Annotated in this window: 47 protein-coding genes (2 of these 47 only partly in view); 14 read left to right on the forward strand and 33 right to left on the reverse strand. The window is 43.9% G+C overall.

Features of this window, described 5'->3' with window-relative positions:
- The 7 genes from nrdR to ITG09_12710 all read right to left on the reverse strand — a co-directional run.
- Nucleotides 1–209, reverse strand: partial view of a transcriptional regulator NrdR gene (nrdR, locus tag ITG09_12680; protein ID UPR51549.1) — the 5' portion only. 241 nt of this gene lie to the left of the window's left edge; the window shows 209 of its 450 coding nt (coding positions 1–209); it begins with the start codon at nt 207–209; its stop codon lies off the left edge, out of view.
- Between the two features lie 154 nt (nt 210–363).
- Nucleotides 364–1,614: a glutamate-5-semialdehyde dehydrogenase gene (locus ITG09_12685; protein ID UPR51550.1), complete on the reverse strand. Its 1,251-nt coding sequence runs from the start codon at nt 1,612–1,614 to the stop codon at nt 364–366.
- Between the two features lie 66 nt (nt 1,615–1,680).
- Nucleotides 1,681–2,865 carry a glutamate 5-kinase gene (gene proB, locus ITG09_12690; GenBank protein UPR51551.1) on the reverse strand — a complete coding sequence of 395 codons (1,185 nt, stop codon included), beginning with the start codon at nt 2,863–2,865 and terminating at the stop codon, nt 1,681–1,683.
- Between the two features lie 76 nt (nt 2,866–2,941).
- The gene (gene crl, locus ITG09_12695) at nt 2,942–3,331 is read right to left on the reverse strand and encodes a sigma factor-binding protein Crl (GenBank protein ID UPR51552.1); all 390 of its coding nucleotides are present in this window, start codon (nt 3,329–3,331) and stop codon (nt 2,942–2,944) included.
- A 144-nt stretch (nt 3,332–3,475) separates the two neighbouring features.
- Entirely contained in the window at nt 3,476–4,729 is a 1,254-nt protein-coding gene (frsA, locus tag ITG09_12700; protein ID UPR51553.1) for an esterase FrsA, read from the reverse strand.
- 89 nt (nt 4,730–4,818) lie between these two features.
- A complete protein-coding gene (gene tet(34), locus ITG09_12705; protein UPR51554.1) occupies nt 4,819–5,283 on the reverse strand; it encodes an oxytetracycline resistance phosphoribosyltransferase domain-containing protein Tet(34) in 465 nt (154 codons plus the stop codon).
- Between the two features lie 84 nt (nt 5,284–5,367).
- Nucleotides 5,368–6,657: an NCS2 family permease gene (locus ITG09_12710; protein ID UPR51555.1), complete on the reverse strand. Its 1,290-nt coding sequence runs from the start codon at nt 6,655–6,657 to the stop codon at nt 5,368–5,370.
- Between the two features lie 1,063 nt (nt 6,658–7,720).
- Here ITG09_12710 and ITG09_12715 point away from each other — a divergent pair.
- Nucleotides 7,721–9,193 (forward strand): aminoacyl-histidine dipeptidase, encoded by a 1,473-nt coding sequence (locus tag ITG09_12715; GenBank protein UPR51556.1) that lies wholly within the window; start codon nt 7,721–7,723, stop codon nt 9,191–9,193.
- 157 nt (nt 9,194–9,350) lie between these two features.
- Here ITG09_12715 and ITG09_12720 read toward each other — a convergent pair whose 3' ends face one another.
- Entirely contained in the window at nt 9,351–9,890 is a 540-nt protein-coding gene (locus ITG09_12720; protein UPR51557.1) for a DUF3332 family protein, read from the reverse strand.
- A 271-nt stretch (nt 9,891–10,161) separates the two neighbouring features.
- Between ITG09_12720 and ITG09_12725 the strand changes: the two genes are divergently transcribed.
- Nucleotides 10,162–11,208 carry a succinylglutamate desuccinylase/aspartoacylase family protein gene (locus ITG09_12725; protein ID UPR51558.1) on the forward strand — a complete coding sequence of 349 codons (1,047 nt, stop codon included), beginning with the start codon at nt 10,162–10,164 and terminating at the stop codon, nt 11,206–11,208.
- Between the two features lie 202 nt (nt 11,209–11,410).
- Here the strand turns inward: ITG09_12725 and ITG09_12730 are convergent, their stop codons facing one another.
- Nucleotides 11,411–11,728: a DUF3622 domain-containing protein gene (locus ITG09_12730; protein UPR51559.1), complete on the reverse strand. Its 318-nt coding sequence runs from the start codon at nt 11,726–11,728 to the stop codon at nt 11,411–11,413.
- A gap of 350 nt (nt 11,729–12,078) precedes the next feature.
- On the opposite strand from ITG09_12730, the gene ITG09_12735 reads away from it, so the two are divergent.
- Nucleotides 12,079–13,086 (forward strand): adenosine deaminase, encoded by a 1,008-nt coding sequence (locus ITG09_12735; protein ID UPR51560.1) that lies wholly within the window; start codon nt 12,079–12,081, stop codon nt 13,084–13,086.
- 68 nt (nt 13,087–13,154) lie between these two features.
- On the opposite strand, the gene ITG09_12740 is transcribed toward ITG09_12735, so the two are convergent.
- A complete protein-coding gene (locus ITG09_12740) occupies nt 13,155–14,339 on the reverse strand; it encodes an NnrS family protein (GenBank protein ID UPR51561.1) in 1,185 nt (394 codons plus the stop codon).
- A 288-nt stretch (nt 14,340–14,627) separates the two neighbouring features.
- Here ITG09_12740 and ITG09_12745 point away from each other — a divergent pair, with 288 nt between their 5' ends.
- A complete protein-coding gene (locus tag ITG09_12745; protein UPR51562.1) occupies nt 14,628–15,182 on the forward strand; it encodes a gamma-glutamylcyclotransferase in 555 nt (184 codons plus the stop codon).
- A 46-nt stretch (nt 15,183–15,228) separates the two neighbouring features.
- On the opposite strand, the gene ITG09_12750 is transcribed toward ITG09_12745, so the two are convergent.
- The gene (locus ITG09_12750; GenBank protein ID UPR51563.1) at nt 15,229–15,561 is read right to left on the reverse strand and encodes a tRNA-binding protein; all 333 of its coding nucleotides are present in this window, start codon (nt 15,559–15,561) and stop codon (nt 15,229–15,231) included.
- A gap of 197 nt (nt 15,562–15,758) precedes the next feature.
- Between ITG09_12750 and ITG09_12755 the strand changes: the two genes are divergently transcribed.
- The gene (locus ITG09_12755; protein ID UPR51564.1) at nt 15,759–16,757 is read left to right on the forward strand and encodes a substrate-binding domain-containing protein; all 999 of its coding nucleotides are present in this window, start codon (nt 15,759–15,761) and stop codon (nt 16,755–16,757) included.
- Nucleotides 16,758–16,976: 219 nt separating this feature from the next.
- Here ITG09_12755 and galM read toward each other — a convergent pair whose 3' ends face one another.
- The 4 genes from galM to galE all read right to left on the reverse strand — a co-directional run bounded on the left by galM (nt 16,977) and on the right by galE (nt 21,813).
- Complete coding sequence (gene galM / locus ITG09_12760; protein UPR51565.1) at nt 16,977–18,056, reverse strand: galactose-1-epimerase; 1,080 nt, start codon at nt 18,054–18,056, stop codon at nt 16,977–16,979.
- 111 nt (nt 18,057–18,167) lie between these two features.
- On the reverse strand, nt 18,168–19,328 hold the full coding sequence (gene galK, locus ITG09_12765) for a galactokinase (protein ID UPR51566.1): 1,161 nt from the start codon (nt 19,326–19,328) through the stop codon (nt 18,168–18,170).
- A gap of 193 nt (nt 19,329–19,521) precedes the next feature.
- Complete coding sequence (locus tag ITG09_12770) at nt 19,522–20,574, reverse strand: UDP-glucose--hexose-1-phosphate uridylyltransferase (protein ID UPR51567.1); 1,053 nt, start codon at nt 20,572–20,574, stop codon at nt 19,522–19,524.
- Between the two features lie 228 nt (nt 20,575–20,802).
- Nucleotides 20,803–21,813 (reverse strand): UDP-glucose 4-epimerase GalE, encoded by a 1,011-nt coding sequence (gene galE / locus ITG09_12775; protein ID UPR53639.1) that lies wholly within the window; start codon nt 21,811–21,813, stop codon nt 20,803–20,805.
- Nucleotides 21,814–22,207: 394 nt separating this feature from the next.
- On the opposite strand from galE, the gene ebgR reads away from it, so the two are divergent.
- From ebgR to ITG09_12800, 5 genes are all read left to right on the forward strand, one after another.
- On the forward strand, nt 22,208–23,191 hold the full coding sequence (gene ebgR, locus ITG09_12780; protein UPR51568.1) for a transcriptional regulator EbgR: 984 nt from the start codon (nt 22,208–22,210) through the stop codon (nt 23,189–23,191).
- A 322-nt stretch (nt 23,192–23,513) separates the two neighbouring features.
- The gene (gene ebgA, locus ITG09_12785) at nt 23,514–26,615 is read left to right on the forward strand and encodes a beta-galactosidase subunit alpha (GenBank protein ID UPR51569.1); all 3,102 of its coding nucleotides are present in this window, start codon (nt 23,514–23,516) and stop codon (nt 26,613–26,615) included.
- Nucleotides 26,616–26,618: 3 nt separating this feature from the next.
- A complete protein-coding gene (locus ITG09_12790; GenBank protein UPR51570.1) occupies nt 26,619–27,071 on the forward strand; it encodes a beta-galactosidase subunit beta in 453 nt (150 codons plus the stop codon).
- A 140-nt stretch (nt 27,072–27,211) separates the two neighbouring features.
- On the forward strand, nt 27,212–28,636 hold the full coding sequence (locus ITG09_12795) for an amino acid permease (GenBank protein ID UPR51571.1): 1,425 nt from the start codon (nt 27,212–27,214) through the stop codon (nt 28,634–28,636).
- A gap of 573 nt (nt 28,637–29,209) precedes the next feature.
- On the forward strand, nt 29,210–30,643 hold the full coding sequence (locus ITG09_12800; GenBank protein ID UPR51572.1) for an amino acid permease: 1,434 nt from the start codon (nt 29,210–29,212) through the stop codon (nt 30,641–30,643).
- A 141-nt stretch (nt 30,644–30,784) separates the two neighbouring features.
- On the opposite strand, the gene ITG09_12805 is transcribed toward ITG09_12800, so the two are convergent.
- The 4 genes from ITG09_12805 to ITG09_12820 all read right to left on the reverse strand — a co-directional run bounded on the left by ITG09_12805 (nt 30,785) and on the right by ITG09_12820 (nt 37,248).
- On the reverse strand, nt 30,785–33,892 hold the full coding sequence (locus ITG09_12805) for a beta-galactosidase (protein ID UPR51573.1): 3,108 nt from the start codon (nt 33,890–33,892) through the stop codon (nt 30,785–30,787).
- Between the two features lie 171 nt (nt 33,893–34,063).
- The gene (locus ITG09_12810; GenBank protein ID UPR51574.1) at nt 34,064–35,290 is read right to left on the reverse strand and encodes an extracellular solute-binding protein; all 1,227 of its coding nucleotides are present in this window, start codon (nt 35,288–35,290) and stop codon (nt 34,064–34,066) included.
- A gap of 186 nt (nt 35,291–35,476) precedes the next feature.
- On the reverse strand, nt 35,477–36,328 hold the full coding sequence (locus ITG09_12815) for a carbohydrate ABC transporter permease (GenBank protein ID UPR51575.1): 852 nt from the start codon (nt 36,326–36,328) through the stop codon (nt 35,477–35,479).
- On the reverse strand, nt 36,328–37,248 hold the full coding sequence (locus ITG09_12820) for a sugar ABC transporter permease (GenBank protein ID UPR51576.1): 921 nt from the start codon (nt 37,246–37,248) through the stop codon (nt 36,328–36,330). The genes ITG09_12815 and ITG09_12820 overlap by 1 nt, the downstream gene beginning before the upstream one ends.
- Before the next feature lie 296 nt (nt 37,249–37,544).
- On the opposite strand from ITG09_12820, the gene ugpC reads away from it, so the two are divergent.
- Nucleotides 37,545–38,627: a sn-glycerol-3-phosphate ABC transporter ATP-binding protein UgpC gene (gene ugpC, locus ITG09_12825; GenBank protein UPR51577.1), complete on the forward strand. Its 1,083-nt coding sequence runs from the start codon at nt 37,545–37,547 to the stop codon at nt 38,625–38,627.
- A 283-nt stretch (nt 38,628–38,910) separates the two neighbouring features.
- On the forward strand, nt 38,911–40,251 hold the full coding sequence (locus ITG09_12830) for an MATE family efflux transporter (protein ID UPR51578.1): 1,341 nt from the start codon (nt 38,911–38,913) through the stop codon (nt 40,249–40,251).
- 94 nt (nt 40,252–40,345) lie between these two features.
- On the opposite strand, the gene ITG09_12835 is transcribed toward ITG09_12830, so the two are convergent.
- Both ITG09_12835 and ITG09_12840 read right to left on the reverse strand, forming a co-directional pair.
- The gene (locus tag ITG09_12835) at nt 40,346–42,040 is read right to left on the reverse strand and encodes a solute:sodium symporter family transporter (GenBank protein ID UPR51579.1); all 1,695 of its coding nucleotides are present in this window, start codon (nt 42,038–42,040) and stop codon (nt 40,346–40,348) included.
- Nucleotides 42,041–42,142: 102 nt separating this feature from the next.
- Nucleotides 42,143–44,308, reverse strand: a complete 2,166-nt coding sequence (locus tag ITG09_12840; GenBank protein ID UPR51580.1) for an alpha-galactosidase — start codon at nt 44,306–44,308, stop codon at nt 42,143–42,145.
- A 250-nt stretch (nt 44,309–44,558) separates the two neighbouring features.
- Here ITG09_12840 and ITG09_12845 point away from each other — a divergent pair, with 250 nt between their 5' ends.
- Nucleotides 44,559–45,632, forward strand: a complete 1,074-nt coding sequence (locus tag ITG09_12845) for a substrate-binding domain-containing protein (protein UPR51581.1) — start codon at nt 44,559–44,561, stop codon at nt 45,630–45,632.
- 235 nt (nt 45,633–45,867) lie between these two features.
- Here the strand turns inward: ITG09_12845 and ITG09_12850 are convergent, their stop codons facing one another.
- Nucleotides 45,868–46,794 carry a LysR family transcriptional regulator gene (locus ITG09_12850; GenBank protein ID UPR51582.1) on the reverse strand — a complete coding sequence of 309 codons (927 nt, stop codon included), beginning with the start codon at nt 46,792–46,794 and terminating at the stop codon, nt 45,868–45,870.
- Nucleotides 46,795–46,894: 100 nt separating this feature from the next.
- Between ITG09_12850 and chrA the strand changes: the two genes are divergently transcribed.
- On the forward strand, nt 46,895–48,040 hold the full coding sequence (gene chrA, locus ITG09_12855) for a chromate efflux transporter (protein ID UPR51583.1): 1,146 nt from the start codon (nt 46,895–46,897) through the stop codon (nt 48,038–48,040).
- A gap of 68 nt (nt 48,041–48,108) precedes the next feature.
- On the opposite strand, the gene ITG09_12860 is transcribed toward chrA, so the two are convergent.
- The 11 genes in view from ITG09_12860 to ITG09_12910 are tightly spaced (at most 18 nt apart) and all read right to left on the reverse strand, a layout consistent with a single transcriptional unit that may run on beyond the window.
- Nucleotides 48,109–48,780: an OmpA family protein gene (locus ITG09_12860; GenBank protein UPR53640.1), complete on the reverse strand. Its 672-nt coding sequence runs from the start codon at nt 48,778–48,780 to the stop codon at nt 48,109–48,111.
- 18 nt (nt 48,781–48,798) lie between these two features.
- Complete coding sequence (locus tag ITG09_12865) at nt 48,799–50,310, reverse strand: pilus assembly protein (protein ID UPR51584.1); 1,512 nt, start codon at nt 50,308–50,310, stop codon at nt 48,799–48,801.
- Nucleotide 50,311: 1 nt separating this feature from the next.
- Entirely contained in the window at nt 50,312–50,848 is a 537-nt protein-coding gene (locus ITG09_12870) for a membrane associated secretion system protein (protein UPR53641.1), read from the reverse strand.
- Nucleotides 50,848–51,336 (reverse strand): pilus assembly protein, encoded by a 489-nt coding sequence (locus ITG09_12875; protein UPR51585.1) that lies wholly within the window; start codon nt 51,334–51,336, stop codon nt 50,848–50,850. The genes ITG09_12870 and ITG09_12875 overlap by 1 nt, the downstream gene beginning before the upstream one ends.
- Nucleotides 51,337–51,345: 9 nt before the next feature.
- Nucleotides 51,346–52,071 (reverse strand): tetratricopeptide repeat protein, encoded by a 726-nt coding sequence (locus ITG09_12880; protein ID UPR51586.1) that lies wholly within the window; start codon nt 52,069–52,071, stop codon nt 51,346–51,348.
- Nucleotides 52,068–52,904, reverse strand: a complete 837-nt coding sequence (locus ITG09_12885; protein ID UPR53643.1) for a type II secretion system F family protein — start codon at nt 52,902–52,904, stop codon at nt 52,068–52,070. Before ITG09_12885 ends, ITG09_12880 begins: the two co-directional genes overlap by 4 nt.
- A 14-nt stretch (nt 52,905–52,918) precedes the next feature.
- Complete coding sequence (locus ITG09_12890) at nt 52,919–53,821, reverse strand: type II secretion system F family protein (protein ID UPR53642.1); 903 nt, start codon at nt 53,819–53,821, stop codon at nt 52,919–52,921.
- Between the two features lie 2 nt (nt 53,822–53,823).
- Nucleotides 53,824–55,101, reverse strand: a complete 1,278-nt coding sequence (locus ITG09_12895) for a CpaF family protein (protein UPR51587.1) — start codon at nt 55,099–55,101, stop codon at nt 53,824–53,826.
- Nucleotides 55,098–56,333, reverse strand: a complete 1,236-nt coding sequence (locus ITG09_12900) for a chromosome partitioning protein ParA (GenBank protein UPR51588.1) — start codon at nt 56,331–56,333, stop codon at nt 55,098–55,100. Before ITG09_12900 ends, ITG09_12895 begins: the two co-directional genes overlap by 4 nt.
- A gap of 2 nt (nt 56,334–56,335) precedes the next feature.
- Nucleotides 56,336–56,812 (reverse strand): hypothetical protein, encoded by a 477-nt coding sequence (locus tag ITG09_12905; GenBank protein UPR51589.1) that lies wholly within the window; start codon nt 56,810–56,812, stop codon nt 56,336–56,338.
- Nucleotides 56,809–57,671, reverse strand: the 3' portion of a protein-coding gene (locus tag ITG09_12910; GenBank protein UPR51590.1) for a pilus assembly protein N-terminal domain-containing protein. Its footprint extends 499 nt past the window's final position; only the last 863 of its 1,362 coding nucleotides appear in the window; its start codon lies off the right edge, out of view; it ends in the stop codon at nt 56,809–56,811. Before ITG09_12910 ends, ITG09_12905 begins: the two co-directional genes overlap by 4 nt.

Consider the following 57,671-nt stretch of genomic DNA (forward strand, 5'->3'; position numbering starts at 1 on the left):
ACGCCACCGACCATTTTATCTTCGTTAAATGGTTCACGGTTTCCATTCGACTTAATTACTTTAGGCATCACAAGTTCTGCCGATTCGAACGTAGTAAAACGTTCGCTACATGCAAGGCATTGACGGCGACGACGAACCTGATGGCCATCGGCTACCAGTCTTGAATCGATTACTTTAGTGTCGTTCTCTGAACAAAAAGGACAATGCATATCACCTCCAAATAATTGAATATCAGTGTAACGGAATTGCCAAACGTTAGGAAAGAAAAAGGGCCAATTAAGGCCCTTTTGTGTGGTGATTCATTGATTATTGCTACGCGATAGCAATTTCTAAATGAGCTGAGGAGGAAAATTAACGAGAACGTTAACCTCGAACTAAATAGTTCGCTTTACCCACCCATTTGTAGCTTGTCAGCTCTTCTAAGCCCATAGGGCCGCGAGCATGCAGTTTCTGAGTAGATACCGCTACTTCTGCACCTAAACCAAACTGTGCACCATCAGTAAAACGAGTGGATGCATTCACGTAAACCGCAGCAGAACCTACCGAGTTAATAAAGCGCTCAGAGCTTTCTAGGCTGTTAGTCATGATTGCGTCTGAGTGACTCGCGTTGTGTACGCGCATGTGGTCAATCGCTTGTGCAACGTTAGCAACCACTTTCACGCCTAGCGTGTAGCTTAGCCATTCAGTGTCAAAGTCGCCTTCAACCGCATCACGTTGGTCTTCAAAACCAGTAAGCAATGATTTTGCACTCGCGTCCGTAACCAAGGTTACTTTGCCTGCTAAACGCTGTGTTAGCTTAGCAAGGAAAGCTTCAGCAACGGCTTCATGCACTAGCAGCGTATCCAATGAGTTACATGCAGATGGACGTTGAACTTTCGAGTTTTCAACCACATCAACAGATTTCTCAAGGTCAGCGCTCTCATCAACAAAGATATGGCTGATACCAAAACCACCGATGATAACTGGAATAGTACTGTTCTCTTTACACATCTTGTGCAGACCAGCGCCACCACGAGGAATGATCATATCCACGTAGTCGTCCAATTTAAGCAGTTGAGAAACCAACTCACGATCCGGTTTCTCGATGTACTGAACAGAAGCCGCAGGAAGTTCCGCTTTTTCTAGTGCAGACTGGATGACTTTAACCAGTTCCATGTTCGAGAAGAACGTCTCTTTACCACCACGTAAGATGCTTGCGTTACCTGTTTTCAGACACAGTGCCGCAATATCGATGGTTACGTTCGGGCGCGCTTCATAGATAACACCAACCACACCAAGTGGCACGCGACGACGAGACAGTGACATACCGTTTTCCAGTACTTTGCTGTCAATCTCGCTGCCAACTGGGTCATTCAGGCTAATTACGTTACGAACATCGTTAGCAATGCCTGTTAAGCGCTCTTCGTTAAGAAGTAGACGGTCAAGCAGTGCGTCAGTTAAACCCGCTTCACGGCCTAGTTCGATATCTTTGGCATTCGCTTCTAAAATCGTTGCTGCGTTTGCTTCTAGTTCATCAGCGATGATCGCCAATGCTTTATTCTTTTGCGCCGTAGATGCGGTCGCTAGGTGGAAAGCAGCCTCTTTTGCTGCGATACCCATATTAGTTAAATCCACGTTTAACTCTCCCTAAATTCTGTCTGTCTTTGGATGCAAAAAGGCGATTCGCCTTATCATCACGAGCTATTCTTGGATTACAACAAGGTCGTCACGGTGAATGACTTCTGACCCGTAATCGTAACCAAGGATGTCGCCAATATCTTTACTGTGCTTGCCTGCTATTTTTGCTAGGTCTTGGCTTGAGTAGCTAGCGATACCACGCGCTACTACCTTGCCTTTGCTGTCTGTGACTTGGGTGACTTCACCGCGAGAAAACTCGCCTTGAACTCGAATAACCCCTTTTGCCAACAAGCTGCTGCCTTTGGTGTTTACGGCGTTTACTGCGCCATCGTCGACCACGATGTCACCGGCAGAAGCAGGGCCCGCTAAAATCCAACGCTTACGGTTTTCAAGCGCTTCAGCTAAAGGTAGGAAACGTGTGCCTTGTGGATTGTCGCTCAAAGAGTCGAACACCACATTTTCAGCACTGCCTGCTGCAATAATAACTTCAATACCGGCACGACGAGCAATATCCGCCGCCTGCAGTTTTGTTGCCATGCCGCCAGTACCCAACGTCGTACCGCTGCCGCCAGCGATCTTACGCAGTGTGTCATCAATCGTTTTCACTTCTTTGATGAGCTCAGCATTTGGGTCTTTACGAGGGTCAGCTGTAAACAGGCCTTTTTGGTCTGTTAGTAGCAAAAGCTTATCAGCACCGCACAAAATACCTACTAAGGCCGACAAGTTATCATTGTCGCCCACTTTAATTTCGTTGGTTGCTACCGCGTCGTTTTCGTTTACTACCGGAATAATATCGTGCTCAACAAGTGCGTTGATCGTGTCACGTGCATTCAGAAAACGCTCGCGATCATCAAGATCAGCACGAGTCAGTAGCATCTGGCCAATTTTAAGGCCATAGATAGCAAACAAAGACTCCCAAACTTGAATCAACTGACTTTGCCCAACTGCCGCAAGCAACTGTTTGCTCGCCATTGAGTTGGGAAGTGCGGGGTAACCAAGGTGCTCACGCCCTGCTGCAATTGCGCCAGACGAAACCATAACCACAGAGTGGCCTTGTTTTTTTAATTCAGCACATTGACGAACCAGCTCAACCATGTGAGCACGGTCTAATGCCAATGTTCCACCAGTTAAGACACTGGTACCCAGTTTAACAACGACAGTTTTACGCTGTGTTGTTGTCCCGCTTTGATGATTTGTTGTCATGAAGTCTTTTATGGATAAAACAAATAAGAGGTGATGTTTTAGCAATCAAAAGGGGAATTCACAAGCAGAAAAGGTGCGAAATCGCACCTTTTTGCTTTATATAGAAGAGTAACCTTTAAAATTAGACGAATTCGACAGACTCTTCGTCTAATTGGATACTGATTTCAAACTTACTTTGAAGTTCATCAACCAGCTTTTTGTGGAAGGCTTCTTGAGTTCGAGAGACCTCAGCGACCGCCTTTTTAGGTAACGGCAAAGAATCCCAGTTACCATCGATGTTGTACTTACCGATATTGTACTTCGCCGAATATCCCTCTTCCGACTTATCCAATTCCAGCCACCAGCCCCAAAACTCACGTTCTTCTGGTGATTTTTTATCGTTCACACACACAGACAAGCAATCAAAAATATAGTGGCCTTCTTCGGATTGCGGTTCCCTTAAGTAAGGCCCGATCGCCTTTAAAACATTCAACAAGCGGTAATGCGTAGGTTGTTGTGTCACTTCTGACATATTGAATCTCCATTTTCAATGTTAAGAATGACGTTACTCAGACTGTTATACGTAGAAACTACGCAATTGGATTTTATAAATTATCTCTGAGTATCAGGTACTTAGTTTGTACACTTTTCATGCTTAACTAATTTAGGAGAAATGTCATCTAAATAATTCATCCTCAAGCCACTTTATCGCCAATTCGAGGGATTGCTCATAACCTTGTGTAATTGACTTAGCTTTGATTTTCTTCGCTTTTCCGTAATCACTGTAAATAGCAACCAGTTGATTATCCATTGGCGGTGAAACCGGGTCGCCTTCCAAAGCCAATGCCAAGATTGGAACACGGGTTTTACTGTTGGATAGCAAACCTTGCACCTTGAGTGACCACGCCATCAACTGCCCAGAAAGGCTATTGATATCGACCGCCCCTTTACCAAGACGCGAGGCCAACACATCTAGATGCATCTTAGGCATCTGTTTCAGTTTGTCGGCATGAACAAAGATGTCGTGAATTGGCGCGCCTAAAGAGATACACGCTTTAATCTTATGCTGCTCAAGGAAAGATAGTCTCACCATCGCATTGCCACCAAAGCGGAAACCAAACAAGCCAACTTTGTGGTGATCTACCCATGGAATATTAGGTAATTCATTTAGAACAGCTTGGTGAAGGCAAGATGAGTCTTCCGTTAACGGCCAATGCGCACTGTGCCCTATCGATGGCATGTCTACCGTTAGCATCGCAATGTTCTTAGGCGCTAAATAATCCCTAAACAAGCGCCACATGTCCGTTTGCAAGCTATCTAAACCCGCGCTGACAATCACAACCGGTTGCGGTTTGTCTGTCTTGGTTAGATGCAAGTTCGCTTTGATCTTCTTGTTTTGGTATGGAATATCAATCTGTTTGACGATCAACTTAGTGTGCTTGATCGCTTCAGAATAGGCTGCGTTGGCCAACACTTGAGCCTGAGCTGCCAAGTTGTCGTTCTTCAGATGTGGGTAACCCGCAATACTGAAGCACAGCGATGCTGAAAATAGCTCTTCAGCCATCTCTTCACCGTTCTTTTCATTAGAACGATTTTGATGTTGCATACCCAGCTTGGTCCATTCGTATGCCCAGTTACCGCTTCGGTAACCCATGACCGTATCAAGCCACTCATCGGTTGTACGAGAGTTATCAGATGACGCGATGCGAGCCAATACCGCTTCTTGCTCTATTGGATTAACGCCTTGCCATACCCACTGAAGACGTCTTAGGTTTCGGTACCATGATGAGTTTTGCTGTTCACGCTTCTCATCCAATAACGCTTCAGAGCTAGGCATGTATTGTGTCAACATTGAGGTCTCTTTGGCCTGCTTGTGCTTTACAAACAAAGTTTCCGAAAGGTTCGAGCTCGTTTCTTCTGGTTCAGACATTGGGATACTTAATAAGAAATGGTTGTCACTAATAATATAAAAAAAAATGACCCTATAAAGGGTCATTTCTCAAAAAACTAAGTTTACGCTTATTTTGACTTGCGATTTACTGGCTCAACGTAGCTTAGGCTAGTATCCCAAGGTTGCTCAATCCATGTATCTTGGGCGATATCAACAATGTACTCGTCTAGCAAATCAGCGCCAGATGGTTTTGCACATACAGCGATCAGTTTCGCTTTAGGGTACATTTCGCGAAGCTTACGTGCAGTGTCACCACTATCAACCAAGTCTTCAACGATTAGGAAGCCTTCGCCGTCACCTTCTGGTGCTTTAACGACTGTCATATCACGTTGGTGATCGTGGTCGTAGCTAGAAATACAAATCGTATCTACGTGACGAATACCTAGTTCACGAGCCAAGATTGCACCAGGAACCAAACCACCACGGCTTACAGCCCAGATGCCTTTCCACTGCTCTGCTGGCATTTGCTTTTCAGCAAGTTGACGGCAGTAAGTCTGCATGTTGTCCCAAGTGATAACGAATTTGTTGCTCATAGTATAAAACCTAATAATTTTGTCATGTTATTAGAGGCTATCTCAAACATAGCCTCTTCAGCGATTAAGCAGAAATCTAGACGATTAAGCGAAAATGTATTTAAGAATAAAGATAGCCGACATTACCCACACAGCAGGTGAAACGTCGCGACCTTTACCACTTAGCAGCTTAATTGCAGCGTAAGCGATGAAACCTAATGAGATACCCTCAGCGATAGAGTACGTCAGCGGCATAAGCAGACATGTTACCACGACTGGTGCAGCTTCCGTAAGATCACGCCAATCAATGCCAACTAGGCCAGACATCATCAGAATTGCCACATAGAAAAGTGCACCTGATGTTGCGTAAGCCGGAATCATACCTGCAAGTGGCGAGAAGAAAAGAGCCAGTAGGAATAAGATGCCAACCACAACAGCAGTTAGACCGGTACGACCGCCTTCAGCGACACCTGCAACACTCTCAACATAAGACGTTGTGTTTGATGTACCTAGCAGTGCACCAATAGATGTTGCTGTAGAGTCAGCAAGCAGTGCTTTGTTCAAGCGAGGGAGTTTGCCGTCTTCTTTGATTAGGTTTGCTTTCGTTGCAACACCAACCAGAGTGCCTGCTGTATCGAACAAATCGACGAACAAGAATGCAAATACCACTGAAATCATACCGATTTCAAATACAGCAGAGAAATCAAGCTGCATGAATGTCGGTGCAAGGCTTGGTGGTGTAGACATGATACCGCCGTATTGAACGTCACCTATTGCAATACCGATAGCCGTGATTGCTAGAATTGCAATCATTACCGCACCCTTCACACCGCGGTGAACAAGAGCAATAGTCAGGAAGAAACCAAGCGCACCTAACATTGGCGCAATCGCAGTGATATCGCCAAGTGAAACCTTAGTTGCAGGGTTAGAAACAACGATGCCTGCATTACCAAGTGCGATAAACGCAAGGAAAAGGCCGATACCCGCAGAAATACCAACACGCAGAGACATAGGGATCGAGTTGATAATCCATTCACGGATCTTAAAGATACTTAAGAAGATGAAGATTACGCCTGATACGAAAACCGCTGCCAGAGCAACTTGCCACGTATATCCCATACCCATTACAACAGCGTAGGTAAAGAATGCGTTCAAACCCATGCCTGGAGCTTGAGCAATTGGATAGTTAGCAACAAAGCCCATGATGAAACAGCCAATAGCAGCTGCTAAACAGGTTGCTACAAATACAGCGCCATGGTCCATACCAGCATCAGCTAGAATCATTGGGTTTACAAAAATAATGTAAGCCATTGTTAGGAAGGTTGTTAGACCTGCGATGATTTCAGTGCGCACATTGGTGCCATTTTCACTGAGTTTGAATAGCTTTTCGAACATTATCGAATCCTATAAGGGTAAAAAGTAAACGGTTGCGTAATCGATTGGCTGTGGATTATAAAGTTATCAAATAACAAATTCCAGATAGAATTAAGGCTCTAATCGATATTTATCAGAATGCCGTATGAAACAAAGCGATTAAAAACGAAAGTACAAATGATAAATAATGATTAAAAACAATCAATTAATAGAAAATACCCAGTAAAGCCAGGTGGTTGTTTTTTCTACTACCGGTTATTTTCATTGATAATCTAGACGGTAAATTCTGAATTCAAACCCACAATAGTTATGCATTTTTCAACAGGATCAGTAATAAGGTACAAATTGATATTTCGGCGTTTAAAAAATGACCACGCAGAACAGCAGTAAAAGTGACAAGCGAAAGCGGTTTGGAAAAGTAGCAGGCAAAAAAAACGCCACTCAAAACTGAGTGGCGGTAGAATCTGTCAACCAAAAGGGCTGTAAAAGAATTCCAATATATAGGGGTGAACAAAACTGTTCGAGTTACATGCTTACGGTATTAGTAACCAAAGCTTGTAGGGTATGCAAAGTTGCTAGTGTAAACAGAGCTGTTAATCCAGAACATTGCAGATGGTAAACCTTTCATAACTATCACCTTAATAAATCAATAAAAAACGAATTTGATTTCTCGGTTCCTTGGAGGCGATAAAACGGACTCATCCTTTGAGCATTTACTCTTCATCTCAGAAGTTGGTTATTAATATACCCTAAAGAAAAAAGATTACAAGTATTTTTTGCTATAGGTCACATTTTTGGCCATTTATGGTTATTTTTAAAACTCAATTCCGTAATTAAATTACAGAATAGAATTAAACAAACGTTTGCCTGTGCCATTTATAAGCATCAAGGCGCTTAATTATGATCAGATGGACAAGAGCGCTTTCAAAATTTGAGCTATTTGAGGTTTAGAACCGCTACTCGTCAAAACGCTCAAGTGGTATGCTGTTGCCATCAAAACAGACCCATATTTTAGATTTTTGTTCTAGGTTTTTACCCATACAAAACCTAAATATATGGTTATCAAATAAAAAAGGAGTCATCCGTGTCTGAATTCCATTCTGAGATCAGTAAATTATCCCCTGCCCCTATCTGGCAGTTCTTCGATAAGATTTGCTCAATCCCACACCCTTCTAAGCATGAAGAAGAGCTTGCTCAATACATTATTGCTTGGGCAACAGAGCAAGGCCTAGATGTACGTCGTGACCCAACGGGCAACGTATTCATCAAAAAGCCAGCAACGGCGGGTATGGAAAACAAAAAAGGTGTGGTGCTACAAGCTCACATCGATATGGTTCCACAAAAGAACGAAGACACAGTTCATGACTTCGCTAAAGATCCAATCCAACCATACATTGATGGTGAGTGGGTTACAGCTAAAGGCACAACGCTTGGCGCTGATAACGGCATGGGCATGGCTTCTTGCCTAGCGGTTCTTGCTTCAAACGAAATCCAACACGGCCCTATCGAAGTTCTACTAACAGTAGATGAAGAAGCGGGCATGACGGGTGCTTTCGGTCTTGAAGCGGGTTGGTTAGAAGGCGATATCCTTCTTAACACCGATTCAGAGCAAGAAGGCGAAGTGTACATGGGCTGTGCTGGCGGTATCGACGGTGCAATGACATTTGAAATTGCTCGTAACGCGATTCCAGCTGACTTCGTAACACGTAAGCTTACGCTAAAAGGCCTAAAAGGCGGTCACTCTGGTTGTGACATCCACACAGGTCGTGCAAACGCAAACAAACTGCTTGCTCGCTTCCTAGCAGGTCACGCAAAAGAGCTAGACCTTCGCATCGTCGAATTCAAAGGCGGTAGCCTTCGTAACGCGATCCCTCGTGAAGGTTTCGTAACGGTTGCTGTTCCTGCGGCAAACCAAGAAAAACTGGCTTCACTATACAACTACTACACAGAGCTGCTTTCAACAGAGCTAGGTAAAGTAGAAGACAGCATCGTGACTTTCAATGAAGAAGCTTCTGTAGAAATGGGCGCACTTGCGTCAGCAGATCAAGCTCGCTTCATTGCGGCACTTAACGCATGTCCAAACGGCGTGATTCGTATGAGTGACGAGATTGAAGGTGTTGTTGAAACGTCTCTAAACGTAGGTGTTATCACAACAGAAGAGAACTCAATTACAGTACTTTGCCTGATCCGTTCTCTTATCGATTCAGGTCGCTCACAAGTAGAAAGCATGCTGAATTCTGTTGCTGAACTAGCGGGCGCTAACATCGCCTTCTCTGGTGCTTACCCAGGTTGGAAACCAGACGCAGATTCAGAAATCATGCATATCTTCCGCGACATGTACGAAGGTATCTACGGTCATAAGCCAAACATCATGGTTATCCATGCTGGTCTTGAGTGCGGCCTATTCAAAGAACCTTACCCGAACATGGATATGGTTTCTTTCGGCCCAACCATCAAGTTCCCGCACTCTCCTGATGAGAAAGTGAAGATCGACACCGTTGAGCTATTCTGGAACCAAATGGTTGCATTGCTTGAAGCGATCCCAGAAAAAGCTTAACCCGATAAGCTATGTTTGTTCAGTAAATCGTGCTTTTCAATAGATAGTACTTTTCAGTAAGCACCTTTTATCCGAGACAAAATAAAACAGGTACTCAATGAGTACCTGTTTTTGTATCTAATTTTTGTAAACGACTATTTGTGACTAAAAGAAACAATTAAGCGCGTGAAGCTGCGTAGCTCTCTAATTCATCAATTGAAGTTTGTGCAACCACTTCGCCATCGATGAAGTACGTCACCATCTCACCATCACGAACACCGATTAGTGTCGCTCGCTCACCAAATTGGTAAGTGATATCCATTTGGATTGTGTTTTCATCAACCTGCTGCATCTGACCTTTTTCGATCATGTTTACATTGGTGATAGGACCTACAGGCGCTTCCGTTAGAGACGGATCTAATTGATGGTTAATATCAAGGTAAGTATCAACCTTAGTATCAAAGATGTGCGGCGCACCCGTTAATGGGTTGCTACCAGTCCAGAACTCTAGAGAGTTAAACACTAGGTAATCTGCAGCAACTGTTAGACCGTAAGCTGGAGCTAACAATAAGTTTAAGCCGCCACGAGCATAACGGTTATCAACGGCTTTAAGGTTGAACTTCATTAGGTAACCCGTTACTGCGTTGCTACCAACACAGCCAGATAAAGCAACAGATACCACCGCTAGTGCTACAACTTTTGAAATTGTTTTTTTCATTTTGATCTCAATATTTAAATTTGGCCGCCAAAAAATGGCGGTGGATAATACCAACGAACTGAATAACAAATATCAGCGCTAAATCAATGTATTGTCAGAAAATTCACAATTTGAAACACCCTTCAATTAGCCAAATAAAAAACTGAAACCAATTCAGAAGCTCCTTCATAAAAAACTTTTGTCGTCACCGTAAAGCGATTGATTCGTACTAAAAATCAACGATTGCTACATTCCGTGTTAACGAATTATCACCATGTTGAGAACAACCTAAATGGCAAGACTAAAACCTAATCAACCCTTCGAATTACTTGGTTATACTGTTCAGCCAGGACAACGAATGGAGATTGAACTGCAAGCGGCTCAGCTTTACACGCATTCTCCACTTTCGATCCCGATTGAAATTATTCACGGTCGCCAAGCAGGCCCAACACTGATGGTAAATGCGGCTATCCACGGCGATGAGCTAAACGGTGTTGAGATTGCACGACAACTGACCAATGCGATTGATCCAAAGAAACTGAAAGGGACATTGATTGTTGTGCCTATCGTTAACGTGTTTGGCTTTATCCATAAGTCTCGTTACCTACCAGATCGTCGTGACCTAAACCGTTGCTTCCCTGGCAGTGAGAAAGGGTCGTTAACATCACGCATCGCTTACACCTTCTTCGAAAACGTGGCAAAGCACTGTGATTACATTCTGGATCTACACACGGGCGCGATTCACCGTACCAATCTGCCACAGATTCGTGCAAACCTATCGAACCCTGAAACACTGCGCATCGCAAAAGCGTTCGCAACACCTGTGATCATTGATTCTCCGCTGCGTGATGGCTCACTGCGTAGCGAAGCGGAAAAACTGGGGATCCCTGTATTAACTTACGAAGGTGGTGAAGCGCTGCGTTTTGATCACCTAGCGATTCGTGCGGGTTACCTTGGCGTGCATCAAGTGATGAAAGAAATCGGCATGCTGCGTCCTAACCGTAAGAAGTTACCAGAGCCAGTATTGAGTAAATCCACCAGTTGGATCCGCGCTGAGTCAGACGGTATTTTGCGTAACATGGTAAGACTGGGTGAACAAGTTGAAGCGGGGCAAACCCTTGCTTACATCAGCTCTCCATTGGGTCACCAAGAAGGCCAAGTGATCACAACCAAAGGCGGTATCGTGATTGGTCAGCAAACTCTGCCTTTGGTCAATGAAGGTGATGCTGTGTTCCACATCGCTTACTTCAAGCAAGACGATGAAGAAGTCGGACAATCAGTAGAAAGCTACATTGAAGAAGTGGCAGAAGATGATTGGCTAACTGCGCTGAATAACTGATCAGACAATGCTTAACTGTTTAAGAGCTCGACGTTAAAAGCGAGAAGCCAAACCGAGCTCTTAAACACAATAAAACAGAACTCCACAAACTAAAAAGCCCCAATACACTTTTAACTAGAAAGAAAAAAGTTGTATCGGGGCTTTTTTTTCACAAATCCCTTATCTTAAAATTAAGGGATCTATAAATTAGTCATGCACTGAATTATTCAGCGTCTTCTTGCTCTTCTGCACGAGCTTTAGCGCGCGCTTCACGTGCTTGCTCAGCTTTAAGCTCTTTAGTGTGACGTAGTTCGTCACGCTCTTTACGCTGCTCTGATTTACGCTCGTTACGTTCAGCTTGGTTAGCGATGAAAGATGCTAGCTCTTTCTCTGCCCACTCTTGTGCTAGAACTTCAGTTTCGAAACCAGATTCACGCTTAGATACTGTAGTGCTGCGAGACGTTACTTGACGAGTAATCTCTGCACACCAACCGTTGCGTTTTTCTGTAAGGCGGATATCAAATTTTTTGTTCTTAGACATGTTCTATTTTTTCCTAAGGGAGATCATTAAGGGATCGGTCAACTTTGATAACTCCATCTAAGTGAGCATCTTTTAACACCATCCCTTGGTAAGCGCGGTATTAGAGCACAAATCAATGAATATTGCTGCAAATATTTGCAGCGGATCACACTCTAATGCTGCAAATCGTTTTCGCCTGATTTCAATCGGTTCGTAACTCTCGGTTCACCATCAACTTCAGCCCTGTTTTATCGACCACAATGAAATGAACTATGCTCAAACAGAGATAAATGAATCGCCTAAGACTTCCTATTGATAGGCACTCACATCTCACCTACTCCGCCCATAATTAAAATAGCTAAGGAGTTGCTATGGATAGCTTCATCAAAAATTTACCGAAGGTTGAGCTGCACTTACACATAGAAGGCACATTAGAACCAGAGCTGATGTTCGAGCTTGCCAAGCGTAATAACGTGTCGATTCCCTTTGAAAACCCAGACCAAGTGCGAGACGCGTACCAATTCCACAATCTTCAGTCCTTTCTCGATATCTATTACCAAGGCGCTAACGTGCTACTCCACCAGCAGGATTTCTACGACCTGACTTGGGCTTACCTACTGAAATGCCAGCAAGATAATGTGGTTCATACTGAGATATTCTTCGACCCTCAAACTCACACTGAACGCGGCATTGTCTTTGAAGTCATCATAAGCGGAATCACTCGAGCTTTGAATCAAGCGGAGCAAGAGCTTGGTATCAGCAGCCAACTGATCATGTGTTTTCTGCGTCACCTTGATGAAGACAGCGCTTTTGAAACGCTCAAACAAGCCCTTCCTTATAAAGATAAGATCATAGCGGTTGGGTTAGATTCATCAGAACAGGGCAATCCGCCAGAGAAGTTTAAACATGTATTCCAAGAAGCGATCAACCAAGGCTTTCTGACTGTCGCACACGCCGGAGAAGAAGGCCCAGCACAAAATATTACCGACGCACTGAGCTTGTTAGGCATTACCCGAATTGATCATGGCGTTCGCTGTGTTGAAGATGAAAACTTGATGGAACAGCTAATCGCTAAACGCACACCGCTGACGGTCTGCCCGCTGTCGAATACCAAGCTCAAGGTGTTTGAGACCATGCAAGAACACAACATCGTCGAGTTGCTGAGAAAAGGGCTGTGCGTCACCATCAATTCCGATGATCCGGCTTACTTCGGCGGCTATATGAATGATAACTTCCTAGCCGTCGCCAATGCTCACCCAGTGACCAAAAACGAATTAGCGCAATTCAGTATTAATGCCATCGAAGCCAGTTTCATCTCGCCTAACGCCAAAGAAGATCTCATCACACAGGTACGCCAATACCTTGCTGCGAATACTTAATGAGTTATCAAGATTAAAAAAGGGAAGCTCTGAGCTTCCCTTTCTGTATCAATCGATAATTAATTGGCTTAGCCCGGGTGACCATCCACCCTTGGCGTTAACAGCATCATCCCAAATTTCCAGATAAACAGCCCGAATGCTAACGTCCATAAACCAGCGCTGATGTTGACCATCTCAAATAAATACGCTGGGAAGAATGTCACACCTAAACTACGAACGAGTGCCGTGATAAATATAGCCGAGAACGCCAAAGCCATACTTGGCCCTTTATAGATAGCACGACCGGTATGTCCCATTGTCACTCGCGTAATCATCGCCAGTATCAAACCGCTCAAGCCACCAATTGCGAACAAGTGCAGCATGTTATGACTCGCAAATGGGTTATCTAACAGACCACGTAACAACAAGCTTAGAGGAATACATAGATAAGCCGCGTGCAGCGACCACACCAAAGGTTCAGACAGCGTTGTCCAAGGTTTCCATCGGATAAAGCGCACCAACTGAGTCACACCTGCCAATACCATCAACTCATTGCCGACTTGAGCAAAGGTCAATGGGAAGAAGCTCAGCACAAACAACCCAACCAAAGGTAGATTGGCTAGCCATTCCAACCAAACCAAGGGCTGTGCTTTTTCGAAATCAAAACGACGTGCCGTGAAGAACGGGATCACTCGCCCACCCATCACTGATAACAGCAAGGTAAACCACCACAACATAGCCTGCCAAACTGCAGACGATGGGAATGGAGGCATCCCCTTAATGGTCGCGTAACTAGCAAAGTTCGCCACGATAGCCAATATAAACAGCGGCACAAAAAACAGGTTCTTCCAGCCTTTCGATTTCACGACGCGGAAACCAATCTCGTAAGCGGCAAAGATCAAGAACAACGCTTCAACCGATGAGGTTAACCACAATGGCGCCGGTGTCCAAAACAGAATACGAGGTGCAAGCCATAAGCCAACAAGAGCTGCCAGCCGATAGTGCTTGGTGCCGTTGACACCCGTCCATGTTTGTACCGCCGTTAACACAAAGCCGACCACTATTGCCATTGAGAAACCAAACAGCATTTCATGTACGTGCCACCAAAGCGCTGGTACTTTTAGCATTTCAGGCTGACCGCTTTGGAACATGATGACCCAAGCCACAATCGCGATCACAGCATAGAGACTGCCTAAAAAGAAGAAAGGTCTAAAACCCAAACGAAGATAGGCTGGAATCGCGTCTTCTACACTTTTATCTGTGATATTTAACAAACTCGCTCCTAATTCTCAGATAAGCGGCCAAGGTATTACCTAAACCAAATTTGGTGTGCATCAAATCCGATGCAATATTCAGATCACATTGCATGAAACGCGCCAATTAGATAAAACCAGTAAAAACAGCGACTCACGAGATTCACTAGCCAATAAACAAGTCAAAAAAACACAACCAAAAGAGTCATAAAGACATATGTATGTATAAATAGAAACTTACTGACTTTTGGTATCTCGCCACATATAGTAAGACTAGACTTAAATGGAACAACTCAGACAAGGAATGCGATGTATATTTTTGGTTATGGCAGCTTAATCAACTCATCTTCACGCCAGCTTACCGGTCAGACAGGGCAAGCGATCCCTGCAATTGTTCATGGCTTAATTCGCCATTGGAGCAAGATCGATGACAGCTATGTATTATCACCTTTGATCGTCAATCTTGGCGAGGGACAAGTGAATGGTGTGTTGCTTGAGGTGGATGATATTGCACTGGCTGAATTTGATCGCCGTGAGCGTGGTTATCACCGAATCGAATTAAAGGCCTCTCAGATAGAAAGCCAAAATGAGTTTAAACAAGAGCAATCGATCTGGGTTTACATCAAAGACGAGATTGAAGCACCTTGCGAAAACAGCCCTATCGTTCAAACCTACGTCGATACGGTATTAGCAGGATGTTTAGAAGTGTCTGAAAGCTTTGCAGCGCACTTTGTTAAACACACACAAGGTTGGCATCACCCATTAGAAAATGATCGCCACCAACCTAAATACGGCAACCTTGCTGGGGTTTCCGATCACCACCACAGTGTAATCGATGGCTTGATACTGACCGTGCGCAGCTAGTTGATTTAGGTTGGTGAACACATTGACTCACCAACCTAAAGTGAGCTTAAACGACACGAATACCCGCTGACATCGCACGTTCCGGGGTCAGCAATACACTTTCAGATTCATCTTCCGTTTCGGCACATAACAACATGCACTCAGAAGTGTGCCCTCTCATCTTCGCCTTCGCTAGATTACACAAAACAACAACCTGCTTACCCATCAACTCTTCTTCGGTGTAGTAAGGCACTAGGCTGGTCACCGTTTGTAGCGTCTTGTCACCGATATCCACTTGCACGATGTACAGTTTGTCGGCGTTTTCATGACGCACAACTTCAATGATCTTACCCACACGCATTTCTAACTTAGCAAAGTCACCATAAGAGACAGTATCCATTTCTCACTTCCTATATTGATTTATTTTCACTCATTAAATTGTTTACTAAAATTAAGTAAAATGTAAATGTTTACACTAGCATTAAGCCTAATAATTACAAGCGGTAAAGATCTCATTACTGGAAGTAAAATGAGAGTTTCGTTGCCTTACTATCATTGTCGGTGTTAAATAGATGCAGCAATGTATAGAGGTTAAAAATGGCAACAATTAAAGATGTAGCAAAGGAAGCTGGTGTTTCTGTTGCAACCGTATCTCGAGTGATCAACAAGTCTCCTAAGGCGAGTGCAAGCTCGGTAGAGTCTGTAACTAAAGCGATGTCTAAACTCGGCTATCGTCCGAATGCCAATGCTCGTGCACTGGTAAGCCAAAGCACGAACACTGTTGGTGTACTAGTCGGTGACATCTCCGATCCCTTTTTTGGCACGCTGGTTAAGGCTGTCGATAATGTCGCTCGTGAGAACGGAAAACATATCCTTGTCGGCAATGGCTCACACGATCGTGAAGAAGAGAGACAAGCGATTGAATTGCTGATTAACAGCCGTTGCGACGCCTTGGTGATCCACTCGAAAGGCCTAACTGACGAAGAACTGATTGCCTATGCAAAAGAAGTCAAAGGCTTAGTGCTGATCAATCGCTATATTGCTGAGATAGCCAACCGTTGTATTTTCTTGGACAACAAGAAAGGCGCGTATCTTGCGACTGAATATCTGATCCGTCATGGTCATAAAAATATTGCCTGTATCGCTTCATCGCACAGCATTGAAGATGCCGATGAGCGTATCCAAGGTTACTTAGCGGCACTCTCAGATTACAAAATAGCGCTATCTGACAGCTATATTGAATACTCAGCGCCCACCAGTGACGGTGGCGAATACGCCATGACTAACCTTCTGACTAAATCGCTGCCAATCACTGGTATTGTGGCGTACAACGATTACATGGCAGCTGGTGCTTTGTCTGTCCTTGATGAAAACGGTATTCAAGCGCCGGACAAAATGTCGATCATCGGTTTCGATGATGGCTTGATTGCCCGCTATGTTCATCCAAAGCTCACCACTATTCGCTACCCGATTCAGATGATGGCAGAGAAAGCGACACGACTCGCATTGCACTTAGCCAAAGGTGAAAACACCTCAACTGAGCCAATGATGTTCTCTCCAACTCTGGTACGTCGTAATTCGGTAGAGAAAGTCTAAGTTCTAGTTTAATCATCAAACAATAAACAAAAAAAAGCCCTAACAGAATCGCTTCTGTTAGGGCTTTCCTACCTTACTCAGATACTCAACAATCGCGCTTAATAAACCGCACTCTTGTTGAGCGCCACTTTTGCTCATCCCCCAAGAACAACGCGATAATTCACATCGTCCTATTCACTAGCAAAAGATATTGGCGTAACCACTTTGAGCTAGAGCGTATTAGTTTGAAGAATCCCCCGAAAATTCAAACTGGTAACAGGTACTGTAGTTATATTCTTGTTCAGGCTTGAGAATACAACTGTCCTGCTTCCACTCTGGGTGGTTAGGAGAGTCAGGTAAGAACTGGGTTTCTAATGCCAAACCTGCGTAGTCTTCATAGCTGCCACCACTTCGGTTTGGTGTGCCACCAAGCCAGTTTCCGGTGTATAGCTGCATCGCAGGTTTGGTTGAAAATACTTTTAGTGTAACGAGCGCATCTGGCGAGGTTACGGTCGCGGCGCATTGAGTGCGCTTACAGCCGTCAGCCAATAAGAAAGAGTGGTCGTAACCCTTGGCTGCTTTCTGCTGTTCATCACCCAACAAACGCTCTGAGATCATCATAGGCTGATTGAAGTCGAAGCTGGTCGATTTCACCGATTTAAGGTTACCTAATGGGATTCCTACCGAATTGGTCGGTAAGAATTGATTGGCGTTAATGCTAACAATGTGTGACAAACAGTCGTGTCCAGCTTCAGCGCCAAGTAGATTGAAGTACGCATGATTCGTTAGGTTGACTACAGTCGGCTTGTCTGTGGTTGCAGAGTAATTAATGGAAACTCGATTGTCTTCGGTGATGTCATAACGCACCGACACATTCAAATTCCCCGGGAATCCTTGGTCACCATCAGCAGACTCAAGAGTAAACATCACTGACGTTTCAGTTTGCTCGGCAATATTCCAACGGCGTTTATCAAAACCATCTGGGCCACCATGTAAAGTATTGCCCGCTTGGTTGGTTTCCAGCTTGTGGTTCTGACCATCAATTTTGAAACGACCATTGGCTATGCGGTTAGCATAACGACCAACAGTTGTACCCATATAGCTGGCTTGTTTATCGAAGTTCTCCATTGAGTTAACACCCAACAAAACTTCTCTTCTATTTCCTTTTACCGGCAGGATACAGCTCAACCATGTTGCCCCAATATCCATGAATGTCACTTGCATGCTATGCGTATTTGACAGCGTCACTAACTGAGCGGGTTGGCCATCATAGGCTGGAGTCTGCGTCATGGATTGATGCAGGTTTTGCTCTTGTGTCATTCTAAATTCCTTCTAGTGCCAGTAAAAACCCTCTACCTGAAGTAAAGGCTTTAGCATTTGGCCTACCATGATCTTTTTACTTGGTAAGCTCTATATTAAGTCTCGAAGCCGTTAGATTACTTCAACTAAGCCTGCTCCGTCTTTCGCTTGGCACACATAAATAGATTCTTTTAGACCCGTCGCCGCTTGATATTTCTGCTCAACGGTTGTTTTAATTTCATCAACCAATGCAGGTGGAACCAATGCCACAATACAACCACCGAAACCACCGCCAGTCATACGCACGCCACCTTGTTCGCCGATCACTTCTTTGACCATATCAACCAGCGTATCAATCTCTTTAACCGTAATTTCAAAATCATCACGCATTGATGCATGAGATTCAGCCATCAACTCACCCATACGCTTCATATCATGAGTGCGCAGAGCTTGAGCCGCTTCAACCGTACGGTCATTTTCTGTAATCACGTGACGAGCGCGCTTAGCGACCATCTCATCAAGTTCAGACTCTTTCGCATTGAACTGTTCAATCGTCACATCACGCAATGCTGGAACACCAAAGATGCGTGCAGCTTCCTCACATTGCTCACGACGCGTGTTGTATTCACTGTCGACCAAACCACGTTTCTTGTTTGAATTGATGATCACCACGGCCATATCTTCAGGCATCGAAACCGCTTGAGTTTCTAGGCTACGGCAATCCAAAAGCATCGCGTGGTTCGCACGACCTTCAGCCGAGATCATTTGGTCCATAATGCCGCAGTTACAACCAACGAATTCGTTCTCTGCTTGCTGACCATTCAATGCGACTTCAGCTTGAGTGATCTCTAGGTTGTAAAGCACCTTGAATGTCTGACCAATAACCACCTCTAGTGCCGCCGATGAACTCAAACCTGCACCTTGAGGCACGTTGCCCGTTACAGAGATGTCTGCACCTGTAAATTCAAAACCACGACCTTTTAAGCACTTCACCACACCACGAATGTAGTTCGCCCACATCTTGTCCTGTTGGAACGTGATCTCTTGAGTGATGTCGAATTCGTCTACTGCATTATCGTAGTCGACAGACACAACACGAACGATGTTGTCGTCGCGCTTCGCCGCCGCTACAACGGTTTGGTAGTTAATGGCACACGGTAGAACAAAACCATCGTTGTAGTCAGTGTGCTCGCCAATCAGGTTCACACGACCTGGCGCTTGAACGATGTGAGTCGCTTGGTAGCCAAGGACTTGCTCAAAAGATGCTTTCACGTTTTGGATTAGATCAGACATAAGTAAACTCTCTGCTTAAACTCTTTGTTCAATTGGTTATGGCCCCTTCATGGCACCACTTTAATTCTTTGAGATTCCCGACTCCTTTGTTCCTCACTCTCGGGATTGACGCTAAACGTTTCAATGAAACTGTCATTCCAGAATCGAGGGACGAGATATCAGGAATCTCGTTTGTTACCTAAAAAGCTGCGTCTTACTGCTCTTTGTAGTGAACGTCACTCAAATCACGAAGACGTTGCGCAGCTTGTTCTGCGGTCAAATCACGTTGAGATTCAGCCAACATTTCGTAGCCCACCATGAACTTGCGAACTGAAGCACTGCGTAACAGTGGCGGGTAGAACAACGCATGCAGCTGCCAGTGATCGATGTCGGTACCTTCTTCGAAGAACGGCGCATAATGCCAACCCATAGAGTAGGGGAATGAACATTGGAACAAGTTGTCGTAACGACTGGTCAGCTTCTTAACCGCAAGCGCTAAATCATCACGTTGTTCGTCAGTCAGTTCACTCATGCGACGAATATGTGTTTTTGGCAGCAACATGGTTTCAAATGGCCATGCCGCCCAGTAAGGAACCACAGCAATCCAATGTTCAGTTTCAACCACAGTGCGAGATCCGTCTTTCATTTCAGCTTCAACGTAGTCCACTAATAGGTTTGAACCTTGTTGCTCGAAGTATTCTTTTAGAAGCTTTTCTTTACGTTCAATTTCGTTTGGCAGAAAGCTGTTCGCCCAAATTTGACCGTGTGGGTGAGGCTGAGAACAGCCCATTGTCTCGCCTTTGTTCTCAAACGCTTGAACCCATAGGTAATCTTTACCAAGCTCTTCAATCTGCTCGTTCCAGGTATCTATCACGCCGCGGATTTTATTCACCGGTAACTCTGGCAGCGTTTTGCTGTGGTCTGGAGAGAAACAGATAACGCGGCTCAACCCACGAACACCTTGAGTCTTAAATAGAGGGTTGTCAGACTCTGGAGCGTCAGGCGAATCAGGCATCAACGCCGCGAAATCATTACTGAATACATAAGTACCGTCGTAATCTGGGTTTTCATCACCCGAGATACGTGTGTTGGTTGGGCACAAGAAACACTCTTTCTCGTACTCAGGAAGTTGTTCAGTCGATGGCTTCTCGTCTTGACCGCTCCACGGGCGTTTAGCACGGTGCGGTGATACTAAGATCCACTGACCCGTTAGTGGGTTATAACGACGATGCGGGTGGTCTACTGGGTTAAATTCAACTTTTGACATACTTACATTGCTCTTAATTTTTGTGTCTTGGTCAATTCACCAAGACGAATAATTCTTCTACAAGGAGATTCCCTATCACGCTCGTTCCTCGCTGTAGGGAATGACGTGTAATCTCATTGTGCTATTTATGCAAAGGCAACCGCTTCATAGCCTTATGCTCCTTCGTCATTCCAGAATCGAGGTACGAGATATCTGGAATCTCGCTTTTCTCAATAACCTAAAAGTCTCTTAGTAACCCTGGGGGTTGTTCGACTGCCAATTCCAGGTATCCGCCGTCATTTCCATCACGCTGCGTGTCGCCTTCCAGCCCAGTTCGCGTTCTGCCTTTTCAGTGCTTGCCCAACATTCGGCAATATCACCAGCACGACGCGGACATAATTCGTAAGGAACTGGCTTGCCCGACGCTTGTGCAAAGGCTTCAACCATCTCAAGTACACTCGAGCCTTTACCTGTACCTAGGTTGTAAATGTGTAGACCCGCTTTCTCACCCACGGCTTTTAATGCAGCTACGTGGCCATCAGCCAGATCCATCACGTGAATGTAGTCACGAACGCCTGTTCCATCCGGTGTTGGGTAATCGTTTCCAAAGATAGAAAGCTTCTCTCTACGGCCAACGGCAACCTGTGCGATGAACGGCATTAGGTTGTTTGGAATGCCTTGCGGATCTTCGCCCATGGTGCCTGATGGGTGTGCGCCAACAGGATTAAAGTAGCGCAGTAAAGTGACGCTCCAATCGTTTTCAGCGTTGAACAAATCACTCAAACACTCTTCGACCATGTACTTGCTACGACCGTAAGGGTTTGTGGTATCGCCCGTTGGTGAGCTTTCGGTGATCGGCACAATCTCAGGGTCGCCGTACACGGTTGCCGAAGAGCTAAACACGATGCTTTTCACGCCTGCTTTCTTCATGCTGCGCGCTAGAACCAGAGAACCATTTACATTGTTATCGTAGTACTCCAAAGGCTTAGCAACTGATTCGCCCACCGCTTTTAGGCCAGCGAAATGAATTACGGCTTGAATGTCATGCTTAGCAAAAACACCATCTAAGAAGGATTCATCACGAATGTCGCCAAGGTAAAATGTTGGCGTTTGACCGGTTAGCGCATTGATTCGCTCCAGTACTAGCTCTTTGCTGTTGCAAAGGTTGTCTACAATGATGGGCTCCATGCCCGCCTGCATCATTTGAATACATGTGTGACTTCCGATGTAACCCATGCCGCCCGTTACCAGTACTTTCACAATCAACCTCTCTTCACTGTCATTCATGATGAAATCTGAACCGATACTCTGTGTATTAGTTCGTTGTTACAGAAATAGTAGCAGCCAATCTGACTATAATTCTGTGATCAGAACCACGAAGTGTAAACGTTTACACAAAGTTCCACGAGACATATTCATATCAATATAGAATTGACGAATCGATAGATAGCGCTAATTCATTGAAATTAAATGAGATCTTTATAGATAGTTAGATTTGCGACATCACAGAGGAGTTGAGCATTTATTTTACTAAAAGTTAATGCATTGGCTTTCAGTTTGATTACAATAGGTCAGTAGAATAAAGAGGTGCATTGCTTTTTTTACTAAAGACAAATTTCAAAGCAGCGCAATGTTCCAAGAACAGGAAGTGAGTATGGCAACGTTAAAAGATATCGCGACGGAAGCAAATGTTTCATTAGCTACCGTTTCTCGGGTTCTCAATGAAGATCCTACATTAAGCGTCAAGGAAGAGACCAAAAGGCGTATCTTTGAAATTGCCGAGAAGTTGGAATACAAAACCAGCAGCTCACGTAAATCGGTTAGCGGTAAAAAGCAGAACCACCACTTCCTTGCTCTGTACAACTACAAGCAAGAAGCGGAAGTTAACGACCCTTATTATCTATCGATTCGCCACGGTATTGAGACACAGTGCGAGAAGATGGAAGTTAACCTAACCAACTGTTACGAAAGTAAAATACAGACAAACTCTAGCCAGATAACCGGTATTTTACTGGTTGGTAGAATGACGCAAGAAGTTATCGCACAAGCGAAAAAGCTCACCGATAATATCTGCTATGTCGACTTTACCGATCACTCTGAACCTTATGACTCAGTTGATATTGACCTTGCTCGCATCAGCAAAGAGATCACCAACTTCTTCATTAACCAAGGCTACCAACGCATTGGTTTCATCGGTGGCCAAGACGACATTAACACCTCTGATATTCGCGAAGTCGCCTTTGCAGAATACGGTGGTTTGAAGAACGTAGTCAGCGAACAAGATATCTATCGCGGTGACTTCTCTAGTTCATCTGGCTACAAGCTGGCGAAGAAGATGCTAGAGAGCGGCGATTACCCGAAAGCGATGTTTATTGCATCAGATTCGATTGCAATTGGTGTTTTACGCGCCGTTCATGAACATGGATTGAGCATTCCAGAAGACATTGCGCTGATCAGTGTCAATGACATCCCAACCGCTAAATTTACCTTCCCAAGTTTATCAACCGTTCGTATTCACTCTGAACTAATGGGAATTCAAGGTGTTAACCTTCTGATTGAGAAAGCACGCGATGGCCGAACTATCCCACTAAGAGTTTACGTACCAAGTAAACTCAAGCTGCGCGATACAACAAAATAACAATACATTTCAAATAGATAATGAAAGGTCACCTCTATTATAGGTGACCTTTTTTGTACCTGTTATCTCCCTCTCCAATCACATATCGTCTCTTCCAATCTGCTGTATAAAACACCAAATAGCATTCTTTTAAGTGGATCACACAGCACTGTAAAAAGCCCACAAAAAACGTGATGGAGTTAAAGTAAAACGTTTTCACTAATTTCATTTAGTAAAACTTTTACTAATAATTACCTCAGTCCAAAAAATACTCGTATTCACTACGACCCAATTACGCATAAGAACGTCGGCCAGCATTCAAACAGGCCGAGAGAGAGGCAACGTGAACAACTGGGAAAACTTCCTGAACTTACATGAGAACCGTATGGCACCACGTGCTTACTTCTTCTCATACGCATCAGAAAAAACAGCTAAGACATTTCAACGTGAATTAAGCAGCCACTTCCAACTATTAAGTGGTCAATGGAATTTCAACTACTTCACCAACCCGTTACTGGTTCCTGAAGAGTTTTACTCTCAAGAGATGAGCGACTGGGGCCACATTACGGTTCCAAACATGTGGCAAATGGAAGGCCACGGCGATCTTCAATACACAGATGAAGGTTTCCCATTCCCAATTGATGTGCCTTTCGTCCCATCAGACAACCCAACTGGCGCATACCAACGTTCTTTCTTCCTTGGCGAAAGCTGGGACGAGAAACAAACCATCATCAAATTTGATGGCGTAGAGACTTACTTCGAAGTTTACGTAAACGGAGAGTACGTAGGTTTCAGCAAAGGCAGCCGCCTAACCGCCGAGTTCGATATCTCTAGCCATGTAAAAGCGGGCAACAACCTTCTTTCAATTCGTGTGATGCAGTGGGCTGACTCAACCTACATTGAAGACCAAGACATGTGGTGGACGGGTGGTATCTTCCGTGATGTTTACCTTGTTGGTAAAGAACAACTGCACGTTCAAGATCTAACGGTTCGCACTGATTTTGACGATGCTTACCAAAGCGCAACCCTTTCGTGCAATGTTGCTCTAGAAAACCTAGCAGCAGCGACCAACGCTACTCTTGAGTACGCATTGCTTGATGGCAGCCAAGTTATCTCGCAAGGCTCACTAGATAACTTAAATGTCGATGGCAATGCGAGTACTCAATTCTCTATCGATGTCGTGAACCCAGTTCAATGGAACGCTGAAAACCCTTACCTATACCAACTGTTGCTTACGCTGAAAGACGCTGACGGCAAGGTGCTGGAAGTGATTCCACAACGCGTTGGTTTCCGTGATATTAAAGTGCGTGATGGTCTGTTCTACATCAACAACAAATACGTGATGCTGCACGGCGTGAACCGTCACGACAACGACCACCTGAAAGGTCGTGCTGTCGGCATGGATCGCGTAGAGAAAGATTTAGTACTGATGAAGCAACACAACATCAACTCAGTACGTACTGCACACTACCCGAACGACCCACGCTTCTACGAATTGTGTGATATCTACGGCCTATTCGTGATGGGTGAAACCGATGTCGAAACACACGGTTTTGCTAACGTTGGCGACCTAAGCCGCATCACTAACGATGCTGCATGGGAAGCGGTGTTTGTTGAGCGTATCGAACGTCACATTCACGCTCAAAAGAACCACCCTTCTATCATCATGTGGTCTTTAGGTAACGAGTCTGGCTACGGCTGTAACATTCGTTCTATGTACGACGCCGCTAAAGCGATTGATGACACGCGTTTAGTTCACTACGAAGAAGACCGTGATGCTGAAGTGGTCGACATCATTTCAACCATGTACTCACGTGCTCAACTGATGAATGCCTTCGGTGAATTCCCACACGAAAAACCACGCATTATCTGTGAATACGCACACGCCATGGGTAACGGCCCGGGCGGTTTAGCCGAGTACCAAAACGTGTTCTACAAGCACGACTCGATTCAAGGTCACTATGTTTGGGAATGGTGTGACCACGGCATTCTAGCGCGTGATGAAGCTGGAACAGAATTCTACAAGTACGGTGGTGACTACGGTGATTACCCGAACAACTACAACTTCTGCATGGACGGTTTGATCTACCCAGACCAAACACCTGGTCCAGGTTTGAAAGAGTACAAACAAGTGATTGCCCCAGTGAAGCTTCGCGATTTCAATGCACAAACGGGTACCTTCACAGTAGACAACAAGCTTTGGTTCTCAAACATCGATGACTACACCATCACAGCGGAAATCCGCGCTGAAGGTGAAACCATTGCCGTACAACACATCAAGGTTGAAGAGTTGGCTGAAAACTCTAGCCGCGAACTGACGCTTAACTTGCCACAGCTTGATGAGCGTGAAGTGTTTGTGAACTTCACGGTTCGTAAGGATTCTCGTACTTCATACAGCGAAGCGAACCACGACATCGCGGTTTACCAGTTCCAAGTGAAAGAGAATACAGCACAACTTGAAGCCTTCACCAACAACAATGCGACAGCACTGAATGTTGAAGAATCTCGTCTCGCTTACCTAATCAAGGGCCACAACTTCGCACTGAACTTCTCGAAAGTGAACGGCAAGCTGACGTCATGGTTAGTCAATGGCGAAGAACTGATTAAGTCGGAGCCTAAGCTGAACTTCTTCAAGCCAATGATCGATAACCATAAGCAAGAGCACGATGGTTACTGGGAGCCTGCGCATCTACAGATCATGCAAGAGCACTTCCGCACGCTAAACGTGGAAGAGAACAACGGCAAGATTGAGATCACCACCACCAGCATCATTGCTCCACCGGTATTTGATTTCGGCATGCGCTGTGAATATCGCTACCAAATCAGTGCCGAAGGCCAACTGAACGTTGAACTGAGCGGCGAACGTTACGGTGATTACCCACATGTGATTCCAGTGATTGGTTTCGATATGGGCATTAATGGCGATTTCGACCAAGTTCAATACTACGGTCGCGGCCCTGAAGAGAACTACCAAGACAGCAAGCAAGCCAACATGATTGATGTTTACCAATCAACCGTGGCTGACATGTTCGAGAACTACCCGTTCCCACAAAACAACGGCAACCGCCAACATGTTCGTTGGGCTGCACTTTCAAGCCGCGCGGGTAATGGTATTGCAGTAAAACCACAGCGAGAAATCAACTTCAGCGCATGGTTCTACACCAACCAAAACCTACACCAAGCACAACACACCATTGAGCTAGAGAAGAGCGGTTACATCACGCTAAACCTAGATCACCAAGTGATGGGCTTAGGCTCGAACTCTTGGGGCAGCGAAGTGCTCGACTCTTACCGCGTGTACATGGACGAGTTCCGCTACGGCTTAACTCTGATTCCATTCCAAGCAGGCGATTGCGACGCGCAGCACCTAATCAATCACAACTTTGGCGATGAGTTTTTTACGGCGAACGCACCGAAAGCTCAACCACAACAGAACGAGGCATAAGCGATGATCGTTTTAGAAAGCTTAGAACAATTTAAAGTCGTCTACCGCGATGGTCGTAAATGGCAACGCTGTGTAGAAGCGATTGAAAACATCGGCAACATCAAAGATGGCGTGATGTATTCGATTGGTGACTCACTGGCTTACATGATTGAAGACGGCGTGGCTCGTAACACTGAAAACTTTACAGGCAACCGTCGTTATTTCGATGTGCACTACTACCTAGAAGGTCGTGAAACTGTCGAGTTCGCAGCGAAATCAGAGCTAGAACAAATCCAAGTTTACAGCGATGAAACTGACCGTGAACACCTACTGGGTAACGGTGAAACTCGTGAGTTAGCTGAAGGCCAAGTAGCAATTTTTGATAACAGCAAAGCTTACCGCTTCCACGGCGATAACCGAGTTCGCAAAGTGGTTCTGAAAGTGACCATTGAAGACGGTTACTTCCTTAATAAGTAAGTAAAACCCTATTAATTCACAGCGCGTTTGAGCCTTGCCGTTCAAGGCTCAAATAAACTGAACAAACCCTCTATGCTTCTTCCCTACAAAGAAGCATAGAGAAATAACGACTATAATTATGTGATTCCCCGGAGGACACTATGTCTGAATCTGTACGCGGTAAGTTGGGCAAATTTGCCTTGCTCTCCATGACATTTGCAGCGGTATTTAACGTTCGCAACATCGTAAATAACAACATCGAATTGGGATTGAGTTCTGCTCCTATCTTTTTGCTTGCGACCCTTATTTACTTCATTCCATTCGTGTTCATCATTGCTGAATTCGTATCAGCAAACAAAAATTCAGAGTCAGGCATGTACGACTGGCTAAAAAAACCGCTGGGTACTAAAGCGGCCTACCTAGGTTCGTTCCTGTACTGGTTCGTGAACCTTTTCTGGTTTGTATCGCTGTTACCAAACGTCATCGCCTACGCATCTTACGCAATGCTTGGCTACGAATACGCCTTCTCTCCTGTCGTGACATCGGCAATCTCGATTGGCCTATTTGCTGCAGCAACGCACATCTCAACCAAAGGTGCGAGCTGGTTAGGTAAGATTGCAGAGATCGTGGCATACGGCGTATTTGCTCTGTTCGCGATTTACGTTATCGGTGCACTGATGGCACTGGGCGGTAACCACGAACCGGTTGAACCAATCACGCTAGAGGCAATGACGCCAACCATCAACTGGGCAACGTTAGGCATCATGTGTTGGATCTTCCAGGCAGCCGGTGGTGCAGAAACTGCAGCCGCTTACCTAAACGATGTTAAAGGTGGTCATAAGTCTTTCATCAAGGTGATCATCAGCGCGGGTATCGCTATCGGTATCATGTACGCAGTCGGTTCTCTATTAGTGAACGTATTCGTTGCACGTGATGAGCTAACTTATGCTGGCGGCATGGTTGAAATCTTCACTGGTATGGCGAACTACTTAGACATTTCCCAATCTCTAACGGGTCGCTTCGTCGGTATCATCCTATTCGTCGCTATGTTCGGTTCGATGATGATGTGGACAGCAGCTCCAGTGAAAATTCACTTCTCTGAAATCCCTAAAGGTGTTTACGGTGAAAAGACGACTGAGCTTAACGAACACGGCGTGCCAGTACGTGCAGCATGGTGGCAGTTTGCGTTCGTATTCCTAATGCTAGTGATTAACGGCTTCGGTTCTGAGTCTGTACAAGACATGATGAACACCGCGATTAACCTAACAGCAGGTACGGCAATGTTACCGCCTATCTTCATCATGGTGGCGTACTTTGTATTCCGCTTGAAGCATGACGATACGCCACGTGACTTCCGCATGGGTACTCGAGTTCAAGGTATGGCTGTTGTATCTGTACTTATCGGTATCTTCGTTGTGAGCATGACAGCATCAGCATTCCCAACGGGTGTAGACCTAATGCAAGCGTTCTTCGTCAACGTATTTATGACGGCAGTGTTCTCAGCTATCGCTTGGTGGTGGATCTCTCGCTTTGAAAAGAAGCAAGCAGGTAAAGAAGCAAAGCTAGAAACAGCTAAGCAATCGTAGCACTCTGAATTACCCCCAACTTTAAAAGCGCCTGCCATGGCGCTTTTTTTTGTTTTAAATCAGACAATTAAAGTAGCAACCACAAAAATAAAAACGCCGTTACGTCAAGGTTTCACTTCACGAAAAACGCCAATTAATCGGTAAGAAAACTCGAATAAAAACCAAGGTAAAATATTAACTAAATTTATTTACCCAATGTCACATATTCGATCAATTTAGATTAACTTCCCGCCGCTTAATCTTTAATCTTCTTGCTGAAGAGACAAGCTATTCCATATAAAAAACGACACAAAGCCCCTACAAGCCTTATCAAACGTCGCACATGAAACTGCCAATCTCTTTATAGAACTTCTGAGTCGTTAACCTGTTATTTCGGTAATAAATTTACTGAAAACAGCAAAGTTAAATCACTAAGAAGTCCGATCGTAAATCTATAAAAATAATATCTGAGCCAACCCTGATTGATCTGAGCGGGTGTTTGCCAAACCAACATAACAATAAAAGTGCGGCCTAGAGCCTCCCTCTCTAGGACCAAGTTATAACGATCATCAACGTGATTCACCGGAGAACATCATGTCCGATAATAAACGCAGTACGATAGGCAAATTTGCCCTACTGTCTATGACCTTCGCGGCGGTATATAGCTTCAATAACATCATTAATAACAACATCGAAATCGGCCTCTCTTCGGCTCCGATGTTCTTTTTAGCAACCATCTTTTATTTTGTTCCTTTCTGTCTGATAGTCGCTGAATTTGTGTCACTGAATAAAGACTCTGAAGCGGGTGTTTATTCTTGGGTTAAAAGCTCGCTAGGCGGCCGCTGGGCATTTATTTCGGCTTACACATACTGGTTTGTTAACCTATTCTTCTTCACGTCTCTGTTGCCTAGAATCATCGCTTATGCGTCATATGCGTTCTTAGGTTTCGAGTACATCTTCACGCCAATGACCACAGCAATTCTGAGTACCATTTTGTTTGCGGTCGCGACTCACATCTCGAACAACGGCGCGAAGCTACTGGGCCCTATCACCTCTTTAACTTCGTCACTGATGCTATTGCTGACTATGTCTTACATCCTGTTATCAGGCGGCGCATTGGTTGGTGGTATCGAACCTGCTGACCCAATCACGATTGAGGCAATGACACCGAGCTTTAACTGGGCATTCCTTGGCGTAATCACTTGGATCTTCATGGCGGCGGGCGGTGCAGAATCGGTCGCAGTTTACGTAAACGACATCAAGGGCGGTCACAAATCTTTCGTTAAGGTAATCATCATTGCCGGTATCTTTATCGGTGCGCTTTACTCCGTTGGCTCTGTACTTGCTAACGTGTTTGTTGCTCGTGAAGAGTTGAAGTTTACTGGCGGTTCAGTACAGGTATTTGAAGGGCTAGCAAGACACTTTGGACTGTCTGAAATCTTGATGAACCGTTTCGTGGGTGTGGTTTCATTCACGGCAATGCTAGGCTCTCTACTGATGTGGACAGCGACACCAGTTAAGATTTTCTTCTCTGAAATCCCTAAAGGTATCTTCGGTGAGAAAACCGTCGCGCTTAACAAGCAAGGCGTTCCAGAGCGTGCAGCATGGGTTCAGTTCTTTATCGTGATTCCGCTGATGTTCATCCCAACGTTAGCCTCTGACACAGTTCAAGATTTGATGAGCACCATCATCAACATGACTGCAGCAGCTTCTATGCTACCGCCACTGTTCATCATGATCGCTTACCTTCACCTGCGCGTGAAACTGGACCACCTTCCTCGTGATTTCCGCATGGGCTCACGCCGAGTTGGTATCACTGCGGTTTCGATTCTTATCGGTATCTTTACCGTAGGCTTCTTTGCATCGACCTTCCCAACGGGCGCTGACATCATGACCATCATTTTCTACAACGTTGGCGGGATTGTGATCTTCCTTGGTTACGCATGGTGGAAATACGGTCAATACGAGAAAAGCTTATCTGCAGAAGAGAAAAAACTAGAAGCGAAACCTGAACCGGTCAACGCTTAGTTTTACCCTACGTTCTGATTGAAAACTTAAAGCACTCCCATTTGGTGAGTGCCTTTTTTATGACTAAACAACAATCACTTAGACTATTTGGCCTATCATGATCCTTTTACTATCTAACCTATATAAAATCATTAATATCAATTAGCTAGGAAAGAACCGCACCTGATAATGGTAATGCTCTTTCAATAATTTGTATTCATCATGGACACTTGGCGTCCATGAATCATCACCGCCCACACCCATATGAAAACCATCGATGTTCACAAACAACTGGTCTTGTTCGGTTAAGTCACAAGTATGTTTTGCCTTCTGTAGCTGCTGTAACCCAAAACGACTGACTGAGAAATGGAAGTCTCCTTGCAATTCGAATGCGCCCACTTTTGCCTCACGAACATCACAACGCAAACCGCAATCAGAAGGGAAAATATACGGGGTATGCATTTGTTCAATACTTTGCTGATATAGCCCCATATGTGCGGACATCTTTCGATCTGGGTAGTTTTCGTGTGGCCCACGACCAAACCATTCCACCCCATCAGGCACATGCTTCAAAGCAAACTCAAATCCGACTCGTGGCAGAGACGGCAAACCTTTCGCCGCTTGAACATCCACATCTAATTTGACCTCACCATCGGCAAATAATTGGTATTGCCAAGTCGACAACAAACGAACCTGATCTTCCACCGTGTGGGCAATTCTTGCAGTCACCGACACCCTATTTTTCTGAGTGATGGATGAAAATTCGATGCACTCTGGAGTGAGCCTATCTAACCTCATAGCCTGCCAGCGTGCGATCCATGAATTGGGGTCTACACGGTTTGCTTCACTGACACCGATATCGTTGTCTAATGGTGCGCGATAAAAGTTATCTCGAAGGCCACTAGCAAGCTGTTCCACCCCTTTGATTTTCCAGCTTTCTAATGTCCCAGACAATCTGTCGAACTCTACTTGATAAGCATCACCAATCACCGTCAGCAGCGTGTCGGTTTCAGTCACTTTCGGTGGAAATTGAGAGAGGTTAGCATCCAACATCAATTGTGGTTGAGTAGGTAAGCTAAGCTGTTCAATCGCCGTCACATGACCTTTATCCGCCCATGCAGTATTGGTGTTTAATACCACTTCGAGATTAAGGTAATTAAGCACGTTGGCCGTCTTCGGAATAGTTACACCATCAAGCTCAATCTGCACACTGGATTGAGCTTCAACAAACAGTTCAATACTGCCATGACATTGAACAATTCCATCTTGAGTGATATTCCAATTAAGCGTTTCGACAGACTCTGAATCAAATAAATACTCACTAGTAATCTCAATCACCAGTGGTGATGCAGAAACCAGCTTGAATTGATAAAACTGCTGCGCTTTTTTCACTTCATGAAGCGTTGGATGCACCGTTCTGTCTGGGAACACCAAACCATTAATGCAGAACTGGCGATCATTAATCTCGTCGCCGAAATCACCACCATAGCCCCAGTACTGTTTGCCGCTCGAATCGGTTTTGGTGATCCCTTGATCGACCCAATCCCAGATAAATCCGCCCTGTAGTCTTGGGTTGTCTCTAAACGCCTGCCAGTATTTATCAAAGCTACCTAGACTGTTCCCCATTGCATGGGCGTATTCACAGAGAATCAGAGGACGTTGCTCGTTTGGTAGAGCGATAGCTTTACGAATACCCACGCGAGGTGTCACCTCAGGTTGACTCTCAACCACAGGTAAATCCCAATCAACCCGCGCATACATAGGACATAAAATATCGGTCGCTGCGGTATCTGCCCCGCCACCTTCATACTGAACAGGACGTGTTGGATCAGTTTGTTTCACCCATCGATACATCGCATGGTGATTACGACCAATACCCGATTCATTGCCCAGCGACCAAATGATCACGCTGGCGTGGTTTTTATCGCGCTCCACCAGCCTTGTCATTCGTCTCATGTACGCATTCAACCATGACGCATCATCGGATAAACGGCACATCGGAAATTGACCATGAGTTTCCACATTCGCTTCATCAACCAGATACAGACCATACTCATCACATAGTTCATACCACAATGGATGATTCGGATAATGAGCGGTTCTAACGGCATTGAAGTTATTTTGTTTGAGCAGTTTGATGTCTTGAATCATCCCCTCTCGAGTCATGGTGTGACCCAATTCAGGGTGATGTTCATGACGATTGACGCCACGAATCAGCAACGGTTTTCCGTTAACTTTTAGCAAACTATCGGTAATTTCAACACTTCGAAAGCCGACATCGTAAGCCTCACAATCTATGAGCTCATCTTGTTGATTGAGTAACGACACCACACAGCGATATAAGTAGGGTGACTCGGCACTCCACTTGTTCGGATTCACGACCGAAAGGCGGTGCTCTGCGACTTCAGACCAAGGCCCTTTCTCATCCACAACTCGCTCGCCAAAGCCCACGATTTGAGGTTCACAAACCAACTGTCCTTGAGCATCATAAAGTTCAGCTTTCAGCTTATCGAAGCCTTCTACATCATTGCTGTGCTTGGTTATTTGCGTAGAAATATTTAAAACCGCATCGCGATAGCAAGCATCTAGCTGAGTCTCAATACCAACATCCTCGATTGCGACCTTGGGCTTTCTCAATAAAGTCACATCACGGAAGATGCCGCTGAGCCACCACATATCTTGGTCTTCAAGATAGGAACCATCAGACCAACGCAGCACCATGACTGCTAGCGTGTTCTCGCCTGCTTGTAAGTATTCAGACACGTCAAATTCAGCCGGTAATCGACTGTCTTGCGAATAGCCAACCCACTTGCCGTTGCACCACAAATGAAATGCAGAATTCACGCCATCAAAGGTCAGCCTATGGGTATCTAATAGCTCCGGTTCCGTGCAGTTAAAATGCGTGCGGTAGAGTCCTGTCGGATTATCGCTAGGGACGAAGGGAGGGTTATCAGCGAAAGGATATTTCACATTGGTATAGATCGGTTTATCAAAGCCTTGCATCTGCCAGTTGCTTGGCACCGCGATCGACTTCCATGAGGAATCATCAAAATGTTCAGAGACAAACTCTTCGCAGACCAACTCAGGCGAATCGAACAGCTGAAACTTCCAAACCCCATTGAGAGACAAGGTGCGTGACGAGTTCTTCCCCACAGCCTCTGCCAACGAGGTGTAACCATTCAAAGGAGCATGAGCCTCAACAACGTTATGATGAGTGATGTGTTGGTTTTCCCATTCGCGGGCAGAGATGATCTGAGAGAAAGTTCTCATTAAGTGTTCCTTACGATAAACCGAATATAGTGAATCATTGCAAGTAGTACTAGGCAGGTTGTAATGGGTGCCTCTAGCGCTCAAAACGAGGAACACTAATCAAATAACACTGACAATGACAAACTGAAAAGGAAAAGAGCCGCAGCAAGAGTCGCTGCGGCAGATAACGTATTACTTAAAGGTACGCTTGCTCACCTTATCGAGTTTCTTCAAGATTTTTTCGATTCTGTCTGGGTGAACCATAAACTCTTGGAAGCCTTTCATGCCCTCTTTGGCCATCGCAGGATCGGTATCGCGGTCATAGAACTGAGCCGTACCATCGGTAGAAGCCAGCATTGCTACACCTTTATCTAAGAACGGATCTGACTTCGCTTTGGCTTTATTGTTGGTTGGGATTTGCAGCAACATCTCATTGATGAGTTGCTGATTTTCAGCACGCGCAACAAACTCTAGGAACTTACGTGCATCTTCCTTATTTTTCGCTTTAGAAGGAATGTGTAACGTGTCCATTGGCGCATCTTCAGACATAGGAACACTTGGGTCGATCACCGGAAATTGGAAGAAATCCATCTTGCCATCTAATTCAGCCGGGAAGTTTGGCGTAATGAAGTTCCCCATGAGGTACATCGCCGCTTTGCCGTTATATAAGAATGGCTGAGCTTCTTGCCAAGAATAAGAGGCGTGATTTTCTAAGTAGTAACCAGGTTCAACAAGCTCTGCCCAGTTAGCGAACGTTTTCTTCACTCGCTCATCAGAATAAGGCACCTTGCCTTCCATCAACTGAATGTGGAAATCCAAGCCGTTGGTACGCATGTTGATGTAATCAAACCAACCCGCAGCAGTCCACAAGTACTTAGTACCAATCGCAAACGGTGCTACCCCATTTTCTTTCAGCGTTGCTGATGCGGATTTCAAGTCATCCCAAGTTTTAGGCTCACCGATACCATATTGTTCAAAGATGTCTTTACGATAATAAATACCCCATTGGTAATACGTGTATGGCACACCATATTGCTTGCCTTGTACTGTCATCGCAGGAGCGCCAGCCGCAAAGTCTTGCTTCATGTTGTTGTCTGTCCAAATATCGCTCACATCTTCGAACAGACCACGGTCAACAAAGGCTTTCATTCGGTTACCCGCATACCAGAAAACCACATCAGGCGGCGAAGTGACCAACCAATTACGAATCGTTGTTTTGTACGACTCGTGATCGTACAAATTGTACTTCACCGTAATGTCGGGGTTTTCTTTTTCAAAGCGATTGATGATCTCACCCCACGCTTCTTTCGGCGCAGGATCAGATGCATCAGAGTTGATGACTAAGGTTCCTGCAAACGCGGTTGTAGAAACGGAGGCGGCAAGCACTGCTGTGGCAGCGATATGTTTCACGTATTTCATATTGAGGTCCTTGTTATGGAGCTAAGCTCTCTAAGTCCAATTCTTATAGTTTTGTCTTGTAGGGTTTTCGTGCCTTTTTTACTCTTATAGTGAATCCAAGTTGGATCTGTTCAGTTAAGGCGGCTAACGTCGAACCACCTTGATTGATTCGGTTTAAGTCTCCTTTCACCATTCTAGAAGAACGTTTTATCCTTTCGTGGCTCCCAATGTTAGGCCAGCAATAAAGTGTTTTTGCATAGTAAAAAACAGAACCACTGGTGGAATGGCTGCCACTACCGCACCAGCAGACATAAACTGCCAAGATGCCAACCACTGGCCTTGCAGTGAACTCAACCCCGCAGTTACCGGGCGAACGTCATCACTCTGAACCAATACCAACGCCCAAAAGAAGTCATTCCAAATAAAGGTAAACACCAAGACTGCTAACGCCGCTAATGCAGGGCGAACCAGAGGCAGCACTACATGCCAGAATATTTTCCATTCACTTACCCCTTCAACACGCGCCGCTTCGATCAAGGCATCTGGGATCCCGACGATAAAGTTACGCATGAACAAGGTACAGAAGCCGGCTTGAAAAGCGATATGGAAAAAAATCAGCGCCCAATGGGTATCGTAAAGGCCAAGTCCAATCGTTAAATCACGCACTGGAATCATCAAGATTTGAAACGGAACAAAGTTGCCCGCGATAAACATCGCAAAGATCCAAACATTGGCTTTGAAGTTGTATTTCGCCAAGGCGTACCCAGCCAAAGTCGAAAGAGCGACAGCCCCTGCGACGGCTGGCAATGTAATGATCAGACTATTGATTAAGTACTGCCCCATCGAAGTCGAGGTAAAAACTTGGGTATAGTTCTCAATGAACTGAATCTCGCTCGGCCAGCCCCAATAATTACCTTTGTTGATGTCATCCATCGAACGAATCGACGTCATCATCACGGCGATAAGCGGTAACAACCACATCACGATCGAGATAGGTAACGCGACTCGGTAACTGATATTAGTAAAGCGACCGGCTTTTTGAATTGGTTGCGGAAACATTATTTTTCACTCCTTAACATGCGCCACAAGAAGTAAGCGATATAGATATCCATGATCAGAAACAGCACCACTGAAACCGCCGCACCGTAACCCATTCGATAATTAAAAATAGACTCTTCATACATTTGATACGCCAGTACCGTCGAACTTCCCCAAGGTCCACCAGCCGTCATGGTTGCCACCAAATCGAAAGAACGAAGGGCACCAATTACTGTCACGACCACAGCAATAAACGTCGCCGGTCTTAATTGAGGAAGCACCACATACCAGAGCATGCGCCATTTCTTCGCACCATCAAGGCGAGCAGCTTCTAACTGTTCTGGATCTAGGTTATTCAGCCCCGTTAAATATAAGATCATGCAATAAGAGATCTGTGGCCATAAGCCCGCTGCGATGATTCCGTAGGTCACATAATCTTCATCGGCGAGAATCGAAATAGGTTCAATACCAAACGCACCTAATGCAATGTTAAAAAGACCAAATGACGGGTCATAGAACCAAGAAAATACGAGGCCGACCACCACTTGAGAAATAACAAAGGGGAAAAAGAATAAGGATTTAACGACACGAATGCCTTTCACTTGTTGGTTTAAGAAAAGGGCAATCGCCAAGCCACAAGGTGGCGCGAGCATAAAGAAGATCAACCAAAGAAAGTTATTCGTTAGAGAAGTGTAGAAAGCCTCGGAATCAAACAGTTCACGATAGTTTTCCAGCCCTACCCACTCTTTTTCACCTAGCCCATCCCACTCAAAGAAGCTAAGCCAGATACTGTCCAAGATTGGATATATAACGTAGAGAGAGAAGATAGCGATAGCCGGGGCTAAGAACAGCCAAGGCGACACTTTAGAGCTTATGCGTCTTTTCTTCTTCGCTGACGGGGTGTGATTTTGTGGGTATATCGTTTTCACAGATTGCTCCATTTCCCGAAATTCCTTGTCTTCAAAGCTTCATTTACTATTTGGTTAATTTCCACCTAGATTTCTAAATTTCATCTAGTAACTCAGCATTTATAATGATTACGTTCAAATATTAGGCTTATTGATAATATTACGCACAGTTATGTTTTATTTTTGTAAACGTTTCCACAAAAAACACTACAGATCGTCATATTTATATGACTCGGATCAATAAATCATGCGAGGCATCTAACAAATTTCTGATGAAAGCGTATGTTTTAAAGGCAAAGTGATGTAGTCCAACGAAGCAAGGAGAGAGCATGGCTGATATCAGCTTAAAACAGGTCATCAAACGATATGGTGATGTTCAAACGATCCATGGTGTTGATCTAGAAATAAGTAACGGCGAGTTCGTCGTATTCGTTGGGCCGTCTGGTTGTGGTAAATCAACCCTCTTACGCTTAGTTGCTGGCTTGGAAGAGATTACTGAAGGTGAGATTCATATCGGTGATGATCTTGTAAACGATATCGATCCTGCCGAGCGTGGTGTCGCGATGGTATTTCAGTCCTATGCCCTTTATCCGCACATGACTGTTGAAGAAAATATGGGCTTTGGCCTGAAAATGAACGGGGTGGCTAAGGAAGTCGTCGAGAAACAGGTCACGGGCGCAGCCAAAACGCTTCAGTTGGAATCTTTATTGAAACGTAAACCTAAAGAATTGTCAGGTGGACAACGTCAACGTGTTGCTATCGGTCGAGCAATTGTTCGTAACCCGAGAGTGTTCTTATTCGACGAACCTTTATCTAACCTAGATGCAGAACTTCGTGTCGATATGCGCTTACAAATCGCCAAATTGCATCAAGATCTGCAAAACACCATGATTTATGTAACGCACGATCAAGTGGAAGCCATGACGCTTGCCGACAAAATAGTCGTACTTAGAGATGGCCGCGTTGAACAAGTTGGTTCGCCACTCGAACTGTATCACTCTCCTCAAAATGAGTTTGTGGCCGGCTTTATTGGCTCTCCGAAAATGAACTTCTTACCTTGTTTGGTCAATAACATCTCTGAGACTCATGCCCAACTGACCATAAATGGCTCGAGTAAAATTACGCTACCACTACCAAGTAATGGTCTTGTTGAAGGACAAAAGCTCACTCTCGGCATTCGACCTGAACATTTGGAGATTAATGGCGAGTCGGATATCACCATTGAGTTCCAGAGTGAGGTCGTAGAAAGGCTAGGCAACAGCACTTATATGTTTGGTCAATCTTGTGGTGTAGACAGCTTTAAAGTTCATCTGCCTGGAGATCAAGAGGTCACTCGCTATCAGTCTCTCAATCTAAATTTCTCATCAAAAGATTGTCATCTGTTTGATGCTGAAGGTCAGAGAATTAATTAAGTGTTTAAAAACGGTAAAGCTAGCTAGATGTTGCTCGCTTTACCGCTTCATTTCAAACTCATTTCTTGTGCCACTTTTTAGTCGTTAAACGCTTCTACTTTATTCCTCTTTACCTTATGAAACATCTCTCAAAAGTTTCATAACTCACACTTAAATGTTGTCCTCTTAAAGCTTATTCGAACTTTATCTACCCTTAATAGCTATCCGGACATTAATTTGATAGTCGTTTACTAAATAATCGCTAAACTATAGTGTCGCCTACCCCCTTTTTGAGAAAACCTAAATGCCTACTGCTGATTCCACCCTAAATAAACGCATGGGAATCGTTGCGCTCACCTGGCCAATTTTTATCGAAGTTCTTTTAAGAACAGCCCTCAACACCAGTGATGTATTCATGCTATCAGGATACTCAGACAAAGCTGTGTCTGCCGTTGGTGTTATCTCTCAGATATCCTTTTTTCTAATCATCGTATCCACCATGGTCAGCAGTGGCACAGGCATCCTCATCGCGCAATACAACGGTGCTTCTCGCGACGAAGAGAGCGCTCATGTGGGTGTGGCGAGTATTGTATTAGCCATCATTACAGGCCTGTTACTGAGCATTATCGCCATTCTTGGCGCTGAGTATTTTATCCCGCTTTATCAACTTGAAGCTCAAGTGGAACAATACGCTCAAGAGTACCTATTTATCAGCGGTGCTCTCACCTTTAACGTGACGATTGGCGTTGTGCTAACGACGATTCTGCGCAGTCATGGCTACTCTAAGTCACCGATGATCATTAACTTAATAGCAGGTGTTATTAACGTACTGGGTAACTATTGCGTGTTGTACCAACCTTTTGGCCTACCAGTGTACGGTGTACAAGGCGTTGCTGCAGCAACGGTCATTAGCCAAATGATTGGCCTATTGATCTTAATCGGTGTTGTAAGAAACAAAGGAATAGACTTACCTCTTAAGCAGTTCAAATCCGTACCTAAAGCTATCTACCAAAAAATCATTAAGATCGGCTCGATGAATGCGGGTGAGGTGCTGTCTTACAACATGGCGCAAATCACGATTACTTTCTTCATAGTGCAGATGGGAACCTCGTCATTGGCAGCGTTCACCTATGCACAAAACATCGCGCGTCTCTCTTTTGCGTTTGCTTTAGCTATCGGCCAAGGAAGCCAAATTCAAACAGGCTACTACATTGGAAAGGGCTGGATAGATGAAATTACGAACCGAGTACAACGCTACTTTGTGGTTGGCTTCATCGCCTCAACTAGCATTACTTGTATGGTCTATATATTCCGTTTTGAGATTCTGGATCTATTCACTCAAGATCCTGAAATTATCGCCCTTGCTGCATTACTTATTGCCGGTTCAATCTTGTTAGAAGCTGGCCGTGTTTTTAACCTGATCTTCATCTCATGTCTAAAAGCGACAGGCGATATTAAGTTCCCCGTAAAGATGGGAATATTGAGCATGTGGGGCATTGGGGTTGCAATGAGCTATTTGCTTGGTGTGCACTGGGGCTACGGTGTATTTGGTGCCTGGATGGCTATCGCGATGGACGAATGGTTCCGTGGAATCATCATGGCCTATCGCTGGCGAGCTAAGAAATGGACTCGATTCTCTTTTTAGATCATTTAGCCTTCCATTTATCTTCATCAGACAAATGAACGCCGCTCTCTATTTCCAAGGAGCGGCGTTTTCGTTTTTAATTACTCGAACTCATCTACGCGGTCGCAAGTGCTTTCTTGCGCTTCGCTAATCGGCCAAAAATACCGACTAACATCACAATGCCACATACACCGTAAACCTGCATGATGGTTGGATCATCCGACACAAAGCCAACATCAGAGAACATCACGTAAGCACCAAGTACCATGTAAAGAATGATCGCTGAAGCTTCGAAACGGAACGCCCAAGGCGTGACATCGATATTTTCATTCACTGGCATCACGTAATCATCTTCACGTGGCATAAAGTAACCAATGATGAACATCAGAGCCGTACAGACAACAAACAGAATCGCTAATTGGTGTAAGAAGTGAATCGGTGTTTTGAACACTAACTGCATTGCCGCGTATGAGCTTACAAATACCACCAAGGCCACTTTAGCCGCTAGAGCTGGCACTCGTTTAGAGATATAACCCACAAACACGATAGTAAAGATTGGCACACTGAAGAAGCCCGCTACCATTTGTAAGTATTGGAACAAACCTTCTGGCGCATACATGATGAACGGTGCGATACATACCGAGATAATCGCAATCACGACACCAAAAATACGCCCTTTATCCACTAGCTCTTCATCGGTTTTTCCTTGGCCAAACAAAGGCTTGTAAACGTTCAATGCGAACAGAGTCGTCGAGCTATTCAACACGCCATTAAAGGTACTCAAAATCGCACCAAACATGACCGCTACGAAAAAACCCACCAGCGGCTTAGGTAAAACTTCATTAACTAAACGGGTGTACATGGTATCTGGATTACCCGCATCAGCACCAAACATGTGAAAAGCGATGATGCCAGGAATGATTAGGAACAACGGAGAGATAACCTTAATTGCACCCGCAAGGATGACCCCTTTTTGGCCTTCCTTTAAGTTCTTAGCACCCAACGCGCGCTGGATGATGGATTGATCCGTACCCCAGTAGTAAAGGTTCACAAGTAGAAGACCGGTAAACAAGGTTGAGAACGGCAGTGGATCGGTCTCAGTACCAACCGATTGCAGTTTCTCTGGCGCAGCATAAAGCAGTATATCTAATCCAGCACCGAAGCTACCCTCTCCCAGCACCATCAAACCGAATACTGGAATCATCATTCCACCAACAATCAAGCCTACGCCATTAATAGTATCCGCAATCACCACTGCTTTTAGGCCACCATAAATCGCATAAAAGAAGCCAAGTAGACCGATCGTCGCGGAAATTAGGGCAATAGAGCTAAACTCTGAAATATTAAGCAGAGCTTGAACATCAAAGATTTCACCCAGAACAACAGCGCCAGCATAAAGTGTGGTTGGCAAAATATTAATGACGTACTGACATAAGAAAAGCAAGGTCACAAACTTCTTCACCGACATGTCGTAGCGGCTCTCTAAGAAGTCTGGAATCGTCGTGATCCCTTGCTTGAGGTAACGCGGTACCAACATCAGAGCAATGATTACTAAGGTGACACCAGACGCCACTTCCCAACCCATGACGCTCATGTTGTGGGTATAAGCTTGTGCACTCATGCCAACAAAGCTAGTCGCGCTCAAGTTAGTTAAGATAAGCGAGCTTGCAATTAAACCGCCGGTTAAGCTTCTTCCGCCGAGAAAGAAACCATCTTGTGAGGTGTTTTTGTCATTCTTCACTTTGTTGTAGGTAAACGCGACTACAAACCCAGTAAATAACAAAAATGACAGTAGAACTGTAATAGACATTTTGTTTTCCTTAAGTTGAGTTATTGCGGCAGCAATACCTCGCTGCCGATTATAATTTTTATATTTAGATTTTTATTTGTAGGGGTACTCAGAGTCAGCGATTCACATCTTTTTCAAGTGCACAATCAAGGCAGACTCTGGGTCGAGGATAGGTAAGGTCAATCCAATTTCCTTGAGGTTATCCCCACTTAGGGTTAACGTTTTGTCGAGCCATTGAGGGCGTTGTTTCATCAACTGGAAACTGGTTTTTGGCATGTCCACTAACTTCACTTGATACATCGCGCTGTCTTCCACGCAGCTAATACGAAGTGGCGAAGGCAGAGCATATTCAGGCATAGCTAGTTGACACACGGTGATCAGCATTTCATCGTCATTTTCAACGCCATAAATATTCTGATTTTTGTCCGAAGGGTCCATGCGGAAACTGCGACCTGAATGCAAAATATGACGAAACTGCTTATGCAATGAAATGTAATGTGAGAATGCTTGTTTCTCTTCTGGTGACTCTTTAACCGGATCAAGTTCTACGCCCATGTGTCCCATCAAGGCGGTGACACCACGCATATTGATACTGTGACGACGGTTGGTTGAGTGGCACTCAGCAGGACCAATGTGTGCACCCATAACTTCTGGTGGGAAGAAGTAACTCATGCCCTTTTGAATCGCTTGGCGTTCTAATGCATCGTTACAGTCAGACGCCCAGAATCGGTGTGTTCTCTTTAGGATTTCAAAATCGATACGGCCACCGCCTGAAGAACAGGACTCAATCTCGACTTCTGGGTGTGCTAGGTTCAACTCATCAACAAGACGATAAAGCGCTTTCGTTTGACCATGTACCGCAGCCTTACCTTGGTGACCAGGTTGAACCAACTCTCGGTTCATGTCCCACTTAAGATAAGTAATGTTGTATCGAGCCAGCAGCGCATTGAGGCGTTCATATAGGTAGTTAAAACACTCTTCATTTTGTAGGTCTAACACGTATTGCCAACGACCAGACGGTTGATGATACCCTTGTAAACCAAGCACCCAATCAGGGTGGTTTCGGTAAAGATTCGAATCTTGGCTGACCATTTCAGGTTCAACCCAAAGACCAAACTCCATGCCTTGTTGGTTTACATGTTCAATGACAGGTTCTAAACCATTTGGGTATTTCATTTCATCGAGATACCAATCACCTAAGGCCGTTTTTTCACCATCACGACCAATAAACCAACCATCATCAATAATGAATCGTTCAACGCCCATCACACCGGCCTCAGTAGCCATCTGCATGATGTATTCAGGTTTATGGTCGAAGTAGATCCCCTCCCAAGTATTTAAATGCACAGGGCGAGGCTTATCGGTAGGGAATTGAATAATATTGTCACGAACAAACTGCTGAAAACGCTGAGCAATACCGTTCAAACCAGAATTGCTGTAACAGCCATAGAGCCAAGGTGTTTGGTAAGTACTCTCAGGTTCTAGAATCGATTCACCCGCTAGCAATAACTCTCCTGCTTGTACAAAACGGCGACCATCACTACGAACATCCGCGCGCATTTGGTGGTTACCGCTCCAACCCAAATGAAATCCCCAAACCAAACCATTTTGCTCTGAGAAACCTTGCGTACCTGCAAACATGCCTGGGAAGTTTTCATGTGAAGTACGACCGCGACGGTTTTCTTGCATAAAGCCACCGTGTTCAAAACGCTGACGCTGAGTTTGGAATTCATGACACCAACGACCATGAAACGTCATCAATTCATTGGCGTGGTTTGGCAGTGGCAACGTTGATGAAAGCTTATTTAAATAGTATTTACTGCCCCCTTTGTTAGTTACTGTGACGCGCTTTTGAACCACATCAGATTCATAATCCAGTTTGATTTCGACAGTCAATTCAAGCTTAGACACGGTGTCTTCTAGAACAAAAGTGGCGTGCTGGTTCTGACCTTCTATATGTTCAGTCTTTACACCTACATGCTCAGCCTTCGTACCTACGTAAGTTGCATTCGCTTCTACGCGGACGGTATTAAAAACGGGTGCCCAATCAAAACCATCACGATGCCCTTCTATTCCCGGCGCATTAAAATGACCGCTACCCAATTCAGGACAAAGAGAAAGCGGCACATCGACATCAAGCCGTGCTTGGGAGATCGGTCTCTCGGTTGATAACAAAAGATCTTCATCAATACTGGCGATCTTTGCCCCCCAGTGAAGAACCTCTGGAGCACGGCCCGATTTGATGATCAAACTGTGGTTTTTACTTGTTAGATGAATAAATTCGCTCATAGCCAATCTCATATTGTTTTCGTAAACATAAATTAAGATTAATAGTGAACTTGAAGATTGAAATTAGTACTAAAACGGCTAAATAACGTGATCTAAAAACACTTATTCGTTGCTAAAATTTGCACAAGATCGACTGTTTTCGGAAACATATTTAATGTTTCAAATGACATTTTTTTGAAAGGGAGCAGAGTTTCATTTCGCTAAATTGGATAAGCTCATCGAACGACTGGAATATTCGATGGACGATGTGATGAGTGTAACTTTTAAAGATGTGGCGAAGCTGGCTGGCGTATCGACTCAAACAGTATCAAGGGTGACGAACGGCTCACAGGATGTCGCAGAATCCACTCGAAATAAAGTGAATGCCGCGATAAAGAAGCTTGGATATGTGCCCAATAAAGGTGCTCAAATGCTCAGCCGTTCCAAGTCCACCAGCATAGGGTTAGTCACGCTCGATATGGCCTTACACGGTGCCGCAATGATCGCCAATGGTGTACGAATGCAGGCTCACGATATGGGGTATGGCACCGCTTTTTCTGTGGTATCAGAACCGAATCTCACCAACACTCGCGAAGCCATTCGTGAACTGATCGCCCAACAGGTCGACAGCATCATTCTTAATGTGCCTTTAAAGAGTGCAGATGCCGAATTACTGGTAGAACAATATCAACACTTAAACCTCATCTTCATTGATGTCCCTTCTAACAGCCAAGTGAACTATATATGTGGCGATCATGCCGAGGGCGCAACGCTGGCGGCTCAGCATCTTATTGAAAATGGTCGCTCTGAATACTTATTGATCAGCGGGCCTAATGAGTCCAGCGCCTCACAAATTCGTCTTCAGAGTTGGTTAGCCGCGTTATCAGATGCAGATAGTAAGGTGCAGTATCAATATCAAGGAAACTGGCAAGCAGAAAGTGGCTACCTTGGCATTCGAGGCGCCGTCGCGAAACAAATCCAGTTTGATGCTGTGTTAGTCGCCAGTGATCAAATGGCATTAGGGGTTTTACGCGCACTGCAAGAGTTGCAAATACCAGTACCAGAAAAGGTCGCTGTTGTCGGTTTTGATGGTATAGAAGACAGCGCATTCTTCAATCCGCCTCTTACAACCATCAAACAAGATTTCACAAAAATAGGCCAGCAAGCAGTAAGACTTGCAGAGAAGCTCAACGCCAATTCGCAAGATACCTTATTACAACATCATATCGAAACCACACTGCTTCCGAGAGAAAGTAGCCAATCTAAGGTGACAGCCAATTATGAAAAACAAGAGATCGAAAAACTGCTGAAGAAGATTCAGAACCTATTACCGGAATCCGAATAAAAGAAAAAAGCGCTAGGGGGAGCTAGCGCTTTTAAGACCAACTAAGTCCGTTTAGCCTGGTAGTTTTTTAAGCTATATCATGAGGATATAACCAATTTTTTTACTTAGGTAAATCAAAAAGCCTATTCTTTACGACTGCTTTGAGTCGTAAATTAAGTATAGCCGGGTTCTTGTAATAAACCGTATTTTTCTAAAATTAATTCATATAAATTTGACGATTAATCGACACAATAAACTATTCGGAAATCACAGATGAGATCGCATTAGTAATCAACTCTCTAAGTAGTTTGTTTTTATCATCTAAATGCTTTGTCTTTCTATAAACAAGCTGGATATCAAAATCTGGAACATCAATCGGTGGTTTCACAGCCAGTAAGGTTTCTTCGTTATCGATATCCTTGCGCGCAACTAGCTTGGGGACAATACACAACAGTTCTCTACCACGGATTAGTCGCTTAACGGTCAAAAAGTTACTGGAAGATATCGCCACTTTTCGACTGAGACCGAGTTCATTCAAACGACTATCCACACCTGTCTTTAAAGACCCAATCGGAGAAACGAGTGCGTGCTCGACCGCAACAAATTGTTCTAACGACATCGGTTCTTCAATAGATAGAACTGATTGATCAAGTAAACAAACATGTTGTTCCGTGTACAAATGCTTTGTTCGATATTGCTTTGGTACCTCACCAAAGCTGCCTATCGTCATATCGAGCTTGGCATCTTCAAAGACTTGCTGGTAGTTACTCCGGTTTACATTGAACAACGCCACTTGGGAATAAGGAGAGCTTTGCTTAATCAGGTCAAACACTATTGGAGCGAACATCTGCTCGGCATAATCAGTGAGACCAATCTTCCAAGTCCCTTTATAGGTCTCTGCATCAAATGATTTAGACAGCAGTACCTCTGACTGAATTGTATTGAGTAAGGCATCGACGGTACTTGATAATTCAATCGCTCGGTCGGTCGCTTCCATCTTACTACCGACACGCTCAAACAAAGGGTCATCAAACAACTTTCGTAGCCTTTGTAAGCTATGACTCATCGCTGATTGGCTGACATAACAACGTTCTGCCGCCTTACTAACACTGTTTGTTTTATATAGAGCTTGCAGTGCAATCAATAAGTTAAGGTCAATTCCTTTCCAGTTAAAATCAGCCACAAATCAATCCCATATTATTCATAGTTATAATTAAAATAATTAATTTGAATCATAGTCTAACTCCACCTAAATTACGCTAAACATTTATCTGGAATCGATCATGCTTTCAATTTTTAAAACCTTTTTCTGGCTTGGCTGGATTAGCTTTGGTGGGCCAGCAGCACACATTGGCTACTTTCGTAAAACCTTTGTTGAGAAACTGAATTGGTTATCCGACGAAGAGTACGGGCAAATTGTCGCCCTCAGTCAATTTTTACCGGGCCCAGGCTCAAGTCAGGTTGGCTTCGCGGTTGGTTATAAAAAAGGTGGCTTAACCGGTGCGATTGCCGCATTTGTCGGCTTCACTTCCCCATCAGTGATTCTGATGCTGATATTGGCGTTAGTCAGCAATCAGTTATTGGAAGCACCACTTTTCATTTCAATCATCCACGGGCTTAAGTTACTTGCGGTCGTGGTTGTAGCTGACGCCACTTTCGGCATGTACAAAAACTTCTGCCAATCGAAGATAGCAACAGCACTGTGTGTGATCACCGCGATTGTTCTACTTTTGATTCCGGGGATCTGGCCTCAAGTTTTAGTGCTTATATTTGCAGCAATGGTTGGTAGTAAGTTCTTGACGTCTCAGGAGCTAAAAACGACACCTTCAACACAAAAAATATCGGTAACGCCTCTCGTGATTTTTGTTGCTTTGCTGGTTGGCCTGCCTCTATTCAGTGCTTACTCTCAAGGTATTGAAGTATTTGGCCTGTTCTACCAAGCAGGCAGCTTAGTCTTTGGTGGCGGCCACGTGGTACTTCCGTTGCTACAAAATGGTATTGGTGACCAACTGTCTCAAGATGCCTTCCTAACAGGTTATGCAGCAGCACAAGCGGTTCCTGGCCCTATGTTTACGTTAGCCACTTACCTCGGTTATGTATTAATGCCATCAGCACCGATTACAGGTGCACTGCTCGCAACGATTGCGGTGTTCTTACCGGGCTTCTTATTACTGCTCGGTGTGTTGAAAAACTGGCAGGCAATTGCGAGTCAACCTTTGGTGGCAGGCGCTCTTACTGGTGTGAATGCGGCGGTTGTCGGCCTATTACTAGCGGCCCTGTATCAACCGATCTTCACCAGCGCAGTGAGTAGTGGCTTAGATTTCGCTCTGATTATTGTTGGTGTGTGGTTATTGAAAACGATGAAGATGCCGATCGTGTGGATGGTAGCTCTGTTTATTGCAATTGGGTTTGGACTCGGAGTCATTTAATATAATGCCCACTAATTCTAATTAATGGGCATTATAATTTTCGGATTATGAGACCGTTGAGATAGTAGTTATTCTTCTATCGGTGTAGAGACTGGACTGGCATCGTCTTGGTTAAAAGACTCTGGAGGAATATACACATCAGCACGTCTGTTTTGAGCCCGACCTTGAGACGTTTTATTACTCGCGATTGGCTCAGACTCACCCAATGATTTCAGGGTCATTTTCTCTTTTTCAACACCGTAAGTGAAAAGCTGTTTAGACGTACTTTGAGCTCTCTCTAGCCCCAATCCTTGATTGTAAGCTTCACTGCCCACCCAGTCGGTATGACCTTCAACGGTCACTAGGTAGTCATTGTTTGCGAGATGTTTTGCCACATCAACAAGTACTTCACGAGCAAGAGGGGTCAGATAATAACGATCAAAGGCGAAGTTAACACGAGCAACAAGCTGCCCTTTGTCACTATCGAAGCTAGCAATACCAAGGTTTGATATATAAGTGAGACAATCACTAGGATCTGTGATCAACTGCGAGCGCTTAAGAAGCTCCCACTTGAGAGCCGGATCATGACTTCCCTCATGAATTTGCCAATAGCCATCACGATGACTAGCTACTCCTTGAACTTCACCAATTTCGATGGTGTGAGAATACTCTGAAAAAGTATTCCCACAATATTCTACTACCTGATCACTAATCTCCTGCCCATAACTAGAGAAAGAAACAAGCAGACCTAGTGCTAGCATTGTGTTTTTCATCTTTACTCACCCGTATAGTCTCGATACACCAGTGCCTCGAGATCCTTTCTGAATTAGCTCTTCGATTCGTTGTATTAACTCTTCCCTATCACTAACATCAATAATGTCTGAGCCAGGGTCAATCACACAATCTTGAAATCCACTTTGCTCACTTGCATTAAAATCAATGCCAATCACGCCGATGAACAAACTGCCATTCTCAGTCAAGAAATGCTCTCTTGCCTCATCACAAAGGCCATTATCGACTAAGTTTGGGAGTATCCCATTATTAGGAAACTCCTGACCATCACTAAGAATAATGATAATTTTCAACTTCCCGCTGTATTCCTCAACTTCCTCTTGTGTTGCGCTACTATCTGGTTGTCCATCGTTGAGCACCTGTAAACCGCGAATCAAGCCTTGATAGGCTGCGGTATTACCACCAGCATTCATACCTTGCACAATCTCAACTTCATCAATATCACTCGTTAAAGGAAGTACATAATGTCCATTACCTGTTGTTCTTACCATTCCAGAGTGATAGAGGACATTGTCAGCAGACCTAAAGTGAAAATTAAATGCAGCATCATCAATCTTATTATTAAACATGTCATCCACTGAGTTGGAATAATCAATCAAGCTTGCTATTTCAAGTCTTCGTCCATTCATATTCATAACACTTTCAACTGTTTTCGCCTCATAAAACTGCCAAGACTCTTTAGTTGGACAAGCGTCTATGTCACTAGCACAAGCACGAACAGTATCGTGTGGCTTATCAGCCCAGTACCCCCAATTCACCTGCTCATAAGTTCTGGTAAATGAGCCGTCCGCTTTGTACCTTAATTGACTACCCGCATAGAGAGTGTCGGATATTTTATCTTGTACTCTCAAGTTAAAAGGAACGATAGCCAATCGGTTAAGGATAAAAGTATCTCCAGATCGGGGCACAAGGATTCTCAAAGCTAGCTCATCAACCGCAACTTTCAATGAATCAATTTTTTTCGATACGCTTGAAGTTCCCTGTGACCAGTTACGTGTCATAGAGCCTGAAAAATCAGTAACTAATACGACATCGACAATTTTGTCACCTAGGTATTCAGGGTATTTTGCAGCTTCCGCTTCACCAAACAGTGGTTGAGTATCCTCAAATGAAGGAACAAGAACATCTGAGAACCATGAGTCATAAAGTGGCGTAGCCTCAACTTCATAGCCGATGATCTCAGTATTATCATTTTCAAGTGTTGGCGCTTGATAGTTACGCTGCGTCGTGATCTGTATACTACGAATTTCTCTGATATAGTCTCTTACATAAAGTTCTGCCATATCTTGTGCGCTGGCGGCTTTATCATCAATAGTAACCGCCAATGCCGCAGCTTGTGCTGAATCACGCAAACGACTCGACTCAGTAATGTACCGAGTTCCCTCAACAGCAAAAAAAGTGATTCCTAAAACAGGTACAAGCGACAAACCTAACCACACAGCAGCAATACCGGCCTGCCTTTTTAAACTAATAAATTGTAATTTTCCGTGTCTGTTCATACTACCTCCCTACCATCACTGAACTGGATGATACGACCATTGTTGAAGATAAAGGATCTCCCCAAACACGCGAAAACCATGAATCACTTTCTACACAAAGTGATACTTGATACAGCGGAAAAATGATCCCGTCTTCTTCGGGAACCAATAATGTTTTTTGATCAATACCGAGTGTCGTACAGCCTAAGGTGCCATATTGCGGCGAGGCAAATACAGTCCGTATTGTTTTGTCTTGTAATGATTCAATTTGAATTGCAACATTGTTGCTAGTTGTATTGAGAAGTCGACTAGAGATACTCTGCATATCTGTTAAGTCTTGTTGAGATAAGTTAAAACGCTCGTCATAAAAGCGTGTTCGCTCTTTTAAAACATTAACGATAGAGAAAGAAACTCTATCAAGTTGCGCTCGAACTATAAGCTTATGGCTCACATCAGTCATAAAGTAAAAAAGTGCAATTAGTACAATCAGCACCAAAAATAGCTCTATACTGAACGATCCTTTACATTTATGAAGAGACGTATGTTCAGTAAACTTCATCATTCCCACCCCTCATGCTCTAGGGTTAGTACAATTGTTCTTTCTATCGCTTCTTCTTGTTGTAAGAACAATGGCCAAATAGCCTGATGGTTATAAGTCATTTTGATCTCGGCAATACTATAGCCCCCATCACTGGTGACGAGATCCGCGTCAGATGCACTCACATTAGCGATAAAATCTGCATAACTTCTATAGTAAAGCCCAGACACAACGAACTTCTCACTCGGAGAGAGAAATGACCATAACGAATTTGGCTCATTTTTTACGGATTTCAGAACTGTGTCATAACTGTTATATGAAGAAGACCCTTGATGCACAACTGCTGCTCTCACTGATTCCCTCAGTGAATATTCCAATAAATTTATCGCGTAAATACGATAACCCATATCAAATATCATTACAGTCGCGACAATTAAAACGATCGCCCCAAGAGAAAACTCTACAGTAGTTACCCCTCTTTCTCTTTGTTTAAACTTCAACCATTTCATATTAACCACCTACTCTAAATTGAGCGGGGAGATCACTCTAGCTATTTGTTGTAGCTCTCTTTGTGAATAATCTTCACCGAGTAACTTCTCAGCGCTTTGCATATCGCCTAATTTAATAAATGCGATAGCTAAATTAGCTCTGACTTTTTTGTTTGCAGGGTTTCTGTTGTAAACAGGAGAGAGAATTTTTACTACATCTGAATATTTATTTTCGGCAAACTTAACCATGGCTAAGTTATTTTTAACCGCAATATCATCATAGCCTTTCATTCTAGCTCTATTAAAAGCATTTTCAGCGTGAGGGTATCTTCCAAGCATACAATAAGAAATACCCATCATCATTTGGACATCAGAGCTTTCATTACCTATCTCAACAGACTTTCTAAAACTATCTACCGCCAAATTGTCTAAACCATCGTGGTGGTATATCTCCCCTCTCAATTGCAGTAGATCTTTATTTACAACACCTTGATTCATCAAGTAATCAGCGTAAAACCGAGCGGATTCGACATCTCCAAGTTCAAAGTAGGCCAACGCCAAAGATTGCATAACATTTATGTCATTAGGGGCTTGAACAAGCTCTCGTTTATAAGCATCAACCAAACCTTCATAGTTACCTATTTTCTTCAAGCTCTCTATATCTGCATAGCCATCGCTAGTCGGTTGTGATGGGTTGGATGCGCAACCTATAAGAGCCAATGATATTAATAGAACAATAACTTTTATAATATTCATAATTGCCCCCCTAAATCAAAATCCATCTGTGATACACCCGGAGCTAAAATAAGTATCACAATAGGGAACATGATTAACAAAATGAGAGGGATACTCATTTTTGCCGATAACTTACCCATTTTTTCTTCTATATTAAGTAATTGCATCTTTCGCATATCTTCCGCAAGATCAGCCAATATATTTGCCACAGAAGAACCATACTGTATATTTTGAATAATAGTTAAAACAAAGCTAGAAACCTCGGGGGCAGGAAGCCTATTTGATAAGTCGTTAAGCGCTCTTTCAATTCCTTTGATCTTCCCGGAATCGGCGGTAATTTTAACTTGGTAACATAAGTTTCTATCAAATCCTTGAAGTTCTTTAGCTAAATAAGCAAATGAAGCTTCTATTGTCATTCCTGTTTGGACACAAACAGCCATCATGTCTAATAAATACGGTAGGTTTTTTGATATTCTTTTAACTACTATTTTCTTTCTTAAATCAAGTATCATATCGGGTAAAATTACAATCGTTAATATCCCTAGACATCCATATAAGGCCAAGTTCATTAAAGTTATATTTAACCAAAGTAAATAGATGGTATAAATTGCGATCAAAACTATTTTAAACGGGAAGTAAAGAACAGCGAGTCCTTTCGTATGAAATCCCGCATCTTTGAGCTTTTGCTCCAGTTCTTTACGATTCTCCTTGCCAAATTTAACAAGGAAGCTTCCCACTTTATGTGTGTTATCTTTTCTCTTGTTTAATCCAAAGAATCTATCCATTCGCTTTTTCTTTCGGCTAACAAAATACAAATCAATAAAAAGCACTAAAAGTATGATGACCATAGCCATAATTCCGTAGGTAATCATAACTTGACCCTCTTAACTAATAGCCAAACAATGAATAACCCCAAGACTTCACTACCGACTACATAATATAAAATCCATCGACCCGCTGGATCGTTTAAAATAAAATCGATATTAGCTGGATGTATTTGACTTATTATCAACACAAAAATGATGGGGATTGCGGCAACCACTTTAGCTGAAATTCTAGCCTCAGAAGTCATGGCCATTTTTTTCATCTCCATTGTCCGTGCATCAACAAGGACTCGAATCAACCTAGCCAATACACCTTTGAGCTGACCACCGCGACTCAAATTAGCTCGTATAGTAATAGTAAAAAATATATATTCAGGATAAGGAAATGCGCGACATGATCGCTTGAGAACATGCTCCGCATTCTCACCTAATTTCAAACGCTCACCCATATCTTTAAACTGCCTACCGATCTCTCCTGACATATTGTCACCAACAAAACAAAATGCCTGCATTAAACTTTCCCCAGCAGTTACCGCACTCATAAGAATATTTAGTGCATCAGGAAACGTTTGCTCGAAATTTCGACGTCTTTTATTTTTCAAGTATTGATAACCGGTAAAAATCAAGAAGCAGGCCAGCAAGGCAAGGTAGAGATAAGAGTTTAAGGTTAAGAAGTTAAAGATAATAAGGTAGGAAACCCACACAGATATAATGACATATACAATCGAAATGAGGTGACCTCTTGGACCAAGTACCTCTATCGTGGGGGAAAGATCATGTTTAAATTCAGACCAGCGTTTTTTCCCAATAAGAGATTGAAAATTAATCGCATCGATACCCTCTTCATCTGCTTGAGCTGCAGGGAAATAGTTTTTGACTTTACCTTTTTTACTCGGGATAAGTAAAAAGCACGCAAGACCAAACAGTATGAGAGATAGCCATAATATATTCATGACCCCTCACCTCTAAATGACTGCATCAACTCATCATATAGCCCATAGAAATGTGCCTTTTTAACCAGTTGTGACCGTTGCATTATCCCCTCAGTTACAAACTTACCTCTAACTACCTCCCCGTAATTGACCTCGTCATACTGAAAAGCAAAAATTTCTTCCATCACAACACTGTCACCCTCTAGGCCGACAATTTCTGATATGCTGGTTACCTTTCTCGTTCCGTCTCTCAGTCTATTAACCTGAACAATCACTTCGATCGCACTAACGATTGCCCGTCTAATCGCATCTAGCGGTTGGTTTAGGTTTGCCATCATCACCATAGATTCAACACGACCAATGGCATCTCTAGGAGAATTGGAGTGCAACGTTGACATCGAGCCTTCATGACCCGTGTTCATCGCCTGTAACATCTCAAATGCTTCCGAGCCACGACACTCCCCAAGAATTATTCTATCGGGTCGCATCCGCAGAGCATTAATAACCAAATCTCGCTGCGTCACTAAGCCCGTGCTTTCAATACTCTCAACTCTCGTTTCTAAGCGAACAAGGTTAGGTTGTTCTAAACGAAGTTCCGCAGCATCCTCAATAGTGACAATACGCTCATCATCACTGATGTATTGTGACAGCGCATTAAGTAATGTTGTCTTGCCAGACCCTGTCCCTCCTGAAATAAGTATATTAAGTCGACATCGCGACGCGATTGAGAGCACTCTCGCCATATCAAATGACATCGAATCAAATTCTACCAACGATTCTAGATCAATATTTTGCTCTCTAAACTTCCGAATCGATATCGTAGTGCCATCAAGAGCAATTGGAGGGATGACAATATTAACCCGGCTTCCATCGGCTAAGCGGGCATCTACGGTAGGAGAAAGCTCGTCGACACGTCGACCAACGCGCGAAGCGATCTGCTTAGCGATATTTAAAAGTTGAGCTTCATCGACAAAAGTAATATCCGAACGCTCAATCTTACCGTGTTTCTCAAAGAAAACGTTATTTGGTCCATTAACCATAATATCTGTGATCGCGTTATCATCGACCAATGGTTGAATTGGCCCTAAGCCAAACAACTCATCCAGCATACTTTTGACAATACTAGAACGCATCATCGTGGTTACGGGACGTTCATAACTTTGAGCAAGTACATCGACTGCACTTTTGACTTGAACTTCCAGCTCACTGCGAGATATGCCTTGAATCGCCTCAACATCTAGAGCCTCAAAGATCTGCATCCGAAATGACGAATAAATCTCTTTATTAGAACTCATCTACCCACCAATCGAGATAACCAGCCATGTGGCTTGCCAGAGCTTTGTCCGTTAATTAGGCTTGTCAGTTCTTCAATCGCATTATTGACACTTCGTTCATGCTTATGAGCACGCTTACCTTCAATCAGCAAATGAGAAAGCTTCTTGCAGTACACCATATTAAGATCGACTTTCGCACCAAGATATTTATCTAGGTCAGATTGCTCTATAACGAATGTACTTTCTGGTCGATGATGATTGGCAAAAGTAACGACTCGGATTCGCTTACCGATTGATATCTGTTTTTGCTCTAGCGCTTCTAGGAGAGATTTTGCATTGCGAATAGAAGAAACTGAAGGCTCAAAAACCACGACAACAACATCATAAGTTTCCACGAGTAGTTGAGGATCAACTCTGAAATCTATGCTGCCCGAAAAGTCTTCGATAATGAAGTTGGTATTTCGGCTCATCAACTCGCATAATATTTGGTTGTAATTAAATATTTTGTCTTGCTTACTCTCCCCTTGAAGAGCAAGTAAGCGAAATGATTTACGAACCTTGGTCAAATATGATAGCGCACCTTCGGTATCTAACTCATGAATAGGCACAGCAAACTCATCAATTGCTTTTGAACGAAAGTCTTCTAGACCCATTAACACATCAATATTCGAATCGCTGTATTGGTGATCGACCAAAATAGTGTCAATATTTTGCGATGATAATTTTGAACCTAGCTCAGCAGTGATGAAGGAAGTACCAATCCCTCCCTTACTACCAACAACAGCTACTCGCTTAGCTTTGCGCTTTTTACTAACTCCGGTGTATGTCTCCAAGTTCTTATGTACATTCATAACAAAATCAGAGAATTCGAGCTTATTTATCGGCCAAAGTAAGTAATAAAAGCCCATCTCTTTTAGATCTCTAAGAGTCGAAATAGAGTCTTGCCCACCAATGACAATTACCCCTTTTCGTGTTGGCAATTTACTAGCAATATCTTGAGCATCGACCAAAATATCTTGGGATTCTGTTAGATCGAGTATGACGATATTATCCGTTTGTTCAGAATAGAACTTGGGAGATAAGGCTTCCCTCTTAATACAGTGTGGCTCATTCCATCCTTCAAATTGAAACATCTCTTTGACTAAATCTGAGCATTCTTTTGATTGATAAATCAGAGCACAACCAGCAGGGCCATTCGTTAGCTCAACAACCTGAGGTGTTGTGTCTTTTATATTTTTGACGAGATCAAACATAACTAGATTCCCTCTACCAATCTTTCCTTGTGAGCGACCTGACGAACTCTCGCTGCCTCAGAGAAACAATTACGGCTAAATTCCGAGCCTTCTATTTGGGGAATATCACACTTTTGAGTCATTAAGGTGTGATAAGTAATCGTGACTTTAAGATCTTTACTCTGATTATCGTTTCTTTTAATTGCAAATGACTCAGCCACGACAGCAAGAGTAGGAAAGTCAGCAATCGCTTTGCTAACAACTTTCTTGCCTTTGTTGGTGCGATATTCGAAAAGGTAAGAAGCTCCAGAATCTATCTCTTGCACTTTTTGCAACAAATCTACAAGTTGTGCCTGCGTCTCTCTCAATGACATCACAGTGAAGGTATAAGTGTGCGTTTCTGGGTAAACCAAATATTCCGCGCCTTTTCCATTGAAGTAACGTTCAGTACAACCAGAGAGCAGCAACATAAATAAAACAGCAAATAAACAATGTCTCATCGGATAAACCCTCCTTCAGAAAGTAACTCAATTGCCGGCTCATTCCCTTTGATGGCCGGAGTCGGGTCCCCAATATTTAACCAACGGTAAAAAGTCGATGTGCGCTGTATTTGTGGAATTTGAACGTCTTTACTCTTTAATGGCTTCACTAAATTAACGGTTGCCACAATGATCAATTCGGTACGACGACGATCCGTATTTGATTTTCTGAATGCAGCTCCAAGCAGTGGAATGTCGCCGAGCAATGGTGTTTTCTGTAGCTCTTCTAAGTCAGAACTACTCATTAAACCGCCCAAGACAAAACTATCACCATCTCCTAACTCAACAGTTGTCATTGCGCGTCGCGTAGCTAGTTGTGGGACTTCAATACCTGCAGCTTGAATATAACGTTCAACTTCACTGACTTCAGGCATAAGTTGCATGCGAATCCTTTCGTCGCTATGTACCTTTGCAGTAAGCCCAAGACGAACACCATATTCACGGAAAGTGATGTTAATAGCGTCACCAGTAGCAACAATAACCGGTATCTCACCACCAACTAGGAAACTCGCAGACTCTCCGGAAACAACCGTTAAGTTTGGCTCAGCTAGGATTTGAGCTATATTTTCGTTCCCTAAAGCTGTAATAACTGTTGTCAAATCAGCAGCATCAAATTGTTGGAATAAAAACTCTCCCACGTTAGCCCCAACACTTGACCAATCAACACCAATTGTTTGCCCAAAGGTTTCGGTTACTTGAGCCACCGAAATTTTCACATTAACCTGTTGAACAGCAGCGACTTGCAGTTGTTCAATGATCCCGTCCCACGTCATGTTTCTTGCAAATATGAGTGATTCAGACTCTGGTACAGAGATAGTTT

Source organism: Vibrio cyclitrophicus, from assembly GCA_023206055.1.
GTDB classification, from domain to species: Bacteria; Pseudomonadota; Gammaproteobacteria; order Enterobacterales; family Vibrionaceae; genus Vibrio; species Vibrio cyclitrophicus_A.

Coding starts and splice junctions, on each gene's coding strand:
- crl (UPR51552.1), bottom strand. CDS start 3,331: ATGTCAGAAGTGACACAACAACCTACGCATTACCGCTTGTTGAATGTT.
- frsA (UPR51553.1), bottom strand. CDS start 4,729: ATGTCTGAACCAGAAGAAACGAGCTCGAACCTTTCGGAAACTTTGTTT.
- ITG09_12710 (UPR51555.1), bottom strand. CDS start 6,657: ATGTTCGAAAAGCTATTCAAACTCAGTGAAAATGGCACCAATGTGCGC.
- ITG09_12720 (UPR51557.1), bottom strand. CDS start 9,890: ATGAAAAAAACAATTTCAAAAGTTGTAGCACTAGCGGTGGTATCTGTT.
- ITG09_12725 (UPR51558.1), top strand. CDS start 10,162: ATGGCAAGACTAAAACCTAATCAACCCTTCGAATTACTTGGTTATACT.
- ITG09_12730 (UPR51559.1), bottom strand. CDS start 11,728: ATGTCTAAGAACAAAAAATTTGATATCCGCCTTACAGAAAAACGCAAC.
- ITG09_12735 (UPR51560.1), top strand. CDS start 12,079: ATGGATAGCTTCATCAAAAATTTACCGAAGGTTGAGCTGCACTTACAC.
- ITG09_12745 (UPR51562.1), top strand. CDS start 14,628: ATGTATATTTTTGGTTATGGCAGCTTAATCAACTCATCTTCACGCCAG.
- ITG09_12750 (UPR51563.1), bottom strand. CDS start 15,561: ATGGATACTGTCTCTTATGGTGACTTTGCTAAGTTAGAAATGCGTGTG.
- ITG09_12755 (UPR51564.1), top strand. CDS start 15,759: ATGGCAACAATTAAAGATGTAGCAAAGGAAGCTGGTGTTTCTGTTGCA.
- galM (UPR51565.1), bottom strand. CDS start 18,056: ATGACACAAGAGCAAAACCTGCATCAATCCATGACGCAGACTCCAGCC.
- galK (UPR51566.1), bottom strand. CDS start 19,328: ATGTCTGATCTAATCCAAAACGTGAAAGCATCTTTTGAGCAAGTCCTT.
- ITG09_12770 (UPR51567.1), bottom strand. CDS start 20,574: ATGTCAAAAGTTGAATTTAACCCAGTAGACCACCCGCATCGTCGTTAT.
- ebgR (UPR51568.1), top strand. CDS start 22,208: ATGGCAACGTTAAAAGATATCGCGACGGAAGCAAATGTTTCATTAGCT.
- ITG09_12790 (UPR51570.1), top strand. CDS start 26,619: ATGATCGTTTTAGAAAGCTTAGAACAATTTAAAGTCGTCTACCGCGAT.
- ITG09_12795 (UPR51571.1), top strand. CDS start 27,212: ATGTCTGAATCTGTACGCGGTAAGTTGGGCAAATTTGCCTTGCTCTCC.
- ITG09_12800 (UPR51572.1), top strand. CDS start 29,210: ATGTCCGATAATAAACGCAGTACGATAGGCAAATTTGCCCTACTGTCT.
- ITG09_12805 (UPR51573.1), bottom strand. CDS start 33,892: ATGAGAACTTTCTCTCAGATCATCTCTGCCCGCGAATGGGAAAACCAA.
- ITG09_12810 (UPR51574.1), bottom strand. CDS start 35,290: ATGAAATACGTGAAACATATCGCTGCCACAGCAGTGCTTGCCGCCTCC.
- ITG09_12815 (UPR51575.1), bottom strand. CDS start 36,328: ATGTTTCCGCAACCAATTCAAAAAGCCGGTCGCTTTACTAATATCAGT.
- ITG09_12820 (UPR51576.1), bottom strand. CDS start 37,248: ATGGAGCAATCTGTGAAAACGATATACCCACAAAATCACACCCCGTCA.
- ugpC (UPR51577.1), top strand. CDS start 37,545: ATGGCTGATATCAGCTTAAAACAGGTCATCAAACGATATGGTGATGTT.
- ITG09_12830 (UPR51578.1), top strand. CDS start 38,911: ATGCCTACTGCTGATTCCACCCTAAATAAACGCATGGGAATCGTTGCG.
- ITG09_12835 (UPR51579.1), bottom strand. CDS start 42,040: ATGTCTATTACAGTTCTACTGTCATTTTTGTTATTTACTGGGTTTGTA.
- ITG09_12840 (UPR51580.1), bottom strand. CDS start 44,308: ATGAGCGAATTTATTCATCTAACAAGTAAAAACCACAGTTTGATCATC.
- ITG09_12845 (UPR51581.1), top strand. CDS start 44,559: ATGAGTGTAACTTTTAAAGATGTGGCGAAGCTGGCTGGCGTATCGACT.
- chrA (UPR51583.1), top strand. CDS start 46,895: ATGCTTTCAATTTTTAAAACCTTTTTCTGGCTTGGCTGGATTAGCTTT.
- ITG09_12860 (UPR53640.1), bottom strand. CDS start 48,780: ATGCTAGCACTAGGTCTGCTTGTTTCTTTCTCTAGTTATGGGCAGGAG.
- ITG09_12865 (UPR51584.1), bottom strand. CDS start 50,310: ATGAACAGACACGGAAAATTACAATTTATTAGTTTAAAAAGGCAGGCC.
- ITG09_12870 (UPR53641.1), bottom strand. CDS start 50,848: ATGAAGTTTACTGAACATACGTCTCTTCATAAATGTAAAGGATCGTTC.
- ITG09_12875 (UPR51585.1), bottom strand. CDS start 51,336: ATGAAATGGTTGAAGTTTAAACAAAGAGAAAGAGGGGTAACTACTGTA.
- ITG09_12880 (UPR51586.1), bottom strand. CDS start 52,071: ATGAATATTATAAAAGTTATTGTTCTATTAATATCATTGGCTCTTATA.
- ITG09_12885 (UPR53643.1), bottom strand. CDS start 52,904: ATGGCTATGGTCATCATACTTTTAGTGCTTTTTATTGATTTGTATTTT.
- ITG09_12895 (UPR51587.1), bottom strand. CDS start 55,101: ATGAGTTCTAATAAAGAGATTTATTCGTCATTTCGGATGCAGATCTTT.
- ITG09_12900 (UPR51588.1), bottom strand. CDS start 56,333: ATGTTTGATCTCGTCAAAAATATAAAAGACACAACACCTCAGGTTGTT.
- ITG09_12905 (UPR51589.1), bottom strand. CDS start 56,812: ATGAGACATTGTTTATTTGCTGTTTTATTTATGTTGCTGCTCTCTGGT.